The 56535-nt window shown below is 61.1% G+C and carries 57 protein-coding genes, 1 other RNA gene and 1 pseudogene (1 of these 59 running past the window's edge); 31 read left to right on the forward strand and 28 right to left on the reverse strand.

From position 1 onward, the window contains the following. The 3 genes from ASE94_RS04425 to ASE94_RS04435 form a co-directional block, all read left to right on the forward strand. Nucleotides 1–2329: flagellin (locus ASE94_RS04425; protein WP_200913589.1), on the forward strand; the 2329-nt coding region annotated here is incomplete at its 5' end. Between the two features lie 65 nt (nt 2330–2394). Next, nucleotides 2395–2796 carry a flagellar biosynthesis repressor FlbT gene (locus tag ASE94_RS04430; protein ID WP_062629360.1) on the forward strand — a complete coding sequence of 134 codons (402 nt, stop codon included), beginning with the start codon at nt 2395–2397 and terminating at the stop codon, nt 2794–2796. A 3-nt stretch (nt 2797–2799) separates the two neighbouring features. Then, nucleotides 2800–3048, forward strand: a complete 249-nt coding sequence (locus ASE94_RS04435) for a helix-turn-helix domain-containing protein (protein ID WP_061907675.1) — start codon at nt 2800–2802, stop codon at nt 3046–3048. A gap of 3 nt (nt 3049–3051) precedes the next feature. Here the strand turns inward: ASE94_RS04435 and ASE94_RS04440 are convergent, their stop codons facing one another. From ASE94_RS04440 to ASE94_RS04460, 5 genes are all read right to left on the reverse strand, one after another. Beyond that, nucleotides 3052–4620, reverse strand: coding sequence for a cache domain-containing protein (locus ASE94_RS04440; protein ID WP_062629361.1), 1569 nt, complete (start codon nt 4618–4620; stop codon nt 3052–3054). Nucleotides 4621–4721: 101 nt separating this feature from the next. Further along, a complete protein-coding gene (locus ASE94_RS04445) occupies nt 4722–5132 on the reverse strand; it encodes an SRPBCC domain-containing protein (protein ID WP_062629362.1) in 411 nt (136 codons plus the stop codon). A 6-nt stretch (nt 5133–5138) separates the two neighbouring features. After that, the gene (locus ASE94_RS04450; protein ID WP_348270951.1) at nt 5139–5483 is read right to left on the reverse strand and encodes a DUF1801 domain-containing protein; all 345 of its coding nucleotides are present in this window, start codon (nt 5481–5483) and stop codon (nt 5139–5141) included. Beyond that, a complete protein-coding gene (locus ASE94_RS20555) occupies nt 5368–5943 on the reverse strand; it encodes a DUF1801 domain-containing protein (RefSeq protein ID WP_348270949.1) in 576 nt (191 codons plus the stop codon). Before ASE94_RS20555 ends, ASE94_RS04450 begins: the two co-directional genes overlap by 116 nt. After that, nucleotides 5940–6263, reverse strand: a complete 324-nt coding sequence (locus tag ASE94_RS04460; protein WP_062629365.1) for a metalloregulator ArsR/SmtB family transcription factor — start codon at nt 6261–6263, stop codon at nt 5940–5942. Before ASE94_RS04460 ends, ASE94_RS20555 begins: the two co-directional genes overlap by 4 nt. A gap of 243 nt (nt 6264–6506) precedes the next feature. Here ASE94_RS04460 and ASE94_RS04465 point away from each other — a divergent pair, with 243 nt between their 5' ends. The 4 genes from ASE94_RS04465 (at nt 6507) to ASE94_RS04480 (ending at nt 11440) form a co-directional block, all read left to right on the forward strand. Next, nucleotides 6507–8342, forward strand: a complete 1836-nt coding sequence (locus tag ASE94_RS04465) for an EAL domain-containing protein (protein ID WP_062629366.1) — start codon at nt 6507–6509, stop codon at nt 8340–8342. 108 nt (nt 8343–8450) lie between these two features. Then, complete coding sequence (locus ASE94_RS04470; RefSeq protein WP_062629367.1) at nt 8451–9395, forward strand: tripartite tricarboxylate transporter substrate binding protein; 945 nt, start codon at nt 8451–8453, stop codon at nt 9393–9395. Continuing rightward, on the forward strand, nt 9392–9889 hold the full coding sequence (locus tag ASE94_RS04475) for a tripartite tricarboxylate transporter TctB family protein (RefSeq protein ID WP_062629368.1): 498 nt from the start codon (nt 9392–9394) through the stop codon (nt 9887–9889). Before ASE94_RS04470 ends, ASE94_RS04475 begins: the two co-directional genes overlap by 4 nt. A gap of 3 nt (nt 9890–9892) precedes the next feature. Further along, complete coding sequence (locus tag ASE94_RS04480; RefSeq protein WP_062629369.1) at nt 9893–11440, forward strand: tripartite tricarboxylate transporter permease; 1548 nt, start codon at nt 9893–9895, stop codon at nt 11438–11440. A 299-nt stretch (nt 11441–11739) separates the two neighbouring features. On the opposite strand, the gene ASE94_RS21195 is transcribed toward ASE94_RS04480, so the two are convergent. The 3 genes from ASE94_RS21195 to hemA form a co-directional block, all read right to left on the reverse strand. Next, nucleotides 11740–11910, reverse strand: coding sequence for a hypothetical protein (locus tag ASE94_RS21195; RefSeq protein ID WP_164474163.1), 171 nt, complete (start codon nt 11908–11910; stop codon nt 11740–11742). A 71-nt stretch (nt 11911–11981) separates the two neighbouring features. Next, complete coding sequence (locus ASE94_RS04490; protein WP_082460914.1) at nt 11982–12506, reverse strand: GNAT family N-acetyltransferase; 525 nt, start codon at nt 12504–12506, stop codon at nt 11982–11984. Between the two features lie 311 nt (nt 12507–12817). Continuing rightward, complete coding sequence (gene hemA / locus ASE94_RS04495; RefSeq protein ID WP_062629434.1) at nt 12818–14098, reverse strand: 5-aminolevulinate synthase; 1281 nt, start codon at nt 14096–14098, stop codon at nt 12818–12820. A gap of 325 nt (nt 14099–14423) precedes the next feature. On the opposite strand from hemA, the gene ASE94_RS04500 reads away from it, so the two are divergent. From ASE94_RS04500 to ASE94_RS04515, 4 genes are all read left to right on the forward strand, one after another. Next, nucleotides 14424–15749, forward strand: coding sequence for a hypothetical protein (locus tag ASE94_RS04500; RefSeq protein WP_062629371.1), 1326 nt, complete (start codon nt 14424–14426; stop codon nt 15747–15749). A gap of 62 nt (nt 15750–15811) precedes the next feature. Further along, entirely contained in the window at nt 15812–16180 is a 369-nt protein-coding gene (locus ASE94_RS04505; RefSeq protein WP_062629372.1) for a hypothetical protein, read from the forward strand. Between the two features lie 14 nt (nt 16181–16194). Further along, entirely contained in the window at nt 16195–17262 is a 1068-nt protein-coding gene (locus tag ASE94_RS04510) for a DUF4037 domain-containing protein (protein ID WP_062629373.1), read from the forward strand. Nucleotides 17263–17382: 120 nt separating this feature from the next. Next, nucleotides 17383–18048 carry an OmpA family protein gene (locus ASE94_RS04515; RefSeq protein ID WP_061907690.1) on the forward strand — a complete coding sequence of 222 codons (666 nt, stop codon included), beginning with the start codon at nt 17383–17385 and terminating at the stop codon, nt 18046–18048. A gap of 64 nt (nt 18049–18112) precedes the next feature. On the opposite strand, the gene ASE94_RS04520 is transcribed toward ASE94_RS04515, so the two are convergent. Continuing rightward, entirely contained in the window at nt 18113–18409 is a 297-nt protein-coding gene (locus tag ASE94_RS04520) for a hypothetical protein (protein ID WP_061907691.1), read from the reverse strand. Beyond that, on the reverse strand, nt 18409–18666 hold the full coding sequence (locus tag ASE94_RS04525) for a hypothetical protein (RefSeq protein WP_061907692.1): 258 nt from the start codon (nt 18664–18666) through the stop codon (nt 18409–18411). Before ASE94_RS04525 ends, ASE94_RS04520 begins: the two co-directional genes overlap by 1 nt. A gap of 142 nt (nt 18667–18808) precedes the next feature. Between ASE94_RS04525 and ASE94_RS04530 the strand changes: the two genes are divergently transcribed. Both ASE94_RS04530 and ASE94_RS04535 read left to right on the forward strand, forming a co-directional pair. Continuing rightward, nucleotides 18809–20419: an EAL domain-containing protein gene (locus ASE94_RS04530; RefSeq protein ID WP_062629374.1), complete on the forward strand. Its 1611-nt coding sequence runs from the start codon at nt 18809–18811 to the stop codon at nt 20417–20419. A gap of 75 nt (nt 20420–20494) precedes the next feature. Then, on the forward strand, nt 20495–20884 hold the full coding sequence (locus ASE94_RS04535) for a PRC-barrel domain-containing protein (protein WP_062629375.1): 390 nt from the start codon (nt 20495–20497) through the stop codon (nt 20882–20884). A 118-nt stretch (nt 20885–21002) separates the two neighbouring features. Here the strand turns inward: ASE94_RS04535 and ASE94_RS04540 are convergent, their stop codons facing one another. Then, entirely contained in the window at nt 21003–22625 is a 1623-nt protein-coding gene (locus ASE94_RS04540) for a hybrid sensor histidine kinase/response regulator (RefSeq protein ID WP_062629376.1), read from the reverse strand. A gap of 162 nt (nt 22626–22787) precedes the next feature. Here ASE94_RS04540 and mscL point away from each other — a divergent pair, with 162 nt between their 5' ends. The 3 genes from mscL to ASE94_RS04555 all read left to right on the forward strand — a co-directional run bounded on the left by mscL (nt 22788) and on the right by ASE94_RS04555 (nt 26304). Continuing rightward, complete coding sequence (gene mscL, locus ASE94_RS04545) at nt 22788–23231, forward strand: large conductance mechanosensitive channel protein MscL (protein WP_061907696.1); 444 nt, start codon at nt 22788–22790, stop codon at nt 23229–23231. Nucleotides 23232–23391: 160 nt separating this feature from the next. Beyond that, nucleotides 23392–25386, forward strand: a complete 1995-nt coding sequence (locus tag ASE94_RS04550; protein WP_062629377.1) for a BCCT family transporter — start codon at nt 23392–23394, stop codon at nt 25384–25386. A 282-nt stretch (nt 25387–25668) separates the two neighbouring features. After that, a complete protein-coding gene (locus tag ASE94_RS04555) occupies nt 25669–26304 on the forward strand; it encodes a response regulator (RefSeq protein WP_062629378.1) in 636 nt (211 codons plus the stop codon). 50 nt (nt 26305–26354) lie between these two features. On the opposite strand, the gene ASE94_RS04560 is transcribed toward ASE94_RS04555, so the two are convergent. Beyond that, nucleotides 26355–27209, reverse strand: coding sequence for an LOG family protein (locus ASE94_RS04560; protein WP_062629379.1), 855 nt, complete (start codon nt 27207–27209; stop codon nt 26355–26357). Nucleotides 27210–27328: 119 nt separating this feature from the next. Between ASE94_RS04560 and ASE94_RS04565 the strand changes: the two genes are divergently transcribed. The 5 genes and pseudogenes from ASE94_RS04565 (at nt 27329) to recR (ending at nt 31360) form a co-directional block, all read left to right on the forward strand. Beyond that, nucleotides 27329–28177 (forward strand): DUF817 domain-containing protein, encoded by an 849-nt coding sequence (locus tag ASE94_RS04565; RefSeq protein ID WP_244483971.1) that lies wholly within the window; start codon nt 27329–27331, stop codon nt 28175–28177. A gap of 130 nt (nt 28178–28307) precedes the next feature. Next, an RNA gene (gene ffs, locus ASE94_RS04570) (signal recognition particle sRNA small type) lies at nt 28308–28403 on the forward strand. Nucleotides 28404–28513: 110 nt separating this feature from the next. Beyond that, a pseudogene (locus tag ASE94_RS04575) lies at nt 28514–30325 on the forward strand (DNA polymerase III subunit gamma/tau); the annotation flags it as partial. Beyond that, entirely contained in the window at nt 30322–30645 is a 324-nt protein-coding gene (locus ASE94_RS04580) for a YbaB/EbfC family nucleoid-associated protein (RefSeq protein WP_062629381.1), read from the forward strand. The pseudogene ASE94_RS04575 and the gene ASE94_RS04580, both read left to right, overlap by 4 nt. A 124-nt stretch (nt 30646–30769) precedes the next feature. Then, complete coding sequence (gene recR / locus ASE94_RS04585) at nt 30770–31360, forward strand: recombination mediator RecR (protein WP_062629382.1); 591 nt, start codon at nt 30770–30772, stop codon at nt 31358–31360. Nucleotides 31361–31520: 160 nt separating this feature from the next. Here the strand turns inward: recR and ASE94_RS04590 are convergent, their stop codons facing one another. The 3 genes from ASE94_RS04590 to ASE94_RS04600 all read right to left on the reverse strand — a co-directional run bounded on the left by ASE94_RS04590 (nt 31521) and on the right by ASE94_RS04600 (nt 35347). Further along, nucleotides 31521–32954 (reverse strand): HAMP domain-containing sensor histidine kinase, encoded by a 1434-nt coding sequence (locus ASE94_RS04590; protein ID WP_062629383.1) that lies wholly within the window; start codon nt 32952–32954, stop codon nt 31521–31523. 4 nt (nt 32955–32958) lie between these two features. Further along, a complete protein-coding gene (locus tag ASE94_RS04595) occupies nt 32959–33630 on the reverse strand; it encodes a response regulator transcription factor (protein WP_061907704.1) in 672 nt (223 codons plus the stop codon). A 169-nt stretch (nt 33631–33799) separates the two neighbouring features. Beyond that, complete coding sequence (locus tag ASE94_RS04600) at nt 33800–35347, reverse strand: Do family serine endopeptidase (protein WP_061907705.1); 1548 nt, start codon at nt 35345–35347, stop codon at nt 33800–33802. Nucleotides 35348–35558: 211 nt separating this feature from the next. On the opposite strand from ASE94_RS04600, the gene ASE94_RS04605 reads away from it, so the two are divergent. Further along, nucleotides 35559–35777, forward strand: coding sequence for a DUF2945 domain-containing protein (locus ASE94_RS04605; protein ID WP_348270950.1), 219 nt, complete (start codon nt 35559–35561; stop codon nt 35775–35777). A gap of 144 nt (nt 35778–35921) precedes the next feature. Here the strand turns inward: ASE94_RS04605 and rmuC are convergent, their stop codons facing one another. Next, nucleotides 35922–37346: a DNA recombination protein RmuC gene (gene rmuC, locus ASE94_RS04610; RefSeq protein WP_062629385.1), complete on the reverse strand. Its 1425-nt coding sequence runs from the start codon at nt 37344–37346 to the stop codon at nt 35922–35924. A 133-nt stretch (nt 37347–37479) separates the two neighbouring features. Between rmuC and def the strand changes: the two genes are divergently transcribed. From def to truA, 3 genes are all read left to right on the forward strand, one after another. Further along, nucleotides 37480–37995 carry a peptide deformylase gene (gene def / locus ASE94_RS04615; RefSeq protein ID WP_062629386.1) on the forward strand — a complete coding sequence of 172 codons (516 nt, stop codon included), beginning with the start codon at nt 37480–37482 and terminating at the stop codon, nt 37993–37995. 49 nt (nt 37996–38044) lie between these two features. Further along, nucleotides 38045–38968, forward strand: coding sequence for a methionyl-tRNA formyltransferase (gene fmt, locus ASE94_RS04620; RefSeq protein WP_062629387.1), 924 nt, complete (start codon nt 38045–38047; stop codon nt 38966–38968). A 165-nt stretch (nt 38969–39133) separates the two neighbouring features. Next, nucleotides 39134–39874, forward strand: a complete 741-nt coding sequence (gene truA, locus ASE94_RS04625) for a tRNA pseudouridine(38-40) synthase TruA (protein WP_062629388.1) — start codon at nt 39134–39136, stop codon at nt 39872–39874. Here the strand turns inward: truA and ASE94_RS04630 are convergent. The 7 genes from ASE94_RS04630 to ASE94_RS20840 all read right to left on the reverse strand — a co-directional run bounded on the left by ASE94_RS04630 (nt 39871) and on the right by ASE94_RS20840 (nt 46938). Continuing rightward, nucleotides 39871–40434 (reverse strand): hypothetical protein, encoded by a 564-nt coding sequence (locus ASE94_RS04630; protein WP_062629389.1) that lies wholly within the window; start codon nt 40432–40434, stop codon nt 39871–39873. The genes truA and ASE94_RS04630 overlap by 4 nt on opposite strands. A gap of 16 nt (nt 40435–40450) precedes the next feature. Next, nucleotides 40451–40996 (reverse strand): hypothetical protein, encoded by a 546-nt coding sequence (locus tag ASE94_RS04635; RefSeq protein WP_062629390.1) that lies wholly within the window; start codon nt 40994–40996, stop codon nt 40451–40453. Further along, nucleotides 40993–42144 carry a succinyl-diaminopimelate desuccinylase gene (dapE, locus tag ASE94_RS04640; protein WP_062629391.1) on the reverse strand — a complete coding sequence of 384 codons (1152 nt, stop codon included), beginning with the start codon at nt 42142–42144 and terminating at the stop codon, nt 40993–40995. The genes ASE94_RS04635 and dapE overlap by 4 nt, the downstream gene beginning before the upstream one ends. 394 nt (nt 42145–42538) lie before the next feature. After that, nucleotides 42539–43381, reverse strand: coding sequence for a 2,3,4,5-tetrahydropyridine-2,6-dicarboxylate N-succinyltransferase (gene dapD, locus ASE94_RS04645; protein ID WP_062629392.1), 843 nt, complete (start codon nt 43379–43381; stop codon nt 42539–42541). Nucleotides 43382–43444: 63 nt separating this feature from the next. Beyond that, the gene (locus ASE94_RS04650; RefSeq protein ID WP_062629393.1) at nt 43445–45895 is read right to left on the reverse strand and encodes an extracellular solute-binding protein; all 2451 of its coding nucleotides are present in this window, start codon (nt 45893–45895) and stop codon (nt 43445–43447) included. A 146-nt stretch (nt 45896–46041) separates the two neighbouring features. Next, the gene (locus ASE94_RS04655) at nt 46042–46713 is read right to left on the reverse strand and encodes a response regulator transcription factor (protein ID WP_062629394.1); all 672 of its coding nucleotides are present in this window, start codon (nt 46711–46713) and stop codon (nt 46042–46044) included. A gap of 63 nt (nt 46714–46776) precedes the next feature. Further along, nucleotides 46777–46938 carry a hypothetical protein gene (locus ASE94_RS20840; RefSeq protein ID WP_156351851.1) on the reverse strand — a complete coding sequence of 54 codons (162 nt, stop codon included), beginning with the start codon at nt 46936–46938 and terminating at the stop codon, nt 46777–46779. Between the two features lie 219 nt (nt 46939–47157). On the opposite strand from ASE94_RS20840, the gene uxaC reads away from it, so the two are divergent. The 3 genes from uxaC (at nt 47158) to ASE94_RS04670 (ending at nt 50186) form a co-directional block, all read left to right on the forward strand. Then, nucleotides 47158–48576, forward strand: coding sequence for a glucuronate isomerase (gene uxaC, locus ASE94_RS04660; protein WP_062629436.1), 1419 nt, complete (start codon nt 47158–47160; stop codon nt 48574–48576). Nucleotides 48577–48812: 236 nt separating this feature from the next. Further along, on the forward strand, nt 48813–49664 hold the full coding sequence (locus tag ASE94_RS04665) for an aminoglycoside phosphotransferase family protein (protein WP_062629395.1): 852 nt from the start codon (nt 48813–48815) through the stop codon (nt 49662–49664). Between the two features lie 18 nt (nt 49665–49682). After that, the gene (locus tag ASE94_RS04670; RefSeq protein ID WP_061907719.1) at nt 49683–50186 is read left to right on the forward strand and encodes a CAP domain-containing protein; all 504 of its coding nucleotides are present in this window, start codon (nt 49683–49685) and stop codon (nt 50184–50186) included. On the opposite strand, the gene ASE94_RS04675 is transcribed toward ASE94_RS04670, so the two are convergent. The 4 genes from ASE94_RS04675 to ASE94_RS04690 all read right to left on the reverse strand — a co-directional run bounded on the left by ASE94_RS04675 (nt 50183) and on the right by ASE94_RS04690 (nt 52871). After that, nucleotides 50183–50923 (reverse strand): TlyA family RNA methyltransferase, encoded by a 741-nt coding sequence (locus ASE94_RS04675; protein WP_062629396.1) that lies wholly within the window; start codon nt 50921–50923, stop codon nt 50183–50185. The two genes, ASE94_RS04670 and ASE94_RS04675, sit on opposite strands and share 4 nt — an antisense overlap. Continuing rightward, a complete protein-coding gene (locus ASE94_RS04680) occupies nt 50920–51519 on the reverse strand; it encodes an SCO family protein (protein WP_062629397.1) in 600 nt (199 codons plus the stop codon). The genes ASE94_RS04675 and ASE94_RS04680 overlap by 4 nt, the downstream gene beginning before the upstream one ends. Before the next feature lie 144 nt (nt 51520–51663). Further along, nucleotides 51664–51915, reverse strand: coding sequence for an exodeoxyribonuclease VII small subunit (locus ASE94_RS04685; RefSeq protein ID WP_061907722.1), 252 nt, complete (start codon nt 51913–51915; stop codon nt 51664–51666). Nucleotides 51916–51923: 8 nt separating this feature from the next. Beyond that, nucleotides 51924–52871 (reverse strand): histone deacetylase family protein, encoded by a 948-nt coding sequence (locus ASE94_RS04690; protein ID WP_062629398.1) that lies wholly within the window; start codon nt 52869–52871, stop codon nt 51924–51926. A 97-nt stretch (nt 52872–52968) separates the two neighbouring features. On the opposite strand from ASE94_RS04690, the gene ASE94_RS04695 reads away from it, so the two are divergent. Then, complete coding sequence (locus ASE94_RS04695) at nt 52969–53910, forward strand: L-threonylcarbamoyladenylate synthase (protein ID WP_062629399.1); 942 nt, start codon at nt 52969–52971, stop codon at nt 53908–53910. A 172-nt stretch (nt 53911–54082) separates the two neighbouring features. Here ASE94_RS04695 and ASE94_RS04700 read toward each other — a convergent pair whose 3' ends face one another. After that, complete coding sequence (locus ASE94_RS04700; protein ID WP_062629400.1) at nt 54083–55054, reverse strand: DnaJ C-terminal domain-containing protein; 972 nt, start codon at nt 55052–55054, stop codon at nt 54083–54085. Nucleotides 55055–55167: 113 nt separating this feature from the next. On the opposite strand from ASE94_RS04700, the gene pdxH reads away from it, so the two are divergent. Next, nucleotides 55168–55797 carry a pyridoxamine 5'-phosphate oxidase gene (gene pdxH / locus ASE94_RS04705; protein WP_062629437.1) on the forward strand — a complete coding sequence of 210 codons (630 nt, stop codon included), beginning with the start codon at nt 55168–55170 and terminating at the stop codon, nt 55795–55797. 77 nt (nt 55798–55874) lie between these two features. After that, a protein-coding gene (locus ASE94_RS04710; RefSeq protein ID WP_156351854.1) for a DUF1499 domain-containing protein crosses the window boundary here: on the forward strand, nt 55875–56535 show its 5' portion. Its footprint extends 158 nt past the window's final position; 661 of the gene's 819 nt are visible here — the first part of the coding sequence; it begins with the start codon at nt 55875–55877; the stop codon falls past the right edge of the window.

The following is a 56535-nucleotide window of genomic DNA, read 5'->3' on the forward strand; positions in this document are numbered from 1 at the left end:
AAACCGTCTTGCGACCGGCAACAAGGTAAACTCTGCCCTCGACAATCCCTCGAGCTTCTTCACTGCCTCGGCACTCAACAGCCGCGCCGCCGACATGAGCAATCTGCTCGACTCGATGGCTTCGGGCATCAAGGTCATCGAAGCCGCCAATAACGGCATCACCGCACTGACCAAGAACCTTGAATCCATGCAGTCGACCCTGCGTCAGGCTCGCCAGGACAAGTCGTTCCAGACCAAGTCGTTTGAAGTCAACGACAACACCAAGATCAACCTTGGCGGCGGTCAGTTCGGCGATCTCAATGCCGACATCAGCCTGGCAACTGCAACGGTTCCTGGCGTCAAGTCGGTGCTGACCACCGAAGCCTCTGCAGCCTATCTCGGCCCCCAGTCGACAACTGCCTCGGCAACTGGCGCTGGCGCTCGCTCCGTGATCTCGCTTGCTGGCGGTTTTACTGCCGGCGACGAATTCACCGTTGCTGGTGTTGACGTAACGGCGGGCGCAGACGTGACTGCAGCGGGTCTTGCAGCAACGATCACCACCGCTCTTGCTGGTAGTGCATCGACGGCTGGCAAGTACACCGTCTCGGTTGGTGCTGCAGGCAGCGACAATGCTGGCAAGATCATCATCGAAACCGTCGACACCTCGGCCGCTGCTGCCGCTATCGACTTCGATCCTGCCGGTGCTGCGCAGACTGCCACCGCAGCCGTCAAGGGCACGACCGAGTTCAACTACTCGGCCGTTCCTGGATCGATCAACGTTGCTGGCCAGAACATTGCCACCGGCGCAAACTTTGCCGACTTCGTCGACAACCTCAAGGCTGGTGCTGAAGCGGGCAAGTACACCGTCGAAGCCGACGCGGCCACAGGCAAGATCAAGCTGACCAACACCGAATATGGCGCTACCGTTCCGACGGTCACCGGTATTCCGACGGCCGTTGCTGGTTCTGCCAGCGTCGATACCATCGAGATCACGACGGGTGCTGCCATTGGCGATACCTTCAAGATCGACGATGAGACCTACACCTTCACCGCTGCTCCAGGTAGCGCTGACGCGACTGCCGCAGAACTGCGTGCGTGGATCAACAGCAACGCCACGCTCAGTGCAAAGTATGCATCGAGCGTTTCCACCGATACCATTACGCTGACCGAAAAGTCTGGCGCCAAAGGTTTCGCGGGTACCGGCCCCACCGTCGCAGTGACCGGCACGGTCGCCCAGACATCGGCCAACACCACGCCTGGTGTAACGACCGTTAACGGCCGCACTGATACCACGGGCATCGTTGGTACGTCGGTCGAAGCCGTCGCTGCTGAAAAGGCGACCTTCACCGTTTCCTACGATGGCAAGACTGCCAACGTTTCGATCGGTGGCGTAAAGGGTGGCGTAGGTTCGGCTGTCAACGCTCTCGACATCAAGAACTGGCAGGATGCGACCATCGCATCGGTCAATTCCGATCTCGAAGCCAAGGGTATCACGGGCGTTGAGGCCAAGTTCGACGAAGCTGGCAAGTTCCAGCTCGTTGCCAAGAACGCTGAAGCCAAGACCCTGGCTGTCTCCGGTGACGATGCTGTTGCACTCTTCGGCACCAATGGTGTGAACACCGGCGTTGCTGAAAAGAGCCAGCTCAACTCGACCAAGACCGTCGACAAGTTCGTCGAACTGATCAACCGCGACCATGGCGGCAAGGTTCGTGCTTCGAACGACAACGGCAAACTCCGTATCGAAAACCTGTCGACCCAGGCTCTCGATATCGGTGTCGATACCAATGGCAACGACGCCGTCACTGCCCTCAAGATCGATGGCAACAACGTTCGTGCGAACCTGTCCAAGCAGTTCAACGAACTGCGCGACCAGCTCGACAAGCTCGGTGATGACGCGTCCTTCAACGGTATCAACCTGCTTCGTGGCGACAAGCTGAAGATCACCTTCAACGAGTCCGGCACGTCCTCGATCGACATCCAGGCCAAGGATGCCAACGGCAACGTTCGCGGTATCAATGCCTCGAACCTCGGTGTTGAAAGCCTTGTCGCTGAAGACCTCGACACCGACGAAAAGATCGACGCGTTCCTGACCAAGCTCTCTTCGGCTCTGACCGAACTGCGCTCGCAGGCTTCGGCCTTCGGTTCGAACCTGTCGTCTGTCGAAAACCGTCAGTCGTTCACCAAGAACATGATCAACACGCTCGAAACCGGCGCGGCGAACCTGACCTTGGCGGACACGAACGAAGAAGCGGCCAACCTCCTCGCTCTCCAGACCCGTCAGCAGCTGTCGTCTTCGGCTCTGTCGATGGCCTCGCAGCAGGACCAGGCTGTGCTGCAGCTCCTGCGTTAATCGCAACAAAGCAAGCATTTCGGGGGCGGCGGTGTCGCCCCCGGTCTTACCCAGAAGGAAAGACGATGGCGCTCAAACTCACTGTCAAACCCGGCGAGACGTTCTTTATCGGCACCGCCGAAATCAGCGTGCAGTGCGATGCGATCGTCAATGTTCTGGTGGGCGGTCATGCGCCCATTTTGCGTTCCGACGACCATGTTGACGCCAAAGAGGCGACGTCCCCCGCCATGCGCCTGCGCTATGCCGTGCAGCAGATGTATCTGACGAGCGATATTCCGGGACACCATATCGATTATTTCGAGGCCGCCCAGGCGCTCCTCGCCGAGGCGCCGCAGCATGCGGGGCTGGTGGCTGAGGTCAATGGTCTGCTGATCAGCGGATCGAGCTACAAGGCAATCAAGCTTTTAAAAGTCTTGTCCAATCCCGAGCTGACCGAAACTCGCGCCAAGCTCAAGCTGGTGGGTTGAGCTATGACCGCATCCCCCCGCGGCGCCGTGACGCCATCCAGCCAATCGAACACTGCTACGCTGATCGCCCGCAATATAGTGCGCCTCCGCGATGAGCGGCAAATGTCCGCCTCTATCCTCGCGCTGCGGACGGGTTGGGCGGTATCGCGGATCGCAGCTATCGAAGCAGGCGATGCCGCTGCGCTTGCACTCGACGATATCGACGTTCTGGCTAGGGCCTTCGTCGTGAGACCAGCAGAGCTTTTTGCCTGAGCGCTAGGCCAACTCGGTTTCGGGTGCGGGCTCCTCAGTCGCCTGGCGCGAGAGGGCCATTTCGGCGTTGAACACCAGGCCATTGTCCGAGCTGAATTTGCAGGTGCCATCCATCTGCGCGACCGCACCACGAATGATGCGCATGCCCATGCTGCGTGGGCTTGGCTCGGTATCGAGGCCCTTGCCATTGTCCCGGAAGACGAGGTGCGAAACTCCGCTGGCGTCGCGCGACAGTGACACGCGGATTTCACCCGGACGACCATCGGCAAAGGCATATTTGCAGCTATTGGCGGCGAGCTCGGTAAGGAGCAGGGCAAGGGGTGTCGCGTGGTCGCGATCGACGGGGATCGCATCGAGCGCGTAGTGGACGCTCGCCGAGGAGCCATAGGTTTCGAGCGCCTTGCCGATAATGGCGGGGATGAACTCGGCAGCGTCGATATCTTCGTAGCGGTCCTGACTATAGATATGCTCGTGCATCGCGGTCATGGCGGCAAAGCGCCCTTCGAGGTCGCGCTTGGCCTCTTCGGGAATGTCCTGCATCCGCACCAGCGCCTGGATCGAGGCGAGATTGTTCTTCACCCGATGGTGGATTTCACGCAGCAGCATGGTGTTGAGATCGGCTGATTGTTGCAGCAGCCGATTGCGCTCGGCGCCGCTACGCAGAAGTTTGACGATCCACACGCAGGCAAGGATCAGCCCGATCAGCACCGGCGACACGATCAGGAGTACCGCGAGAATGGCGCCGTGGAAGGTCTGCCAGGAGGGATTTGAGGCAATTGCGGCCAGCGCAACGATATCGGCGCTTTCGACCTTGCGGTAGCTCACGATGCGGGCAATGCCATCGATGGGCGAGGCCACAGAAGCATAGGTGCCGCGGTCGCTCTGCGGCAAGTATTGGGTAAAGAGCGCATGCTGGCTGAGGTCGAGCGCAGTATCGGAGGGTGGACTGCGGCCCATCAATTGCCCATCGCCACGGATGAAGCTGACCGACGAACCTTCTGGCAGGTCGAGCGCGTCGAGAATCGTCGTGAGAAGGGATTCGGGAAACGAGATCATGATCGCGCCGGCAAAGACGCCGTTGCGCTCGACCCGTCGGCTGAAGACGAAAATCGGGTTCTTGGTGGTGCGACTGATCAGCAGTGGTGACACGTAGGATGGCGCACCGGCCTTGAGAGCGGTGAAATATTCCCGATCGGCCACCGAAACCTGCGCAGCGCCCGGCACGGTGGCAAAGATCGTATTGGCGGCAGCGTCGATGACATAAGTGTCGGCTGCATCGGGCAGGCCATCGAGCACGGATTCGATGCTGGCGTCGCTTCCGGTCAAGGCCGGGCCAAGCGCGGCATCGACGCGGCGCAGGGTCTGGTCGGCGAGTTCGGTGATCCAATAGGCATTGGTCGAAACAACCTGCGCCGCGCCCATCGAGCGCTCTTCAAGCCGCGCGCGGGTCTGTTCGGCACCGATATAGATAAAGAGCGCCAACAGGGCGACGAAAAGCCCCACCGCCGCCAGCATGGTTGCTATGGCAAGCTTGATGGCGAGACCTTGATTGGAGCCCTCTTCGACCCCCACTTTTCCCCCCGGTCAATCACCACTGCGATGGGTGTTTCACCGGGGATAATGTGTGAATCGCCGTACGCTTCCAAGCCCGAACTTTTGTTGGATTTGCTCTTTCAATCGGGGCGATCGAGGAGCGCGCCAAGTTGGTTGAAGAAATTGCGCCAGCCAGCCTGCGCGCCATGGAAGGCCTGGTCCTGATCCGGGCGGAAACCGGTCTGTTCCATGCGGAGCTGAGTGCCCGATGGGATCGGCGTCAGGGTCCACGTCACAGTGCTTTCAAGACCGTAGGCGTCCCAGGTGTAGGAGAGGGTTTTGTTGGGCTCGATCTCCCGGACCTTGCAATCGACACCGCCCCAATCAGCAGTGAAGCGGAATTTATGGCCCACTGCCGGAGCGAAATTATTGGCCATCAGCCACTCCTCGATGAGATGCGGCTGGGTCAAGGCGCGCCAGAGCTTTTCAGGGCCATGGGCGAAGTCGCGTTCAAGGATGACGGTGCGGATGTCGGGTACAGGGTCGGTCATCTCATCTCACTTGGCAAGATTGGCGGAAAGGGCGGCTTGGATCAGGGCGATAAAACCCTCCTCGTCGATCGGCTCGCCCTCGCGAAAATCAATGGCGCGACGCGTGCCGCCGGTGAGGCTCGAATTGAAAATGCCCTTGGGATCAAGAAGCGATGCCCCTTTGGGGAAGGTGGTCTTGACGGCCGCCTTATAGGCTTCGCCGGTGCAGATGATGCCACCATGCGACCAGACGGGATTATCCCATTTCCACTCTTCGACGACGTCCGGATCGGCTTGCTTGATCAAGGCCCGGATGCGGGCGAGGGTTTCGCCGCGCCAGCCGCCAAGGCTTGCGATACGCGTGTCGATCAGCGCGCTGGCAGCGGCCGGGTCTGGCTTCTCCGTCATGGTCTTTCTCACAGCTTTCGCCGGGCAGGAGCACGGCTTGTTTGATCCAGGCAGTCAGGCGATCGGTATCGATCCCTTGAGCTTCGCCGATATCGTGATACCGCACCCCCGGCACTTTCGAGGATTTTTCGGGCAAGGGGTCGAGTTCGGTGCCGTTAAAGAAGGTCAGGCGCACATAGGTCTTGAAGCAATGCATGCTGAGAAACCAGGTGCTGCCATCGAGCCCATAAAGCGGCGTGTTCCATTTGACGGCTTTCTTGACGCCAGGGATGGTGGAGACGACCAATTCATCGACCGCGCGGACGATACCGTGCTTCCAGCCGGGCACTGCCGCGATGTAAGACGCGACCGGTGCATTACCAACACCCTTGGGGATTTGCGGATTGTCGCCCGAAAGCAGTTTGACGTTTGAGGCGGCGCTCATTGGTCCATCCTTCCGAGCAGATCCTCGAGCGCATCGAAACGCTCGTGCCAAAAGGCATTCATCTCGCGCGTCCAATCGGCGAGCGGGCCAAGCGCAGCGGTCCGGGCGCGATAGTGGGTTTGGCGCCCATCGACGCGCCCTTCGACGAGGCCGGCCTCGCGCAATATTCCCAGATGTTTCGAAACCACCGGCTGCGACACGCCTGCACCACGGGTCAAAGCGACGACCGTGCACTCGCCCTCACGGCAGAGGCGCTCGAAAAGAGCGCGCCGCGTCGGATCCGCCAGGGCCTTGAAGAGAGTGTCAGTCGCGAGTTGCAAAATACATATCCATTTGGCTATGGATTATTCATAGCTCCGTGGCTATTTGTCGTCAAGGGCACGACGGTGTTGCCAGACCATTGCAAAATTACTTAGCTTGATGTGACGTCCCGCCGAGATATCGAAGTCACCATCCTCCTGACAGCAAGAGAAGAAAAATAGAAATTGATGTAATTGAGGGTGGCTGCTGAACATCTCATTTACATCCTTGCCGCATTGTTTGGCTGAGGCTGGGGTGCTGAAATGACGGGCGGGGAAACAGAGCAGCTTTTGCGGCTGCAGACCGAGGTTCTGGAGGCGGTGGCGCAAGGCGAGACTTTGCCCGCAATTGCCCGGATGCTTTGTCTGCGTGCAGAGCAATTGGCGCCTGGTGTCATCTGCTCGATTCTGCTGGTCGAAGACGGTGTGGTGCTTCGGCCTTTGGCGGCGCCTACTTTGCCACAGGTCTATACCGATCAGATCGATGGCTTGAAGGCGGGGCCCAAGGCTGGTTCGTGCGGCACGGCGGTCTATCACAAGACGGAAGTCGTCGTTTCCGACATTGCAATCGATCCGCTCTGGGACAGTTTTCGTGCCCATGCCGAGCCGCATGGTTTGCGCGCCTGTTGGTCGAACCCCATTATCAACCACGCCGGCAGGGTCGTCGCGACATTTGCCTTTTACTATCGCGAGCCGCGCGGGCCATCCGATCTGGAGCGGGACATCGTTGCGACCTGCGTGCATCTTTGCGCGCTTGCCATCGAACATGAACGCATCCGCGAGCGCAATTTCCGGCTCGCCTATTTCGATGTATTGACCGGGCTCGCCAATCGCGGCCGTTTCAACCAGCTTCTCTCCGATGTGATCGACGACGAACAGCCTTTTGGCTTGATCCTTCTCGATATCGATCACCTCAAATCGGTCAATGACACCATTGGCCACGCTGCAGGCGACCGGCTGATCGCGACGGTTGCGTCGCGCCTCAATTCTGTGAACGACAAGCTCGTGCCGTGCCGGCTCGGCGGCGACGAGTTTGCCGTTATCGTGCGCGGTTGCGATAGCCATGAACTGCTTGAACACTGGGGCAGTCTATTGTGTGACGCGTCGACCGGCATGGTGGAGATGGGCGGGCAGACCTTTGAAGCGCATGTCACCATGGGTGGCGCGCTGTTCGGGGTTGATGGCATTACGGCGAGCACGCTGATCCAGAATGCCGATTTCGCGCTCTATCACGCCAAGCAAGCCCGCCGCGGCGGCTATATGGCTTTCCATTCCGATCTCCGCACCCAGATGACGCATCGCCATGCGATGGTGCGAGAGGTCGATCAGGCACTGCTCGAGAACCGCATCGAGCCGCACTATCAGCCCATCGTCAACATCACGACCAATCAGATCGTCGGCCTTGAAGCCTTGGCGCGCTTGCGCATGCCGGATGGCGCTGTGATCTCGGCGGGTCAGTTTCACACCGCGCTCAGCGATCCGCGGATTGCCTATGAGATGACCGGACAGATGCTGACCCAGGTGGCGCGCGACATGCGCCATTGGCTCGATGTCGGGCTCAATTTCCAGCATGTCGGGGTCAATGTCACGACCGGGGATTTTCTCCGCGGCGATCTTGCCGACCGCATCATCGACATATTCGGCCGCGCTTCGGTGCCGCTCAGCCATATCGTACTCGAGGTCAACGAGGCCGTCTTCATGGGCGGCAGCGATAAGATCGTGCCCAATGCCGTCGAGGCCTTGCGGGCGCGCGGCATTCTCGTGGCGCTTGACGATTTCGGTACCGGTTTCGCGTCGCTGACGCATCTTCTCAGTTTTCCGGTCGATATCATCAAGATCGACCGGTCCTTCGTCACGCGGCTTGGGGTCGATGGACCGAGCGAGGCGCTGGTGTCAGGGATCGTCGATATCGCGCACAAGCTCGATATGCGCACCGTGGCCGAAGGGGTCGAGCGTGAGGAGCAGGCCGAGATGCTCCGCCGTCTCGGCTGCAATCTGGCACAGGGCTATCTCTATGCAAGGCCGGTCCCGGCGCGGGTCTGCACCAGCATGCTCGAAGCCTATGGGCAAACGCCGGGCGACAGCCGCAAGACTGCCTGAAGCGCCAAACTTGTCCTCCCAAAGCTGGTGACAGGACGATGACAGGGAGCAGCGCATAGACTGCCTCTCACGAACGCAACGTCGTTCGCCTTTGTTCTGGGAGGATCTATGAACAAGCTGCTTCTCGCGGCGCTGGTTTCCGGCGCCCTGTCCGTGTCCGCATTCGCGGCCGACTATACCATCATGGCCCCTGCGGCCCCCGGCGGCGGCTGGGACCAGACCGCCCGCTCCATGCAGGAGGCCCTGACGGCCGATGGCATTTCGGGCAATGTGCAGGTGACCAACGTTCCTGGCGCCGGCGGCACGATCGGTCTCGCCCAGTTCGCAACGCAGGACGCCGGCAATCCCGACGCTCTGATCGTCGGTGGCTATGTGATGGTTGGCGCCATCCTGACCAATATGGCCCCCGTCACCCTCAACGACGTGACCCCGATTGCGCGCCTCACCGGTGAAGCCGTCGCCATCGTTGTTCCCGCTGCTTCCGACATCCAGACGCTTGACGATCTCATCGCCAAGCTCAAGGAAAATACCGGGTCGGTCTCTTGGGCCGGTGGTTCGGCCGGTGGCGTCGACCACATCACGGCTGGCCTCATCGCCAAGACCATTGGCGTCGATCCGACCCAGGTCAACTACATCGCCTATTCCGGTGGTGGCGAAGCCCTCGCTGCAATCCTCGGCAATCAGGTGACCGTGGGTATTTCCGGCATCAGCGAGTTCTCTTCGCAGATCGCCGCCGGTGAACTGCGTCTCCTCGCCGTCTCGTCCGAAGATCGCGTGCCGGGTATCGATGGGCCGACGCTCAAGGAAGCCGGTGTTGATCTCGCTGTGCAGAACTGGCGCATGGTCGCCGCTGCGCCTGGGATCACCGACGAGCAGAAGGCGTCGATCACTGCCGACATCAAGAAGATGGCTGAATCGGACGCTTGGAAGAAGACGCTCGAAACCAAGGGCTGGGTCGATACCTATCTCGATGGCGAAGCCTTCGACACGCAGCTTGCAGCGGATATCTCGGCCACCGAGGCTATCCTGAAAGACATTGGCCTGGTGCAATGAGCGCTGGCAGCACCAATAGCACGCGCCGCCCCGATGGGGCGGCGCTCGTCATCGCGGTCATTCTAGCCGCCATTTCGATCATCATCTTCTGGCAAACCAGCCAGATGCGCGTGCCCCCCGTGCAGCAGCGCGTCGGCCCGACCGTCTTCCCCTATGTGGTAGCAACCGGTCTCGCATTCCTTGCCATCGGCACGGTTGTCTCCGCCTTCCGCAATGGTTTTCCGGCGCGCAGCAAGGACGAGTTCGGCCCGATCGCATGGATCGTCGGCGGCCTTGTTGCGCAGATCCTGCTGCTTTCGATCGCAGGCTTCTCGATTGCGACGGGCGTTCTGTTCGCGCTGACCGCCAAAGGCTTTGGCCGCGGCCCGCTTTGGCAGACCATCCCGATCGGTGTCGTCTTTGCGTTTATCGTCTGGTTTCTCTTTGCTCGCGGGCTGCAGCTCTCACTGCCGCAGGGGCCGCTCGAGCGCTTGCTGACCACGGGGAGTTTCTAAGAAATGGGAACTTTCGAACTTCTCGCCCAGGGCCTTCTGGCGGCTCTGCAGGTCCAGAACCTCCTTTATGCGCTGATCGGCGTGACCCTCGGCACGGCCGTCGGCGTTCTCCCCGGCATCGGGCCGGCGCTGACCGTGGCGCTGCTTCTGCCCGTCACCTATAAGCTCGATCCGGCCGGTTCGCTGATCATGTTTGCCGGCATCTATTACGGCGGCATGTATGGCGGCTCGACGACCTCGATCCTCCTCAACACGCCCGGCGAAAGCGCTTCGATCGTCACTGCGCTCGAGGGCAACAAAATGGCCCGCAAGGGCAGGGGCGGCCCGGCTCTCGCCACAGCCGCCATCGGCTCCTTCGTCGCCGGGTTGATCGCCACGCTTGGCCTTGCCTTCGTAGCGCCCTTCGTCGTCAAATTTGCGCTGGCTTTTGGTCCTGCGGATTATTTCGCGCTGATGGTTTTGGCCTTCATCACCGTCTCTGCTGCCTTCGGCGACAGCGCGCTGCGGGGGCTGACCGCGCTCTTTATCGGGCTTGGCCTTGGGCTCATCGGCATCGACCAGCAGACCGGCCAGACGCGTCTGGCTTTCGGTGTGCTCGATCTGCTCGATGGCATCGAAGTGACGACGCTCGCGGTGGCGCTCTTTGCCATCGGTGAAACGCTGAAAACCGCGACCGATCCCGAGCAGATCAAGGCCGAGGTCATGGCGGTCAAGGGTTCGGTCTGGATGACGATCGACGACTGGAAGCGCTCCTGGGCTTCCTGGCTGCGCGGCACCTTTATCGGCTTCCCGATCGGCGCCATGCCGGCCGGCGGCGCCGATGTCGCAAGCTTCCTCTCTTATTCCGCCGAAAAGACCTTTGCCAAGAATCCAGAGGAATTCGGCCATGGCGCGATCGAAGGCGTCGCCGGTCCGGAAGCGGCCAACAATGCTTCGGCCGCCGGGACGCTCGTGCCGCTTCTGACCCTCGGCCTGCCGACGACGGCAACCGCGGCGATCATGCTCGCCGGCTTCCAGCAGTTCGGCCTCCAGCCCGGACCATTGTTGTTCGCCAACAATGCGCCGCTCGTCTGGTCGCTGATCGCGAGCCTGCTCATCGCCAATTTCATGCTTCTGGTGCTTAACCTGCCGCTGATCGGGCTTTGGGTAAAGCTGCTCACCATTCCAAAACCCTGGCTCTATGCCGGCATCCTGGTCTTTGCGACGCTCGGCACGCTGGGCGCCAATGGCGCCATGTCCATGGGTTTTGGGCCAGTGCGCATTTCGTTCGAACTGGTGCTGCTGCTGGTCTTCGGCATTCTCGGCTATCTCCTCCGCCGCTTCGGCTATCCGATCGCGCCGGTGGTGGTGGGCCTGATCCTTGGTCCCATGGCCGAGCAACAATTGCGCCGTGCACTTTCGATCAGCCAGGGCGATCCGGGCATTCTCTTCCACTCGCCGATCTCGCTGGTGCTCTATGCTCTGGCGATCATCGCCGTTGCACTGCCCTTCATCCTCCGCATGCGCGGTAAGGGTGATGTGCTGAACCAGTTGGCGAGCGACGAAGATTGATTACTTAGGCTCGGCCTTCATGGCCGGGCTGTCTCAGGTGTGCGCTGAAGCCGCCTAAACCCCTATTGTCAACCTGGCTTCAAGCCGGGATGACAGCGGTGGGCTGCTGAGGCTTCTACAATCTCTTCCCACCCATGCGTTCAGTGCATGGGTGAATTACTCCAAAGCACCCCAAAAAACAAAAGCCCGGAGGCCAGGGAGGGAGACTGGCATCCGGGCTTTCTGTGTCGGCTACTTGCGCTGCAGGTCGCCTGGCGTTTTACCGAAGTAAAAGCCAGGAGGTTGGCGCCCTGCGCAGCTTAGTGGCCGGTCGATGGGAAGTCGGTCGGGTTAATGCCGAGGGTCCGCAGGTGCTTGGCCTTGGGCGCCCGGCCTCCTTCGACGGCAGCCGAAACCGCAACGGCACTGCCGAAAACGGTGACGAAGGTGTCGAGGGTCGCAAAGAACTTGTTCTTGCGCGGGGTGCTCATGGTGGTCTCCTGTAATGGACCCTGGATCATCCCGGGCCGCTTCCATGACACCTAAATGAGCCTTGATGGCCTCAAGCGGTAGTGCGGCTAACCTCAGTCCAGCTATGCGCTGGGCGAATGGGGAAAGAACCGGCGGGGGCAAGGCGCTTGTTGAGATAGACCGTCGTGCCGCCCATGAAGGCTTCGGTCTGCTCCACCTCGTAGCCGAGCTTTTGATAGAGCGCGACATTGCTCGTAAAGGCGGCATTGGTCAGGAGGCGGATGGTATCGAGCTCGGCGTGGCGCGCCAGCTGTTCGGCAAGGATCATCAGCGACTGGCCGTGGCCGCGACGCTGGTGGTGCGGATGAACGGCGAGGTTTTCGATCCAGAGATGATCGGCGCAGGGGCAGGTCTGGAGAAGGCCGGCAAGCTGACCATCGACCGTCAGCAGATCGAAGCGGAAATCATGGATGGCTTCGCTATAGTCGGCGAGCATTGGACGCGGTTCTCGGCCGATAACGGGTGTCCACTTGGCATAGGCAGCCCGAACGAGCGAGCGAATAGCCGGTGCGTCTTCCGGGGTGGCCGTTCTGAAGGCGACGAACTGAGGAGGCATAAAGCAAATTCCGAAAACTAACGACCTGCCGAACGGTTGGCGCCTCTATGCATGAGTCGAATGACGGGGTGACGAACCCCGCCCGTTCGCGCCTGCACGCGCCTTAGTTCGACTTGAACTCGCAAACAAAACGCCGAAGTTCCAAACCGGATGCATGTTGACAAATATTTGTTTCAGTTGATGTTTTTGCAGTTTTGAGGGCTTGATCGGAGTTCGGGCTGTTCTGGAAACGCGGGATTCGAGGAGGGCCGCCCAAAAGAAAATCCCCGCTTTCGCGGGGATTGCTGCAGACCGGACGACGTTGAGGGCCGTTAGCCGCCAAGGCTGGGCAGGGTCAGATCGCCCGAGGTCAGCTTACTGGCCGTGATCGCGGCATCGGCCTTTTCGCGCGGCAGTTCGAGGCTGGTCCAGACGCTGACGAGCGCATGGCGCAGCTCGAAGATCATCTCGTCGGTGTGGAGCGGGGTCGGCGTGATGCGGAGGCGCTCCGTGCCCTTGGGTACGGTTGGGTAGTTGATCGGCTGGATATAGATATTGTGCTTGTCGAGCAGCATATCGCTCGCAGCCTTCACCGCCCGCGCATCGCCGACGATCAGCGGCACGATATGGGTCGAGGTTTCCATGACGGGCAGGCCAGCATCGGCCAAGATCGCCTTGGTCAGCCGCGCCTGACGCTGGTGCATCATGCGCTCCTGGCCATTGCCCTTGAGGTGTTCAATCGAGGCGCGCGCGGCGGCGCAGAGCGCGGGGGGCAGGGCGGTGGTAAAGATGAATTCGGGCGCATAAGAGCGCACGGCATCGATAATGGCCTTATTGGCAGCGATATAGCCGCCCATGACGCCAAAACCCTTGGCCAATGTGCCTTCGATGACGTCGATGCGCTCCATCAACCCGTCGCGTTCGGCAATGCCGCCGCCGCGCGGGCCATACATGCCCACGGCATGGACTTCGTCGATATAGGTCAGCGCGCCGAATTCCTCGGCGAGGTCGCAGATTTCCTTGATTGGGGCGATATCGCCATCCATCGAATAGACGGATTCGAAGGCGATCAGCTTAGGGCGCTTGCGATCGACTTGGGCGAGCAGTTCGCGCAGATGCGCGACATCATTGTGCCGGAAAATCTTCTTTTCCATGCCCGACTGACGCACGCCCTGGATCATCGAGGCGTGGTTGAGCTGATCGGAAAAGATTACGCAATCGGGGAGAAGCCGCGCAATGGTCGAGAGCGCTGCTTCATTCGAGACAAAGCCCGAGGTGAAGACGAGAGCCGCTTCCTTGCGGTGAAGGTCGGCGAGCGAGCGCTCAAGCTCGACCAAGGGGCGATTGGTGCCCGAGATATTGCGCGTGCCGCCGGCCCCGACGCCGAGCTTGCCCGCGGTTTCCTGCATCGCCTTGACGACTTTATCGTGCTGGCCCATGCCGAGATAATCGTTGGAGCACCAGATGGTGATTTCGCGGGCATTGTCGGCATCGTCGCGATAGAGCGCTTTGGGGAAGCGGCCCGCGATGCGCTCGAGATCGGCAAAAACGCGATAGCGCTTTTCTGCCCGCAGCGTGTCCACTGCATCCTCGAAAATACCGCGATAGTCCATGGGTCGTTCCTTTACGCCTGCCGGTGGGGTCGGCAGGAATGCCATTCTGGCTCCGTCGCACCTTCACTAAAAGCGCCAAGCCTTATTTGACATAGGTCAATTCGACGCGCGGACTAAAGACACATGTCCGCTATTCGAGAACCATTCTAAAGTTTTGAGGGTGATCTGCCAACTGGTGAATTGCCCCGTTGACGCAGTTTGGCCAGAGCGCTTTTTCGCGATGCGATCACTCCTTTTATGGTGCTCCAGCCACCCCGTTGCAGGAACGTCTGGACTGCGCTTAAATCCCCTCTGTGCCAAGGGGGAACGGCACGGAGGGGACATCGTGAAAAGCTTCTCGTCGTCAAGCTTTGCCGGCCAGCATGCCGATGCGCTGACACTGGCTCATGCCGCAGTCAGACGCGATCCGCAGGCCCTATTCACCGACTTTCAGTGGTTCCTGTACGAGGGCCGCGACACGGTGTTTTTCACCGCCTTTTCGACCGAGACTTACGACAAGGACAGCCTTGCCAATATGGTGGCTGAAATGGTTGCCTTGGCGCCGCAGCTGACCCACGGCTTTGTCGGCGCCGAGCCCGGCCAACCTTTCCCAAAGCATCTGCTCGATGCTATCACCTCGCTTGAAATCGTCGACGATTTCGACGGCTTTCCCGACAAATGGCTCAGCAAATCGACCGACATTTTCGAGCGGGACGACCTGCCACTGTTCCGTGTCATGGCGGCGGTGCGCCGTGATGGGCCGGACGCACAAGGCCGCGCGGCGGTATTGCAGGTGCGATCGAGCCACGCCCTGCTCGAAGGTTCGGATTCGGCGCTCTTGACCCGCTCGTCTGCCGCCGGGCACGGAGTGCAATCGGACAAGACCAACAAGCTACCTTTTGGGACCCGGCTCAAAAGCGCGTTGCGCGGTGGCATGACCGCTTTCATCTATCTGGTCCTTGCCAACATCCTTGCGCCCAAGGAACAGCCCTGGGGTTTTAAAACCCTCGCCATCGAGCGGCACCGGCTGCGGCTTCTGGCCAACAAGCTCGGCGTGCGTCAGCGCTCGCTGATGTTCGCGCTCGTCACCCATGCGCTCAATGGCGAGGGCGCGGAAAAGCTGATGAGCAAGAAGGTGATCGGCGCGGCCTACACCATGCTCGACACCAAGCGGAATAATGCCGACGACGACTTCTTCCGCGTGCGGGCCCTCGAAGCCAAATTCCAGGTCATGGACGATTTCGTCGACTATGTCCGCGCCGTCGACAACACCGTTGCCGGCATCGAGCAGAAGGACATCACCTCGTTCCAGGTGATGATCATGGCCATGTTCAAGGCCATGCGCACGCTCAATCGCTTTATTCCCGCGCTACCCAACAAACGCTTCTGGCGCTTTAACGGCGGCATGCACATCGTGCTGACGCTCGTACCGCCGCACCGCACCTATGGCCCCATGACCCACGGCATGATCGAGCCGCTCTATTGCGGCGCCTGGCATGCGGCGGTCAATATCTGCACCTTCTGCCCCGGCCGGGATTATGTGACGCTCAATTTCTCCATGGAACAGCGCCACCTCGCCAATGTGGAGAAGATCCTGGCGCTGCTCGATCATGTGGAGCGGCGAGACGTGACGCCGCATCAGATGGCGCCAAGCGTCGAGCGGTTGCGTTGAGGGCGTGGTTTAGAAGGGAAGAGCATTTGGGGGATTGGAGAGCGAACCTAGGAAGGGTGGCGTTGGCATTGCGCATCTTTCTTGTCGCGGTCGCCATTGGCGTCTTTGTTCATTTCGCACTGTGGTTTTGGTTTCCGGGTCCGGCCTTCATCTTCAGGCCGGAAGTGTTGGGGCCAATGCTTGGCCCGGCACTTCTGCCGGCTGCGGTCGTTACACTTTTCGTCGCGGCATCCGACCGGTTCGACGAATGGCTCTGGGTCGTCGGGCTAAGCGTTTTAATCTTCGCCATTGAACAGGCCGTCTTTGGGACGTGGCGCAGCGTTCTCGACGACACTTACGGATTTGAGTTCATTTATCTCACGCCGATCCTCGGCGGCCTTCCGCTCGCGCTGATCAGTTATGCCGCGGCTGTCGGCTGGTCGGAACGCTAGACAGAGCGGAGACAATGCAAGGCATCGCGCTGTCTCGGGCGTTTTACGAAGAGATCGTCGCGCCCTTTCTGACCTCGGCGGCACCGGGTCTGCCCTATGCGGCGGCGTTGATCGGCTATGGCTCGGAACTGCTGGGCTTTGATGATGAGCAATCGAAGGACCACAATTGGGGTCCGAGGGTGCACATTCATCTCTCGGAAGCGGATTTTCGCGCTCAGGCCCAGCCGCTCCTTGCAGCCTTTGCCGGTGTGGTGCCGGAGACATTTGCCGGCGAGCCGATCCGCTGGCGGGCGCGGCCGCATCCGGCGGCCAATGGTCCTGATGCTGCTGGGGCAATCGAGCACGGGCTTGAATTTCATACACTTGAGGGGCGGCTCGATGCTCATTTCGGCCTTCGTTCGCTCGAAAACCTGACGCCATTAGACTGGCTCGGTTTTCCCGAACAAAAGCTGCTGGCCTTTACGGCTGGCGCAGTTTTTCACGATGGCGATGGCCGCTTGACGGCGGCACGGCAGGCGCTCGCTTATTTCCCCCACGATGTCTGGTACTATCGTATCGCCTGCCAGTGGCGGCGGATTGCCGAGGAGCAGGCCTTTGTCGGGCGCGCGGGGCAAGCGGGCGATGATCTGGGCTCGCGCCTCGTCGCGGGCCGGTTGGTCCGAGATGTCATGGCGCTGGGTTTTCTCCTTGAGCGGCGCTATGCGCCTTATGCCAAATGGTTCGGCACAGGATTCTCACGCCTGCCGATCGCTGCTGTGCTGACGCCGGACCTTGACGCGGCATTGCAGGCCATGGCGTGGAATGAACGCGGCGAAGCGCTGGCCCGAGCCTATCTCACGCTCGCCACTGTCCAGAAGGAGCGAGGGATCGCGCCCTTTGCGCCTGTTATCGGCCCATATCACGAGCGCCCCTTCGTCACCATCAATACCGACGACGCGTTGAAAGCGGCCATGGCAGCGATCAAGGATCCGGGGCTGCGCTCGCTGCCGATCATGGGCGCGATCGACCAGGCCAGCGACCTGACCCCGCTCCTCGTTGATGCGGCGCGGTCGCAACAGGTGACGCGGCAGTTGCTCGGCTGAAAGCGTGCATCGGGCTAATTTGGCCCGCGTTCATCCAATGTTCAGCATCTTCGCCCCATCACGCTCCTGCCGTATTCCACAGCCAATCAAGGCCAGATTTAGATTCCTTCGGGGGAAAAGATGAAGTCCAAGGTTCTCGTCGCGCTTGCAGCCACCCTGGCGCTCAGCGCTTGCACCACCACCAATCCCTATACCGGCCAGTCCCAGCTTTCGAACACGGCAGGCGGCGGCCTGATCGGTGCCGGCGGCGGCGCCATTGCGGGCGCCATCGTCGGCGCGGCAGTCGGCGGTGATCCGCGCGTTGGCGCGCTGATCGGCGCTGGTGTCGGTGGCCTCAGCGGCGCGGCTATCGGCTCCTATATGGATCAGCAGGAAGCCGAGCTGCGCGCACAGCTTCAGGGCACCGGCGTTTCCGTGACCCGCGTTGGCGATCAGGTTATCCTCAACATGCCGTCCAACATCACCTTCGCGACCGACCAGTCGACGGTGCAGCCACAGTTCAACCAGACCCTGGTTTCCGTGGCGCTCGTGCTCAAGAAGTTCGACAAGACCATCGTCGATGTGTACGGCCACACCGACTCGACTGGTAGCGCGCAGCACAATAACGAGCTCAGCCAGCGCCGCGCCGTTTCGGTCGCGACGATCCTGTCGAGCCAGGGCATCGACCAGCGCCGCTTCTATATCGAGGGCAAGGGCGCTTCGAGCCCGATCGCGTCGAACGCCACCGAAGCAGGCAAGGCGCAGAACCGCCGCGTCGAAATACAGATTTCGCCGATCCGCGGCTGATCGGTTCTACTCAAAAGAAAACGCGGCCCGATGGGCCGCGTTTTTGTTTGTGGTTACGGAGTGCTTATTGCGTCGTAACCTGTTCGGCGACGGGCTCAGCGGTCGGCGTGCCCGGCTGCACATCGGTGCCCGGTGCGCCCGAAAACATCTGCATGGCGAGAACTAGCGCGATGACGATGCCAAGGCCGATCAGGCCATAGAGCCACCAATTGGTCGGGCTGGTGCCGCCGATAGCGGCTTCCGCATCGCCGGTGGCATGAATGGCTGAATCGGGCGGCACATCGATGCGCGATCCCTTTTCATCGACGAGAAAATCGACATTGGCGCTGCTTGCAACCGGCGGAACGTCCTGGCTGGCCATCAGAAATCTCCCTTGAGCACGGTTTCGGTGCCAACGCCGTCCTGCACGCCCTCGCGCACATGGGTGATGGCTTCATCTACTTCGCCGGCGGTAAAGCCGAATTCCTTGCCTTCGGCCGCGGCGCTCGTCGCGTCGGCCTTGAGCTGATTGAGCAGGTCGAGCTTTTCACGCGCGGTGAAGAGGCTGTGCTGGGCAATCTGCATGGGGGTCAGGTTATCGCGTCCAGTCATCTGGGCGATGAGACTACCGAGAACCATGTCCTTCCTCCGCAAACAATTTGAGTGTTGCCAAGGAAATGTTCTGGCGTGGCGGACAGTTCCATGCAGTCAAAGTGCCGGCCCGGATTAACTGGGCTTTGAGACTCTCTTGGGCATGCTTTCATCGGGCAGGGGCGCAAGAATGAGCAGCTTCGTAAGCTTTCTGATTTCGGCGGAGCAGCAGCGCAGGGTGAGAACCGCGCTGTGGGTGCTGAGCTTCGTGCTGCTCTTTGCCATGACCATGCTTCTCGTCTTCCGCGATCTGCGCCAGGGCATGGGAAACGAAGTGGCCCGCGCCATGGAAAGCGTAACCCGCGCGCGTTCGGCCTCGACCCAGACGCTTGGGGTGATGAACGAGGAACTGACGGCCGATATCTGCTCGGATGCCTATATTTCTCAGCTCCGCCGCGTCGCCTTCCTGCCCGATGGCATCAACGAACTCTTCTATTTTGAGAATGGCCGGATCCTTTGTTCGGCCAATAATGGGCGCCTTGAGACGCCACAAATGCTCGAAATGGCCGACATTCCGGCTACAGATGATATGCCGACCCTTTGGATCGATCGGGATCTCGGACTTCTCGGCCTTCCGGGCATGCGCGGCATTTTTGCCGTGGATGGCAATTTCGGGCTCGTCCTCCCCATGAGCAAGCCGGCACGGGTTTCGACCGATGCGCTCGATATGCAAGTGGTCATCCACGCAACCGACGGCCGCTATTGGCCAATCGGCGGGAATGACGGGCTTTATGCTCAAGCCGTGGCTGAGAAGACCGGGCCCTTCGCGCTGATCGAGTCGGGGCTGACGGATGTGCAGTGTGATCTTGGCGGGCTCAACTGCATCGCCGCGCGAGCGGCGCCGACCTATGTTATCGCGCGCGGTGCGCCCATGCTGGCACTCGGCGCCTTGGTCAGCGCTATTCTGGCGACCTGGCTTTCCGGCAGGGCCTGTCAGTTGCTTGCGCACCGCTGGTCGTTCGAGCAGCGCTTTCTCCGCCAGCTTAAGGCAGGGCAGGGGCTCGAATGCGCCTATCAGCCGCTCTATGGTCTCGATGATGATCGGATCGTCGGCTGCGAAGTGCTCGCGCGCTGGCGCGACGTCGATGGCGCTATGGTCTTTCCCGACCGGTTCATTCCACTGGTCGAAAAACACCGGCTGACCATGCCATTCACAGCCAACATCGTCGCTCACGCCTATGCCGATCTCTTGGCGATCATGGCGCCTGGCCAGCGCCTGCAGGTCAATTTCAATATCTTCCCGCAAGATCTCAACGCTGCGCTGCTGCTCGAAATCTTTGCGCCATTTCTGATGCCCGATTCCGCCTTCGATCTCGTCATCGAGATCGTCGAAACCGGCGCCATCGATCTGAGCACGGCACAGGCCGAAATCGAGCAATTGCGCCGCTATGGCGCCCGCATCTACATCGATGATTTTGGCTCGGGCTATTCGTCCATGCATACCCTTGCCGGGCTTTCGGTCGATGGCGTCAAGCTCGACCGCAGCTTTGCCATGGCGCCGGAAGGGTCGGTCATGGCCAATATGCTCGATCACGCGATCGATCTCGTCCAGGCGGCTGGGCGCAAGGTCGTTGTCGAGGGCGTTGAAAGTGCAGTTTGTCTCGCTCGCCTCAAAAATACCGGCAAAGTCGATATCGCTCAGGGCTACTATATCTCGCGCCCGCTCAATCCGCCGGCCTTTGCCCATTTCCTTGCCGAAGAAGAGCGCTTTTGCGACAAAACCACCCGGCTTGTCGCATGATCACAAAACCTTTTGTCTGCAACTCCACGCGATAGGTCGCGTTTTCCGGTCTCATCCGAACCAAGGAGGACCAAAATGGCCTATGATGACGTTCGCACCGCAGACGCCAATGTCAAAGAAACCCATGACCTGATCGCCTCGGACAAGGTTGAAGGCACCAAGGTCTATGACCCCAACGGCGAGCATATCGGCTCGATCGAACGCATTCTCGTCGAGAAGCGCTCGGGCCAGGTATCCTACGCTGTTCTCAGCTTTGGCGGCTTCCTCGGCATCGGCAACGATCACTATCCGCTGCCCTGGTCCAAGCTCAACTATGATGAAGGTCTCGGCGGATACCGCGTCGATGTGACCAAGGACCAGCTCGAAGGCGCACCGCGCTATGAGCGCGAAGACGACGAGTACTGGACCGAAGAGAACGGCCGTCGCGTCTACGACTATTATGGCGTCACGCCGTACTGGATCTAGATTTTTCTCTTGGCGGCCGGAACCTTCCGGTCGCCTCGCCCGTTTAATGACCAGTCCCTTTGTTGAAGATTTTTCATCGATTTTATATTGCGGCCGGCACCTTTGGGTTCCGGCCTTTTTATTTGGTCGGCCGCGTACTGCGCCCCGATTGGTTGGCAAGCCCGCTGATCGTTGCGCGCAGCGCTGCGGGTTTTACGGGTTTCGTGACAACGAGAATGCCGCGATCCTCGGCGAGAGCCCGGACGGCCGGGCTGCGATCAGCGGTGACGAGCGCCGCCGGCAGATGCCCGCCGAGATTGTGCCGCAGCCATTCGATAGCATCGAGGCCCGACGTTTGATCGAGGTGATAGTCCATCAGGACAAGATCAGGATACCAGCCTTCGAGGAGCCGCTCGCGGTCGATCTGCTTGAGCGATAGAGCGACGCGCACATCGCAGCCCCAATGTTCGAGCAAGCCCTGCATGGCTTCGAGAATGGCCTTTTCATTATCGACGCAAAGCACTTTGAAATTGAGCGTGCCGACCTGGTCCTCATAAGACAAGCGCCGTTCGCCCTGTGCCGGGCGCGCATTGCGCACGATGGGCAGATAAAGCGAAAAGCGCGACCCGCGACCCTCGCGGCTGTCGAGTTCGAGCGTCAGATCGAGTGCCGTCACGAGGCGCTGCACGATGGAAAGGCCAAGGCCCAGCCCCTGCGCCATGCGGGCCGCTCGGTCGAGCCGGGAGAATTCGGCAAAGACCAGGCGATGCTGGTCTCGGTTGAAGCCGATGCCGGTATCGACGACGTCGAGCCTGAGGCGATTGCCCCGGCGCCGCAGGCCGACCAAAACCTTGCCGCCCGCCGGAGTATATTTGATGGCATTGGACACAAGGTTCTGGACAATACGGCCAACAAGCGCGCGATCGGCCATGACCGTTGTGCGCGTCGGCACGATCCGCAGCTTCACATTATGCTCCCGGGCAAGGGGCGCGAATTCCACCTCGGCCTTGCGCAACAGTTCCTGGACGGCGACGGGCGTCGGCGCGGGTTTGAGATTGCCGCTGTCGATGCGCGAAATATCGAGCAGCGCCGACATGATCTCCTCGACCGCGGTAAGCGAGGCTTCGATCGAGGTCGCGAGTTCGGCAAAGGCGGTGGATTTCGCGCGCTCGATCAGTGTCGAGGTGTAAAGCCGCGCGGCATTGAGCGGCTGCAAGAGGTCATGGCTGGCGGCCGCGAGAAAGCGCGTCTTGTCATGATTGGCTGCGTCCGCCTTGGCGCGGGCAACTTCGAGCTCGCTATTGAGCCGAGTCAGGTCTGCCGTGCGCTGCTCGACGCGGCCCTCGAGCGTCTGGTTGATCCTTTCAAGTTCCCGCTCGGCTTTGACGCGCGCCGTGACATCGGTAAAACTGACGACGAGCCCGCCATCGGGAAGGCGGCTCGAATGAAATTCCAGCACCTGACCGCCATTGCCCATGCGCTGGGTCACGGTGATTGGCGCTGACGTCAGCACATTGATGCGCTCGATAGCGAGCCTCGCCGCATCGCCAACCCCGAAATCGCCTCGCTCCGCCAGAAAGAGAGCGATGTCGAACAGCGCTGTTCCCGCGCGCACCAGATCCTCGGGCACGGCAAGCAGCATATTGTAGCGCCGATTGGACACGACGAGCCGTAGGCCCGGATCGAACACCGCGACGCCTTGCGGCAGATAGTCGATGGCAAGCCGGATGCTGGCCGAACTGTCGGCAAAGGATGGCGTCATGGGAAACCGGAAGCTGAAACTGCTGGCTGTTTATCGGCCTCCACAGCACAGCGTGCAAGTTCGACAGACGGACCATTGCAAAACGGCGCAGGCTCGGAAATGCTGGCACTCCTGCCGCGTCATGCAGAAGCGGCTCTTTGAGGGATCGGGAGGGTCGAACCCATGAGCGTATTGAAGGAATTCCGGGATTTTGCCGTCAAGGGCAATATGATCGATCTCGCCATCGGCGTGATCATCGGCGCCGCCTTTGGCGCCATCGTCTCATCCATCGTCGACGATATCTTCATGCCGCTGATCGGCTTGATCATCGGCGGCATCGATTTTTCCAATCTTTTCGTTGTCCTTTCCAATCCCGACAATGTTGCCGTGCCGTCCGTCGCTGCTGCCAAGGCCGCTGGCGTTTCGACGCTCAATGTCGGCCTCTTCATCAATGCCGTGGTGAAGTTCACCATCATCGCCTTCGTGCTCTTCCTCGTCGTCAAGGGCATCAACAGCCTCAAGCGCGAAGCGGCCAAGGAACCAGTCGAAACGACGCCTGCGCCGACCAAGGAAGAAGTGCTGCTCACCGAAATTCGCGACGCCCTGCGCGCGACACCGCGCATCTAGTCATCTCCGGGTTGGCCCGAATGGAGGCGCATTCCGTTCGGGCCGCACCACCAAAATCGCTTGCGTCTTGGAACTCTGAGAGAGGGCAGGGTTTTACATAGATCATATCGGCTGAGGTGCAGACATCCCTGGGGGATGGGCAGCCGGTTTGCGAGCGTCGATGTTCAAACCCTTCATCATCAACCCGCCGGTTTTCTTCGGCGCGTTGATCATCATCTTTCTCTTCCTCGCCGTCGGCGCACTTTTCCCCGCCAACGCCGAAGAGATTTTCCGCTCGCTCCAGGCAGGCATTCTCAACCAGTTCGGCTGGTTTTACCTGCTCTCCGTCGGCATCTTTCTCGTCGCTGTCCTCCTCATGTGCCTCGGACGCTTCGGGCGCTTGAAGCTCGGGCCGGATGACGCGACGCCCGATTTCAGCTTCGTCTCCTGGATCGCCATGCTGTTTGCAGCGGGCATGGGCATTGGCCTCATGTTCTATGCCGTCGGCGAGCCGATGACGCATTATATGGCGCCACCGACGGCCGATCCGCGCACCGCCGCGGCGATCCGCGAAGCGATGACGGTGACCTTCTTCCACTGGGGGCTCCATGCCTGGGCCATCTATGCGGTCGTCGGCCTCTCGCTCGCCTATTTCGGCTATCGCTACAATCTGCCATTGACCATTCGCAGCGGCCTCTATCCGCTGCTCAAGGAGCGCATCCACGGGCCGATCGGCCACGCCGTCGATATCTTCGCCGTGGTTGGCACCATGTTCGGTCTCGCAACTTCGCTCGGCACCGGTGCTTCCCAGATTAGCGCCGGATTCAACTATCTCTTTGGTTGGCCGATCGGACCTGAAGTCCAACTTCCGGTCATTGCTATCGTCACTGCGGCTGCCACGCTGTCGGTCACCACCGGACTTGATAAGGGCGTCCGCATTCTCTCCGAACTGAACCTCGTCGTCGCGATATTGCTTATGGTGTTCGTGCTGGCAGTTGGGCCCACTTCAGACTTGCTGCGCGACTTTGTCCAAAATCTTGGCCTTTATCTCGACACCTTGGTGCTGCGCACTTTCAACATCTATGCCTATAGTCCTACGCCGTGGATTGACGCGTGGACGCTGTTCTATTGGGCGTGGTGGATTTCGTGGTCGCCATTTGTGGGCATGTTCATAGCCCGCATCTCGCGCGGGCGCACGGTGCGTGAATTCGTCACCGCGGTGCTTTTCATCCCGGCTGGTTTCACCTTTATCTGGATGACGGTGTTTGGAAATACCGCGATTACCGTAGACATGGGCGTTGCCGCCGGCCAGCTTGGCACTGCCATCTCAAAGGATATTTCGGTTGGGCTTTTTCAGTTCTTCCAATATCTGCCTTTCCCGCTGATCACATCAACTTTGGCCGTCATTCTCGTCGCCATTTTCTTTGTGACCTCGGCAGACTCCGCCTCGCTCGTGATCGATGCCATCTCGGCAGGCGGGGAAACGGAAACGACAATAGGACAGCGCATTTTCTGGTGCGTTCTCGAAGGCGTGGTTGCCGCAACGCTGTTGCTGGCTGGCGGTCTCAGTGCGCTACAGGCGGTGACGGTCGCCAGTGCCTTGCCGTTCAGCATCGTCATGCTTGCTCTTGTCTGGTCGCTCTATGTTGGTATGCGGGCCGATCTTGCCCAGCAGGAAGCCCATGGCGGAAATGCACATGTACCAATGGCACAACCTGCCTCGGGGCTGACCTGGCAAAGACGCCTGGGGCTGATGATGCATGCTCCAACCAAAGTACAGGTCGAAAAATTCATTGCCAACCAAGTGCGGCCAGCGCTCGAACAGGTTGCAGCCGAACTGAGCTCCCGTGAACGCGAAACGCAGGTGGTGGAAGAAGCCAATGGTGCCATCGCCTTGCGCTCTCCGGCAGAAGGCGTACGCGATTTCGTCTACGGCGTAAGCTTGGTATCGCACCCGCAGGCCACACTGTCTCCCATGAGCGCGAAAATGCCCGAACAGCGCTACGAGGCCCGAACCTATTTTTCGAGCGGCGGGCGCGGATACAACATCATGGGCATGAATCGCGATCAGTTGATCGGAGATGTGCTTGTTCAGTTCGAGCGATATCTCGCGCTGGTGCAATCTCCGGAGGTGCAACTCATGCACGCCGCACCCGAGCACGAATCAGGAGTGTGATCGGCCACCAGAGCTAGGTAGCTGCTTTCGATTGCCGCCCACCGGAGGAGAGATTCCGTACATCCAAGTTAGGAATATCGTCATTGACACAAACAGAATAGGCAAATATACCTAAATATATAGGTAGTGGCCCCTACGTATTCATCCCAGATCGAACGGCATCACCACCTAGAGCAAAATACCGGGGTGACTTGGGACGGAGGGCGGTGGAAACGTTTGCTCCCTGCCAGTGCGGCTCCGGCCCGGAAGGTATTCGAACCTGCCAAAGGGGCTTTGGGCACGATGAACGACGACACCTATTATCATTCATTTCTAAACCGGGACCGGTTGATCCACATCGTGGACGACGACCCCGTTATCTGCGAGGGCCTGAGCGTTCTGTTCAGGCTCGAAGGGTTTCAGACGGCGTTTTCGCTCGATGCGGCCCATTTCTTTGCCATGCTCGAGCGGCGGCGCATCGATGTGGCGGTGATCAATCTGGCGGTCGGGCAGGATAGTGGCCTGCCGCTGCTGCGGCGGATCAAGGCGCTCCACGCCGGTATTCCGGTCGTCATGCTGTCCAATGCGCCGCAACTCGAAGCGGCTGTAACGGCGATGAAGCTGGGCGCCACCGATGTGGTTTCCAAACCCATCGACAGCGAGCATCTGCTCACCGTCATCCGCGATGCCTTGCGCCGGGACGTCCATCTCGGTGCCATGCAAGCCGGTCGACGACCGGTGGAGGTGCGGGGCTTTTCCCAGCTCACGCCGCGCGAGCGCGAAGTGCTGCAATTGATCACCAATGGTCAATCGAACAAGGAAGCGGGCCGCAATCTCGGCATATCCCCGCGCACCATCGAGGTGCATCGGGCCCGCGTCATGGAAAAGCTCGGCGCCAAGAACACGGCCGATCTCATGCGGATCGTGTTGACGAGCTAGACGAAACCAAAGTGCCTGCTGCCGGGATATATTCCTAGCAGACGACTTGCCTACTGGCTGTGCCCCTCGGCCTTAGGTAGCTCGTAGAATGCCCGAACCACATCCCAGCCTTCTTCAGCCGTATCGACGATGGTGAAGAGCTCAGGATCGGTCGGCGCAATCGTCCCGGCTTCGGCCAGGGCCTCCAGATTGATCACCTTGGTCCAGAATTCCTTGCCGAACAGCAAGAGCGGCACCTTCGCCATGCGACCGGTCTGGATCAGCGTCAGTGTTTCAAAGAACTCATCGAGCGTGCCGAACCCGCCGGGGAAGACGGCCACCGCCTTGGCGCGCAGCAGGAAATGAATCTTGCGCGTCGCAAAGTAGTGGAAGTTGAAGGAGAGATCGGGCGTCACGTAAATATTCGGCGCCTGCTCGTGCGGCAAAACGATATTGAGCCCGATCGAGGGCGCGCCGACATCAGCCGCACCGCGATTGCCTGCCTCCATGACGCCCGGGCCGCCGCCGGTCACCACCACATATTCCTTGTAGTCCGACTGCGCCGAGGTTTCGCTCGCCAGCTGCGCGAAACGCCGTGCCTCCTCATAATAGCGCGAAGCCGCTTCGAGATTGCGCTTTTGCGTTTCGTTCTTCGCCGCCCATGCCGGCTTGCCCGGCTCGGGAATGCGCGCACCGCCAAAGAGCACAACCGTCGAGAGAATCCCGCGCTCGCGCAGGCGATGCTCGGTCTTGAGGTATTCGAGCTGGAAGCGAATGCCACGCGTGTCTTCCGAGGTCAGGAATTCATCGTCGGCAAAGGCGAGCCGATAAGCCGGATTCTCCGTCTGCGGCGTTGATGGAGCCTTCTTCGCGGCTGCAATATCCTGCTCGGACGTGCGCAAAGGTGTCGGGTGACGTCTGGCCAAGAAGCTTCTCCGTTCCGATCCGGCCCAAGCCGGCGCGCCACAATTCGGCGCATTTGATCAGGGCTTATCCAGTGCTGGGGCAGGGGGCAAGGGCGGAGCGTGCCATTCACTTCACGAGTGTGGAAGCCAGGATCGATGCGGCCGCCCGCGTTTTGCTCTCACGCTTGCCGCGCGGCAAGGTCGGCGATGGCGCTGTCGAATTCCTCGTCTTCGGTCTCAAACAAGCCTGGGCGTGTCTGTTCGGTGGGCTGATGCTGGGCATGATCATCATCACCCGCCTGTGGTGGCCAGAAATCGGGGTCAACCGTTACGACCTGTGGTTCCTCGCGGCCATCGCCATTCAGGTCGGCATGGTCCTATTCAAGCTTGAAACGCTCGACGAAGCCCGCGTCATCCTGATCTTCCATCTCGTGGGCACCGGGATGGAATTGTTCAAAACCTCTGTCGGGTCTTGGATTTATCCCGACGATGCCCTCTTCCGCATTGGCGGCGTGCCGCTCTTTTCCGGCTTCATGTATGCCTGCGTCGGCTCCTATATGGCGCGTATTCAGCGCATTTTCGACATCACCTTCACGCGCTATCCGCCGGTGTGGATGACGGTGATCGTTGCGCTCGGCATCTATGTCAACTTCTTCACCCACCACTATTTTTATGATTTCCGCTGGCTGCTCTTTGCCGCGGTGGTGGTTCTCTACGGGCGCAGCTTCATGCACTACCGCGTCTTTCGCTTCCGGCACCGCATGCCCATGCTGCTCGCATTCCTCCTCGTCGCCCTGTTCATCTGGATTGCGGAAAACATCGGCACGTGGAGTAGAGCGTGGATCTATCCGAGCCAAGCTGACGGTTGGTCACTGGTCAGTTGGGAAAAGCTTGGCTCCTGGTACCTGTTGATGCTGATTTCGGTTGTGTTGGTCACGCTCGTTCACCAGCCACGTCAATATTCCAAAGATGGAGTTCTCCTGAACTGATCAAGCTCTGTGCCGTCGCACATAGTCAAACGGCATCACAAATTTGCTGCCTCGATTGGTGACTTCGGGATGGCCTTACCTGGGTAGACGCCTCTTGCATCTTGCACCAAGAATCCGCATATAGCCCATCGGGAGGTTGGCGCGGACGTGTTCCTCGCCAACCGGGTCAGGTCCGGAAGGAAGCAGCCCCAACGAGATCCTCACGGGTCGATGCCAGCCTCCTACTTCAATTCCCTGTTTGAATCCGATGTTTTCGTGCCCATGCTTTTGCGGGTTGCGTGCCATTGCCCTATGGTTGCGCCATGACTTCACGCAGATTCCACCGAGCACCGACAATGGAGGGCAAAAATGGCTGACGCTCAGACCACGCCCTATCTGGTGCTGGCCCGCAAATATCGCCCGCGCGATTTCTCGACGCTCGTCGGGCAGGACGCCATGGTGCAGACGCTGGGCAATGCCTTTGCGCAAAACCGCATCCACCACGCCTTCATCATGACCGGCGTACGCGGCGTGGGCAAAACCACGACAGCGCGTATTCTCGCCCGTGCGTTCAATTATGAAGATGAAAACGGCCGCCGCCCAACGCTTGATCTCGAAACCGAGGGCCTGCACTGCCGCGCTATCATCGAGGGCCGGCATGTCGACGTCATCGAAATGGACGCCGCTTCCAATACCGGCATCGGCGACATCCGCGAGATCATCGACTCGGTCAAATACGGACCGGCCTCGGCGCCCTACAAGGTCTATGTCATAGACGAAGTGCACATGCTCTCGACGGCGGCCTTCAACGGCCTTTTGAAGACCCTCGAAGAGCCGCCGCCCTATGTAAAGTTCATCTTCGCGACGACCGAGATCCGCAAGGTCCCGATCACCATCCTGTCGCGCTGCCAGCGCTTCGATCTACGGCGCATTCCGGCAGATGTGATGACGGCCTATCTCGAAAAGATCCTCGGGCTCGAAGGCATCGGGTTCGAAGCCGATGCTCTCGCCATGATCGTCCGCGCCGGCGAAGGCTCGGCTCGCGACTCGCTCTCGCTGCTCGACCAGGCCATTGCCCATGGGGGCGGTACTGTCACCGCGGCAACTGTCAAGACCATGCTGGGCCTCGGCGATCGCGCACGCATCATCGATCTTTTCGAAGACGTCATGGGCGGCCGTGTCGCCGAAGCGCTGACGGCATTGCGCGAACTCTATGATCTCGGCGCCGATCCGCAGACGCTGCTCGCGGACCTCGCCGAATTCACCCACCTCGTCACGCGCATAAAAGTCGTGCCCGCGGCGGCCGACGATGCCTCTCTGACCCCCGACGAAAAGAGCCGTGGCCGCGATCTGGCCCAGCGCCTTCCTATGCGCGCGCTGACCCGCGCCTGGCAGATCCTCTTCAAGGGCAATGAAGAAACCGGTCGCGCCGGCAATGCGCTGCAAGCGGCTGAGATGACGCTAATCCGGCTCGCCTACGCGGCGGATTTGCCAAGCCCTGATGAGGTTATCGCCAAGCTTTCCGGCCAGGTGCTCTCCAATGCGCCGCTCAGCCCGCCCGCGCCGCGTGGCCTGACGACTGGCGGGGGTGGCGCCTCGGCAATGCGTGTCGAAGCGCCCATGACTATCGCCGTTGCCGAACCGCAGCCTGTCACGCGCCCACAGGCGGTCACCACGGCGCAGCCGCAGGCTGTCGCTTCGGTTGAGCCTCGGGTGGTCACGCCCCAGCCCGTACCCCAGCCGGCGCTAGCGACCGTCGCGACCTACAAGGACCTCATCGCCCTCGCGACCGCCAAGCGCGATGTCCTCGTAAAACTCGCGCTCGAATCTCAGATGCGCCCGATCTCCTTCGAGCAGGGCCGCATCGAAGTGGCCCTGGCCGAGAATGCCGATCCCGGCATGATCGCGACGCTTTCGGCGCGCCTCCAGACCTGGACGGGTCAACGCTGGCTCGTCATGGTCTCAAGCAAGCCGCCCGAAGGCATGACCATCCGACAGGAGCGCGATCAGCGCAAGGTCGAGGCGACGGCCGCAGCGCACGAAGATCCACTTGTCAAAGCCATTCTTGAAACCTTTCCCGGGGCCAAGCTCGTTAACGTCACCGTCAGGGACGAAGACGCCGCCCTGCCAGAAATCGCCCCCGCACCCACCGAAGAGGACGACGAATGAAAGACATCATGGGCATGATGAAGGCCGCCAGCGAAATGAAGGGCAAGATGGAGGCCATGCAGGCCGAACTTGCCGACATGGTCGTTGAAGGCCGCTCCGGCGGTGGCCTCGTCACCGTAACGCTCTCCGGCAAAGGCGATTTGAAAGGTCTCAAGATTGATCCATCGCTTGCCAATCCGTCAGAGATTGAAGTGCTCGAAGACCTGATCGTCGCCGCCTTCAACGACGCCAAGGGTAAGAGCGAAGCCGAAGTGCAGCGCCGGATGAGCGAAGTGACGGCAGGTCTGCCCATCCCGCCCGGCATGAAGTTTCCGTTCTGATCTTTCTTCCGCACTCTCCACCGACATGGCGTCATTCCCGCGAAAGCGGGAATCCCGTTCTGAGATCCCCGCTTTCGCGGGGATGACGTGGTGGACGTGAAACACACCGAGCCAAGTCGCAAAAATGTCCGGCGGACCTGAAATCGAGCAACTGATCCAGCTTCTGGCCCGGCTTCCGGGCCTGGGGCCGCGCTCGGCCAGGCGCGCTGTGCTGCATATGATCAAGAAAAAGGAGCAGCTCATGCTGCCCCTTTCGGCGGCGCTCGATCGCGCTGTCGCCGCCGTCCGCACCTGCGAGATTTGCGGCAATGTCGACACCGTAAGCCCCTGCTCGATCTGTTCCGATCCGCGCCGCGGCGAAAGCGGCATTCTGATCGTCGTCGAAGACGTGTCCGACCTCTGGGCGCTCGAGCGCGCAGGGGCAGGCCAGGTGCGATATCACGTGCTCGGCGGTGTTCTATCGCCGCTCGATGGCATCGGGCCCGATGATCTCAATCTGGATAGTCTGGCGCGGCGGGCAGGGGATTATTCCGAAATTGTCCTCGCGATGAATGCGACGGTGGATGGCCAGACGACGGCGCATTATATCACCGACCGGCTGGGGCCGGGGGCCAAAGTGACGCGGTTGGCACACGGCGTGCCGATTGGTGGCGAGCTCGATTATCTGGACGAGGGCACGCTGAGCCAGGCGTTGCGGGCGCGGACGCAGATTTAGCTTACGCCACCGTTGAGTGCCGCTTTGTCACCCCAATCACCGTTCTTCCCTCGGACTTGATCCGAGGGCCTATTGGGGGGGGCCACAAGCCACGTGGCGTGGTCAGAGAGACCCTCGGGTCAAGCCCGAGGGAAGAGAGGCGAGACAGGGCTCGTCGCCGTCATGCTTCAGGCAGCTCCAACACCGCCCGCACCCCCGGCCCGTTATCCTCGATCCTGAACGTCCCGCCGTGCAATCTTGCCACGGCATTGACCAGCGCCAATCCTAGCCCGGAGCCGGGTTCGGATCGGCTCTTTTCGAGCCGCACGAACCGTTCCAGCACCCGTAGGCGATCTGCTTCTGGAATTCCCGGCCCATTATCCGCCACGGCTAGGACCACCTGCGTCCCCTCGCGCCGGAGATCCACCGTGATCTTGCCATCGCGTCCGTCTTCGGGCTTGGCATATTTCATGGCGTTTTCGAGGAGATTCACCATGGCTTGGCCGATCAGTTCGCGATTGGCGCGCAGCATCACCCCCTCGGCAATAGTTGCCTCGATGGTGATGCCCTCATCTTCCGCCACCGGGGTATAAAGCTCGGTCACGTCGGCGACGATGGTGCTGACATCGATCTCCGACAAAGCGCCTGATGGCGCGCCGGCTTCGACACGCGCGATCATCAGCAGCGCATTGAAGGTCTGGATCAGCTTGTCGCTTTCGGCAATAACCGTTTCGAGCGCTTTCTCCTTGGTTTCGGGGCTCGCCGTATCGCGCAGCGCGCCCTCTGCCTGATTGCGAAGGCGGGTCAGCGGCGTCTTGAGGTCATGCGCGACATTGTCGGTGACTTCCTTGAGCCCCTGCAAAAGCTGTTCGATGCGGTCGAGCATGGCGTTGAGATTGCGCGCCAGCCCATCGAATTCGTCATTGCGCTTGGTGATCGGCACGCGTTCGGACAGATTGCCCGACATGATCTTGGTCGAGGTATCGCGAATGGTGTCGATGCGTTTGAGGACGCGCCGCGCTGTCAGCCCGCCGGCAAAGATCGAAAAGACGATGATGCCGACAACGCCGACCAGGAAACTCTGGAGAATGATGGCCGAATAGCCGCGCCGTTCGACGACATCGCGCCCGACGACGAGCCGCATGCCGTTGTTGAGTTCCACCGAACGCACCAGCGCCACGCCCGCCCGCTTCGGCGGATCAGGCGGCCCACCGGCAGGGCCGCCGGGTGGGCCCGCTTCGGGGCCAAGCGGATCAGGCCGGTCATAATCAAAGCTATAGACGCCGGGATCGATCAGCACATCGGGCGGTACTTCGGTCATATTGCCGAGGAGATATTGGCCCGATGCATCGCCGAGATAGTAAACGCCCGGCCCCGGCTGGCTCGACAGGCGATTGAGCGCAAAGGCGAGCGCGCGAATGCCCTGCGTTGCCTCGATGCGCTGGAAAAGCCGAACTTCGCGGTCGATATCGTCGGCCTGCTGGCGCTGGATCGTTACGCTCGATTGCCAGCCGATGAAGCCCATCAGCAAAATGGCAAAGAGCACGAAAATAGCGATGAAGGTCGCGGTGAGGCGGACCGTCGAGGTGCGCCAGACCTGCGCGAAACGGCTCACAGGTCTACTCGCGGATCATGTAGCCCGCGCCGCGCACGGTGTGGAGGAGGGGGCTGTCGTGACCTTTGTCGATCTTTGAGCGCAGACGCGACATATGGACGTCGATGACATTGGTCTGGGGATCGAAGTGATAATCCCAGACATTTTCAAGAAGCATGGTGCGGGTCACGACCTTGCCGGCATTCTTCATCAAATATTCGAGCAGCCGGAATTCGCGCGGCTGCAGGAGAATGGATTCTCCGTCGCGCTCGACCTTGCGGCTCAGCCGATCGAGCGAGAGGCCCGCAACGCTATAGCTCGTGGCCGCTTCTGCCGGGCTCGATCGCCGCGCCAGGACTTCGATACGCGCCAACAGTTCGGTAAAGGCATAGGGTTTGGTGAGGTAATCGTCGCCGCCGGCGCGAAGGCCCGTCACGCGGTCATCGACTTCGCCGAGGGCGGACAGGATCAGGACGGGGGTCTGGTCGGCCTCGGCGCGGAGGCTTTCGACGATGGAGAGGCCATCGCGCCGCGGCAGCATGCGATCGACGATCAGCACGTCATAATCCATGCCCGACGCCATGGCATAGCCGGTTTCGCCATCGGCGGCGTGGTGGGTGACATGGCCCGCTTCGTCCAGAGCCTGGATCAGATAGCTGGCCGCTTCGCGATCGTCTTCAATCAACAAAATCTTCACGCCGACGCTCCGCGCTCAACTCAACAAGCAGTAATGGGCAAATGCAAAATCGCAAAGATCGCATCGCGACCCAGTTTGAAAAACGGCCCCGGGAATGACCCCGGAGCCGGCAGAAGCGCGCTGGATGCAGGAGGGAACCGCCTCCAGGCGCGGTGGGAAGAAGAGAGCCTTAGCCCTCTTCGTTGATCGGCAGGCCGATGAAGCGGGCTTCACCGTCGCGCGAAACCTTGACGAGAGCCGTTGCGAGCCCCTTGCCCTGAACAGCAGAGACTGCGCCTTCAAAATCGGCAACCGAATTGATCGGCTTATTGTCGATTTCGAGCACGACATCGCCAACGGCAAGGCCACGCTGGGCAGCGGAGCTATCGGGCTGCACGTCCTGGATCAGCAGACCGCCCGAGCCGTCGCCATTAGGCACGAGGGTCATGCCGAGCATCGAGGTGCTTTCCGGCACGTCAGCCGGAGGCGTCGGTGTGCTCGGGGCAGTCTGGCCAGCATCTTCCTTAAGCTGGGTCAGCTTGACGCTCACCTTCTGCTCGGCGCCATCGCGCCAGATGGTCAGCTCGACGGTCGAATCCGGGGCCTTGCCGGCAATGGTGCGGCTGAGGTCAAGCGCGTCATCGATGCTGTCGCCATCGACGGCGGTGATGATGTCGCCGGACTTGACGCCCGCAGCGCCTGCAGGGCCATCGGCAGCCGGTTCACGCACGATCGCGCCCTTGGCCGTGGTCAGGCCAACGCTATCGGCAATGTCCTTGCTGACGTCCTGGATGGAGACGCCGAGATAGCCTCGGGTCACCGTACCGGTGTCGATCAACTGGTTGACGATCTGCTTGACCGTGTGTGCAGGGATGGCGAAGGCGATACCGACATTGCCGCCATTGGGCGAATAGATGGCGGTATTGACGCCGACCACTTCACCCTTGGTGTTGAAGGCCGGGCCGCCCGAATTGCCGGTATTGACGGCAGCGTCGATCTGCAGGAAGTCGCCATAGTTCGAGCCGCCGATATTGCGGCCAGCACCCGAGATGACGCCCACGGTCACGGTACCACCGAGGCCGAACGGGTTACCCACGGCAACCACCCAATCGCCAACACGGCTTGGTTGGTCCTCGAAGGTCACGAAGGGCAGGTCCTTGCCTTCGATCTTGAGAACGGCAAGGTCGGTCCGCTCGTCGGTGCCGACAACGGTCGCCACCTGTTCGGTGCCATCTTCGAAGATCACGGTGACCTTGGTTGCGTCGGCAACGACGTGATTGTTGGTTACGACATAGCCATCAGCCGAAACGATGAAGCCCGAGCCGGCTGCCATGAACTGACGTGGCTTGGCTTCGCCGCCGCCAGGGGCGCCGGGAGCACCACCGAACTGGTCGAAGAAGTCACGGAAAGGATGGCCTTCCGGAAGATCGGGGAAATTGAACTGGAAATCACGGCCGCGCGGGCCGCCGGGACCAGCAGGGCCGCCGCTTGGGCCGGACGCCGGTTCCTGAGCTTCAACGAGAATGGAGACCACAGCCGGCTTGACCGCATCGACGAGGTCGGCAAAGCCCTGCTGGTTCACTTCGGGAACCGCGATCTGGGCGACATTGCGCACCTGAGCATTGGCAGCCTGACCCGTCAGCACGAAGGCTGTGGATACGCCGCCGACACCGACCAGAAGCGCCAGGGCCGATGCTCCAAGCCAACGGCGCGTACGCGAAAGAAGAGTGGGACGCATAAGGAATAGTCTCCTTCGAAAAAGCTCTCAACAGCTTGTGGGATTACATATGGAACGTCGCGCCTTTCTGTGAAGTTGCGCCCACATTAAGCTTTCGCAATGTTGCAGGCAGCATTGCGGCAGGGGGGCGCGACGAGACGTGATCAGCCCCATTTGGGCCACAAGGAACATTTGCGCACCATTTTCCATTGCTCCGAAAACGGAGATGAAAATGGCATTTCGCAAGGGTTCGAAAGTCAGCTGGAAGTGGGGCGCCAATACGGCCGAGGGCAAGATCGTTGAGCGCTTTACCAAGGACGTCACCAAGACCATCAAAGGCACCAAGGTGACACGCGAAGCGAGCAAGGCCGAGCCGGCTTACCTCATCGAGCAAGACGACGGCGATAAGGTGCTCAAGAGCAAGAGTGAATTGAGCGCGGTTGGAAGGTAGTGTCGCGGGGCCCCCTCCCAGCCTCCCCCATCAAGGGAGAGGTGTTTGGCTAGTGGCCTTGAATAGATCGTGCCTCATACTCGGTGCGCCACCTCCCCCTTGATGGGGGAGGCTGGGAGGGGGTGAAGCCCCAATCACCAGCCTCTAATTCCGATCCCCCGGCTCATCCACCACGAGCCGCAAGGTCGGTTGTTCCTCGCTCCCGCCGTCCCAACCCGCCGGCAAGCTCTTCCCCGATTTCGCGCCCAATTCGCGCAGCATCTCAACCTGCCGCACCACATTGCCACGGCCCGTCGAGAGCTGATCCTTGGCCTTGGCAAAATCCTGGCTCGCGCGCTCGATGCTCGTGCCGACCTTGTCCATGGTCGACAAGAACCCGGCCACCTTCTCGTAAAGCGCGCCGGCGCGCTCGGCGATTTCCTCGGCGTTCTGGTGACGCTTTTCGATGTCCCACACATTGCGGACGGTGCGCAGCACCGTCATCAGCGTCGTCGGTGTCGTCAGCATGACACCCTTGCCCATCCCGAATTCGACGAGCTTGGCATCATGCTGGATGGCCGTTGCGAGCGCGGATTCGATCGGCACGAACATCATCACGTAATCAAGGCTCGACTTTGCGGCGCGATGATAGCTCTTGTCCCCCAGCGTCGTGATATGCCCACGCACCGAGGTGATATGCGCCCGCAAATGCTGGTCCCGATCCAATTCGGCGCTGTTTACGAAGGCTTCGAACGCCGTCAGCGACACTTTCGAGTCGATCACCAGCCGGTCGCCATTCGGCATCAGGATTTCAACGTCGGTCCGGACGCGCTGCCCATCCTCGCCGCTATGGCTCTGCTGGACGAAATATTGCTCGCCTTCGCGCAGCCCAGATTGCTCCAGAATGGTTGCGAGGATCATTTCCCCCCACGCGCCCTGGGTCTGCGACGACCCCTTCAGCGCGCGCGTAAGATTCTGCGCTTCGGTGGTGATCTGCAGATTACTCTCGGCTAGCGCGCGAATGCGCTCGCCCATGGCGGAGCGATCTTCGACGAGGTTTTTGTGAAACTCGGTGATCTTGTCCTGCAAGGGCTTGAGAAGCGTATCCACCTGCTCGCGGTTTTGCCGCGTAAATGTCTCGCCATGGCTTTTGAGCACATCGCCGGCAATGGCCTTGAACTCGTCGGTCATCTGCTGGCGCGCATCCATAAAGCGTTTGAGGTTCGCTTCGTTTTGCCGCGCCTGCTCGTCGAGCCGGGTGCGCATGGCGGCAAGCTCGGCCGTCAGCCCACTCGATTTGTCACGCTCGCTGTCGAGCAAATCTGCCGCGCGTTCCCGTTCACGCGCCAGCGCCAAGTCGAGATCGCGGATGCGCATGTCGCGCTGCGCGATCTGTTCGAGAAAACTCGCCTTGAGATTGTCGCTAGCCTCCCGCGCCGCATCTTCCGCGCGCTCGGCATTGGCCCGCGCATTCCCGACCAGCAGCACAAAGGCCAAGCCGACGAGCAGCAAAAAACCAATCGCCAGCGCGAGGCCCAGGGTTACCGGCACCGAGCCGGCCATAAACAAAATCGTGTCGAATTCACTCATGGCATCAGTTTACCCGATTCTTCCGTTCTTAAAATGTTCTATTCTGCGCCGGGCGTAAACGACCTCCGCTGTTGACCGATTGGCCTCAAGACGCCATATCACTGGCAAATCCAGATATCGCCGGACCTTTGCCATGGCCATCCGCCCAATTCTCATCATTCCTGACGCGCGCCTGCGCGCCGTTGCCGATCCGATCGTTGAGGTCGACGACGAGATCAAGACGCTGGCCAAGGACATGCTCGACACCATGTATGACGCGCCGGGCATCGGCCTCGCCGCGCCCCAGATCGGTGTCTTGAAGCGCATCGTGGTCATGGATCTGGCCGGCGAAAAGGAAACGCCAGAGCCGCTCGTTATGATCAATCCCGAGATCACCAATTTTGGCGACGAAATCCAGGTGACCGAAGAGGGGTGCCTGTCGATCCCCGAACTCTATTATGAAGTCGAGCGCCCTTCGACGGTGACGGTGAAATACACCGATCTTGATGGCAAGGAAGTGACCAAGGACGCCGACGGCAAGCTCGCCGTCTGCATCCAGCACGAACTCGATCACCTCGATGGCGTGCTCTACATCGACTATCTCAGCCGCTTGAAGCGCGACCGCGTGATCAAGAAGTTCGACAAGCAAGCGAAGCTGGCCGCACGCTAAGAATTTTTCTCCGCGCCGGCGCGGAGAAAATTGCCCAGGAGTAAAGCCAATGCGCGTCGTCTTCATGGGCACGCCCGAATTTTCCGTGCCGACGCTGACCGAGATCGTCTCCGCCGGCCACGAAGTGCTCGCCGTTTATACGCGCGCGCCAAAGCCGGCCGGCCGCGGCCAGGCCGAGCGTAAAAGCCCGGTGCATGAAGCGGCTGAAAATTTCGGCATTCCCGTCTTCACGCCGAAAAGCCTTCGCAATGAGGCCGAGCAGGCTCAGTTCGCTTCGCTCGGCGCCGAAGTCGCCGTGGTGGTCGCCTATGGCCTGATCCTGCCCAAGCCCATTCTCGAGGCGCCGGTTGAGGGCTGCCTCAACCTCCACGGCTCCTTGCTCCCGCGCTGGCGCGGCGCCGCGCCTATGCAGCGCGCCATCATGGCCGGCGACAAGCAGACCGGCATCGTCGTCATGAACATGGATGAAGGCCTCGATACCGGCGCAATGGGCCCAACCGAGATCATTCCCATCGGCCCCGATATGACGGCGGGCGAACTCCACGACCAGATGATGCGCCTCGGCGCCGATCTCATGGGCCGTGCCCTGGCGGCGCTGGAACGCGGGAGCCTTGATTTCACGCCCCAGCCCGAAACGGGCGTCACTTATGCGGCAAAGATCGAAAAGGCCGAGGCCAAACTCGATTTTTCCAAATCCGCCGAGGAAGTTCACAACACCATCCGCGGCCTCTCGCCCTTCCCGGGCGCGTGGTTCGAACTGGAACTGGCGGGCAAGCCGACGCGCGTCAAAGCCCTGCGCTCGACGCTCGCTTCCGGCAGCGCTGCGCCCGGCAGTCTGATCGGCCCGGACCTCACCATAGCCTGCGGCACCGGCGCCGTCCGCCTCACCCAGGTGCAGCGCGAAGGCAAGGGTGCCATGGACGCAGCGACGTTTTTGCGCGGGGCCGGGGTATTGCCGGAGCGGGTGGTTTGACGACTTCGTGCCTTCCGGCACCCCCTCCCAACCTCCCCCGTCAAGGGGGAGGTGCCGCCGTGAGATTGAGGCTGCATAGCGGCCAACCCACAGCTCCAACACCCTCCCCCTCGCGGGGAGGGATGGGGAGGGGGGCGAGAGCCACGATGTTTATGCGGGACGACGATGCCCCGCTATAAACTCACCCTCGAATACGACGGAACCCCCTTCTGCGGCTGGCAGCGGCAAGCCGATCGGATGAGCGTTCAGCAAGCCCTCGAAGAAGCCATTTTTCGCTTCTCGGGCGAAACCATCGTCACCCAGGCATCCGGCCGCACCGATGCCGGCGTGCACGCCCTCGGCCAGGTCGTGAGCTTTGACCTCTCGACCGACCGCGACCCGTTTCGCGTGCGAGAGGCCCTCAACTATCACCTGCGCCCGCATCCCGCGGCAGTCATTGCCTGCGAACTTGCGCCCGACACCTTCGAGGCCCGCTTCTCGGCCCTCGCGCGGCACTACGAATATCGCATCCTCAATCGCCGCGCCCCCGCCGCGCTTGAGCGCCATCGGGTTTGGCACGTGCCCATGCCGCTCGATGCGGATGCCATGCACGTCGCCGCCCAAAAAATCCTCGGCCGACATGATTTCACGACGTTTCGCTCGTCCGAGTGCCAGGCCAATTCGCCCATCCGCACGCTGGATCATTTCGCCGTGCGCCGCGAGCTCGACCATGTGATCGTCACTGCCAGCGCGCGCAGCTTCCTCCACCATCAAGTGCGCTCGATGGTCGGTTCGCTCAAGCTCGTGGGTGAAGGGAAGTGGAGCCCCGATGATTTCCGCGCTGCGCTCGACGCCGCCGACCGCAGCCGCTGCGGCGCCATGGCGCCATCGGCCGGGCTCTATTTCTTCAGGGTCGATTACTCCTAGGGCATAGGCGGCGCAGGCAAGATCAGAGTCACAAGACCCAGCGCCAGGAACACGCCGACAGCCTGCGACAGGAACAAAAGCCCGATCTGCAGAGGCGCCAACGTCACGATGAACCGGCCGATATTGACGAAAGTGAGGATCGCTATGACCGCCGTGCCCAGCAGCACGATGATGCCGAGCGGCCCGAAAATCGTCGCGACCAGCAGCAAAATTGCCGATAGCAGCGTCACCCAATTGCTGGCGACGAGATAGGGAATGAACCCATCCTGCCGGCCCATTTGGCGCAAAGCGAGATAAGCGGTAAACGCTTGGGCGACGAAGAGCACGGCATTGATCACGATCGACTGTGTCGCAGCGCCCGATGGCATCGGCGCGCCAAGCAGCAGCGGCCCAAAACCAGCAAGGATCATGGCCGCGAGAACCGCGATCAGGCTGCCGACGAGACCGCGCTGGGAAAAATCGAAATAGCTCGATGAATCGCGCTTGCCCATGACGAGGGCGATGCAGCCCCGGATGGCATTGGCAGCTTCGTCGAAAAAGGCGGAATTGGACTGGGCCAAAAGCGTGGGTCTCGTCTCAAGGGGTGGGCGCGGCCACGGGGCCAAGAGCCATGTAGAGCGTCACGGGCATGCCGACAAGCAGGACCATGGTCAAAACTGCAAAGGCGGCCGCAACGCCGATTGTCCAGCCCCCTGCCTGCCGCCCCAGGCAAAAGAGCAGAAAGGCGAGCCCAATCCAAAGCAAAATCAACACCGGCCCGGCGATCAGCGACAGAATGCTCCCTGCGATCAGATAGGCAATCAGCGCGTAAATCCCTGGGACCATCAGCCGCATCAGGCTGATTTCGCCCGGCATGATTTTGCGCGTGATCAGGATGCCGCCGAGAAGCGCGAGGATCGAGAGACCCTGCACCACAAGCGCGATGGTCAGCCCGAAAAAGCTCGGAATGCCGACATCGGCCGTCGCCAGGGCAATAGAGAGCAGCGCGAAGAAAAAGAACAGGACCAGCGCGATCGCGAGCCCCGCTGCCGAAATAGCAAAATGCCGCGCCCAATCGGCATCGCCACGGACAATGGCGATCCAGCCTTTCAAGGCTTCGCTCATGGTCCCCCAGATCTTCATGGCGTCTCCGCCGCAAAAAACCGACCCATAAAGGTCTCGTAGATCGCCGTCAGCCCGACAAGATCGGTGATGGAAATATGCTCGTCGGCCTTATGCATGGAGGGGCCAACCAGCCCACACTCCACCACCGGCCCATATTGCGCGATGAAGCGCGCATCCGATGTGCCGCCGCCGGTCGAATATTCCGGCCGCCGTCCCGTCACATCCTCGATGGCGTCGGAGAGCGTGTCGATATCCTCGCTCAGCGGCGAAAGGAACGAACGGGATGGCACGCCGGCAATGGCGAAATCGACGCTCGTGCCCCTAGCATCGACCGACACAATCCGCGCCTTCACCCAGTCGGCCAGCGTGTCAGGGGTCCAGGTGTCATTGTAGCGGATATTGAATTTGAGCGTCCCTGCCCCTGGAATGACATTGCCCGTCGGATTGCCGACATCGACCGTCGTCACTTCGAGATTGCTGGCCGGAAAATGCTCGGTGCCGTCATCGAGCTTGGTCGTGCTCAGCGCCGTCACGATCGCCGCAAGCACGGGCAGGGGATTATTGGCCTTGTGCGGATAGGCAACGTGCCCCTGCACCCCTCTTACCGTCACGGTGCCCGAAAACGAGCCGCGCCGGCCGATCTTGATGCTATCGCCGAGAAACTCTGCCGCACTCGGCTCGCCCACCAGGGCGAAATCAAAGTTATGGCCATTGTCCGCCATCCAGCGCACCAGCTTTTCGGTGCCGTTGATGGCGTCGGCCTCTTCGTCATTAGTTATGGCAAGCTGGATCGTGCCGGCATCGGCCGGAATAGCCGAACAGGCCGCGACAAAAGCTGCGATGCCCGATTTCATATCCGCAGCGCCGCGCCCAAAGAGTTTTCCATCCGCCACGCGCGGCTCGAAGGGATCGCTCGTCCATTGAGCCAGATCGCCGGGCGGCACCACATCGGTATGCCCGGCAAACAGCAGTTTTCGCCCACCGGTCCCGCGCGTCGCAAAGAGATTATCGACGGGATAAGACCCATCGCCCTCAAAGCGCAAATGCGTCACGGAAAACCCGATTGCCTCAAGCTCATGGGTCAACAGCTCCAACGCCCCCGCCGCCTCCGGCGTCACCGAAGGGCAGGCAATCAAGCGCTCGATCAGGTTTTGCGGATCCATCATTGTGAATCCGCAAAATGCTGGAAAGTGTTTAGGGCGTGGATATTACACTTGAACCGACATTGTTCACGATGTGAATCGGAGCGGTTGAGTATTGATCCATAGGCGAGAAGCCTTTTCCGATAAGCCAATTCCAATGCCATCCGTTATAAAAGAACGCGAACAATATTGAAGATAGTCCCATCGTGCAGAGAGCGGCTGCAAATAGCACTAGGGCAGCCAAGAAGTGCCCTCTGAAAAGTGCTGGGAATGGTCCCCAAAAGAGTGTCGTCCAAGAAAAGCCCTGCAACCCAAGTCTGCGGGCTTGGGTTGATCGGTTGATCATCTGAACTGCAATTGCCATCTAGTCCCCCTAAGTACTGGCTAAGTAGAGGGTAGCAAATGGCGCGCTGCAGTTCTAGTCGCGCAGCAACTCGTTGATCCCCGTCTTGGAGCGCGTCTGCGCGTCGACGGTCTTGACGATGACGGCGCAATAAAGGCTCGGGCCGGGTGTGCCATCGGGCAGGGGCTTGCCGGGCAGCGAGCCGGAGACGACGACGGAATAGGGCGGCACCTTGCCCATATGCACTTCGCCGGTTGCGCGGTTGATGATCTTCGTCGAGGCACCGATGAAGACGCCCATGGAGATCACAGAGCCTTCGCCGACGATGACGCCTTCGACGACTTCGGAGCGCGCGCCGACAAAGCAATTGTCTTCGATGATGGTCGGATTGGCCTGCAGCGGCTCGAGCACGCCGCCGATGCCGACGCCGCCCGAGAGGTGTACATTCTTGCCGATCTGCGCGCAGGAGCCGACCGTGGCCCAGGTGTCGACCATGGTACCTTCATCGACATAGGCGCCAAGATTGACAAAGCTCGGCATCAGGATGACGCCCTTGCCGATAAAGGCCGACTGACGCACGACAGCGCCCGGCACGGTGCGGAAACCAGACTTGCGATACTGCTTCTCGTCCCAGCCCTCGAACTTGCTCGGTACCTTATCGAACCAGTTGGCACCGCCCGGCGCGCCCTCGATCAGCACATTGTCATTGAGGCGAAAGGACAGCAGCACGGCTTTCTTGAGCCACTGGTTCACCTGCCAGTCGCTGCCAACCTTTTCGGCTACGCGCAGTGTACCACTGTCGAGCAGCGCCAACGCCGTTTCCACTGCATCGCGCACCTCGCCCTTGGTCGAGAAATTGATCTCAGCCCGGTTTTCAAACGCGGCATCGATAGTGGCGGACAGCTGGGCGTAGGACATGGCAGTTCCTCAGGGAAAGACTGGCGCGGACCATAGCGGGGCCCGGTTCTGTGTCAACGGCGCTCAAAGCTTTGGCGACACGATCTCTTTCCACGTATCCAAAAACCGCTGCCGCCTGAGCGTATCGAGTGCCACCATCAGGCTCGGACCCAGCGAAATCGCCTGGATGACCCCGCGCCCGCGCGCTGCGATGGCTTCGCTCGTCCATGTACCCGCCGATCCCGGCACCACCGACCCCAGCGCCGTCCCGCCCGCCGCAATGGCCTGGCCTTCGGGCGATAGCGCAAAGTCGATGAAATCTTCGGCGAGACCCACGGCCTTGGCCTCGCGCGGAATGAGCATCGAGCGCGTCAGCACCAGCACATAATCGTCGGGGACGATGATCTCGATATCGGCTCCCTCCGCCTGCCGCGCAAAGGCATAGGACCCGAGGACATTATAGCCGAGCGCCAGAGTGCCATCGGCCACACCATTGAGAATGGCCGGGCTCGACCCCGAAAACTGCGCATTGACCCGCCCGAACGCAGCCGCCAGGCGCCAGAAGGTCGAGGAAATCGTCTGGTCCTGCGAGGCGAGCAGAAAGCCGACGCCCGAGACGCCGATGTCATAAGTCGCGATCTGCCCGCGAAACCGCTCCGTCTGCGTTTCCAGAAGCTCCGCCAACGTCAGATGTGTCCGCGGCACCTCATCAGGTGCGATGCGGTCGGGATTGTAGATGATCACCGCCGGCTCGAAGGTGAAGCCGAAAACCTCGTTGCGCCAATGTGCCCAATCCGGCAGATCGCCGAGATAGGGGCTGTCATAGGCCTGCGCATGTCCATCATTGGCCAGCTTGAGCTGCAGGTCAGAGGCCGAGGAAATCAGGAGATCGGGCGCGACGGGCAGCGTGCCGGCAAGAAACTGATCATAGAGCGGCAGCGAATCCATCTCTTCATAGACGACGCTGACCGCTGGATGCTGGGCCTGAAACCCGGTGATGAAGGCAGCAAAGAGCGGCGTGTCCGTCACCCCGACAATGGTCAGCACCTGATCTTCCACCCCGCTCGGCGCCGGATAAGTCGTGCTCCGCGCCTCGGCTTGTCCGGGCATGATCAGCATGGCCGCAACAACCAGTCCCGCCAGAACAGCCACACCTTGCCGCCATGATCCGCGTGGCAAAGGCAAGGCCACTTCGACCGTCAACCCGCCCCCTTCGCGATCGATAAACCGCAGCGTGCCCCCATGGCCCGTCGCCACGCGCGAGACGATCGCCAGTCCCAGACCCGATCCCACCGTGCCGCCGCTCGCCTTGCCGCGCTTGAACCGTTCGAGCACCGTCTCCTTATCCTCCGCATCCATGCCCGGACCCCGATCCATCACGGACACGAGGAGGCTTTCCCCCGAGACGCGCATGTCGATCTCCACAGCCCCGGCCGAATAGACCAGCGCATTGTCGATGAGATTGCGCAGCATTTCGCGCAAGGCTACCCGGTCGCCGCGGATCTGCGCCATTTGCGCGGCCTCGTCGGCCTCGAGCGAGAGCCGGCCCAATTGCTCCATATCGAGCCGCTGGCAGATTTCCTCGACGAGGCTCCAGGGCATCACCATCTCGCTTTCCTGCGCTTCGAGACGGTGGGAAATGGTCGCGTCCATGAGAAGTTGGCTGACCAATTGGCTCGCCTGCACCGCGCCACTATGGATGCGCTCGATGCGACGCCGCAGGGCCGCCGGCTCCTGCTCGTCCATCGCCACCTCCGCCTGCGCGCGGAGCGAGGCGAGCGGCGTCCGCACCTCATGCGCTGCCTCCGCAACCAGCCCGCTGACCCGCTCCATGGTCTTTTGCAATCGCCCCATGAAGCCGTTGAGCGCAGCAACGAGGTGATCGACCTCGTCCGGCACCGGCACTGTTAGGGGAGACAGATCGTCAGGCGGCCGCGCCAGGAGATCATGCTCCAGCTCGGTTAGCGGCGCGAACATGCGCGAAATCCCGAACCAGACCAGCCCCACGGCGAGCAGCGTCAGCGCGATCACCGGCACGATGGCATTGGACAAAATTTCATTGGCCAACGCCTGTCGCTGGTTCTGCGTCTCGGCGACATGGATCGTTACCCAGCCGGTATCGCTCGCCGTCGAAATCAAGCGCCCGATACTCGCGACGCGGACGAGTTCGCCGCGATAATCGAGATCGCGAAACCGCGGCTCCGCAGACGTGGTCTCGTCCATGGCGAGAGCCAGGTCCTCATAGCCGGTTACCGTCACTGCATCCGGCCCTTCGACGGCATAAAAGACCCGGTCGGCGCCGGAAAACATGGCAAAGGCGGCGACGGGCAATTCGACAAACACTGTCTCGTTCTCGACCTGCACCGCCCCCGCAATGGTGAAGGCCGAGGCGGCGAGCAACCGGTCAAACGCGCTGTCGGCGGCGCGCTCGGCATAATCGCGGATGAAGACGATGAGGACCACGGCCGCGGCCAGCAAGAGCGCAACGGCCAGCGCCAGAATGCGGCGGCGGATGGAGAAGGGTTTAGCGGACATGGGCGGTCACCCCCTCCCAGCCTCCCCCATCAAGGGGGAGGTGCCGCATCGCGTTTGGGGCAGTGTAAGTGCCAAACCCATCGGCCCAGCACCTCCCCCTAGATGGGGGAGGCCGGGAGGGGGTGACGGCAAACACGATCGTCAGGCTACCCATCCACCGCCCGCGCCACATAACCCACCCCGCGCACAGTCCCGATCTCCACCCGCGCCGGCTCGAGCTTCTTCCTCAATCGCGAAATATGCAGCTCCAGCGCATTGATCGACACGGCCTCGTCGAAATTGAAAAGCTGGTTCATCAGCCGCTCCTTGGCGACCACTTTGCCTGCATGCGTCAGCAAAATCTCGAGCAGCCGAAATTCCCGCCGCCCCAGTTCAAGCGGCTTGCCGCCGACGCTGGCATTGAGCCCGGCCAGGTCGAGTTCGAGATCACCCAGCGCTAGGACACTGCTCGTCTGCCCACCCGTCCGCCGGATCAGCGCGCGCAACCGCGCTTCGAGTTCGCGCAGATCGAAGGGTTTGACGAGATAATCATCCGCTCCGAGATCGAGAAGGCTCACCTTGTCGTCGATTTCCGAGCGCGCCGTCATCACGAGGATCGGCGCCGAAAACTTCTCGCGCCGCAGTTCGGCAATGAGGCTAATCCCGTCGCGATTGGGCAGCATCAGATCGAGCGCGACGGCATCAAAATCCTCGCCCTTGGCTGCGGGCACAACGTCGGCACCATCGCGCACCCAGTCGACTGAATGTCCGGCGGTGCGCAGGCGCTTTTCGATCGCCTCGCCCAGGTCTTCGTTATCTTCGACCAGAAGAATTCGCATGCAGAAGTATGTCTCCTCAAAGGGATACTACAGCATGTCAGGCCAAAAGTGGGTGTTCGTTTTCTACAGCACCTGGCCGAGGAAAACCCCAGCTACGGCGACGACGCAAAGCGAGGCGAGCCCCGCCGCCACCAGCATTTGCTGCGCCCTTTGCACATGCGCATCACGCCGCGCCCGGGTCCGCACGATTTTGACTGCGCGCGTGTCGAATTCAAGATTGGCCATCTCAATCCCCTCATCTTTTGCCGGTCGCTCTGGACCTGAACCGAAGATTGGGCAGCCGCCTTGAAAGTGCTGTTTCTTACCCGCGACAAGAGGATAAGCCCGACCGACTTTTTCCCGAACGGGCGATTGGAGACGCGGTTAATTTGTCTTAAATTTTAACAGATCCAATCTTGTATGGAAGTTGTTGAACGCCTCGCCGGTTCATGGCACAAACCCTTCATGACCCAGTCCGCTCATCTTCATCCCGATCGTCTCTTTCCCGCCAGCGAGCCGCAAAAGTCTATTGCGCGCGAGCTTTATCCGGCGGTCAAAGACCTGCCCATCGTCAGCCCACATGGTCACACCGATCCGTCCTGGTTCGCGACCAATGGCCGTTTCGCCAGCCCCACGGCGTTGTTCCTGACGCCGGATCATTATGTGCTACGCATGCTCAAAAGCCGCGGCATCGACTATGACGCGCTGGGCATTCCGCGGAAGGATGGCAAGCCGGTCGAGGCGGACAACCGCAAAGCCTGGCGCCTTTTTGCCGAGAACTATTTCCTTTTTGCCGGCACGCCATCGAAAACCTGGATCGACCATTCGCTCGACGCCGTCTTCGGCATCACTGATGAACTTTCGGCAGAAACAGCCGACAGCATCTTTGACGCCATCGACGCCAAGCTCGGCTCGCCCGAACTTTTGCCCCGCGCCATTCTCGATCGCTTCAACGTTGAAGTCATCGCCACCACCGAATTCGCGCTCGATCCCTTGACCCATCACCAGTCGATGGAAGGACAGGGCCTGATTGGCCAGGTCCGCACCACCTATCGCCCCGATGACGTCACCGACCCCAGCCGCCCCGCCATCGTCGACAATCTCAAAAAATTCGGCGAGCTGACCGGCGAAGACATTTCCAACTGGAATGGCCTCATCAACGCGCACCGCAAGCGTCGCGAATATTTCAGGCGTTTTGGCGCCGTTGCGACCGACCATGGCGTGCCGACGGCCAATACCGCCGATTTGCCTGTGGTTGAGAAGCAGGCTTTGCTCGACAAGATTTTGGCCGGCAAGCACGACGCCCATGACGCCGAACTCTTCCGCGCGCAGATGATGACCGAAATGGCGCTGCTTTCGGTTGAGGACGGCATGGTCATGCAGATCCATGCCGGATCGCGCCGCAATACCGATCCGCTGCTCTTCGGCGAACGTGGCCCCGATCTCGGCGCCGATATTCCCGGCCCGACCGATTATGTCGGCGGCCTCCGCGCGCTCCTCTCGCGCTGCGGCAACGAGCCGAACCTTCGGCTGATCATGTTCGTCCTCGACGAAACCACCTATGCCCGCGAGCTCGCTCCCATGGCCGGCTATTGGCCTTCGCTGATGATTGGCCCGCCTTGGTGGTTCCACGATAGCCCACAGGGCATCCGCCGCTATCTCGATCAGGTCGTCGAAACCGCCGGCTTCTACAATCTTGCTGGCTTCAACGACGACACCCGCGCGCTTCTCTCCATCCCTGCTCGCCACGACGTCTGGCGCCGCGAAGTCTGCCACTTCCTCGGCACCTGGGTCGGCGAAAACCGGATCAGCAAGTCGAGTGCCGAAGAGATCGCCAAGCATCTGAGCTATCAGGCGGCCAAGGACGCGTATCGGATCAAGTAGGAAACTGTAGTCACCCCCTCCCAGCCTCCCCCATCAAGGGGGAGCTGCCGCATCGAGTGCGTGGCACGATCTCACCTAAAACACAGTCCCTTCACCTCCCCCTTGATGGGGGAGGCTGGGAGGGGGTGGCGCCTCACGCACCAAAAACGGCAAATCCCACCACACTTTCATCACCTTCTCGCGCCAACTGCGAATCGCCCGTCGAATCGGACGACGCCTTCTGCTCTAATGGCGCCATGATGAATCAGTCTCCCGTCGAAACCGCTCTCAGCCGCGCCATGATCCGCTGGTCCCTGACCAAGTCGACGCCGGTCAAGGAAACCCCGCGTAGTTGGATTTACCGGGTCGAGCAGAACGGCCGCAATTTTGCGGCTCTGAAGATCATCAAGCCCGAAGCCTCGCGCGAAGAGGGCAGGGGCGTGCGCCTCCTCCAATGGTACGAAGGCGATGGCGCCGCCACAGTCTTCGATAGCCATGGCGATACCATTTTCATGGAATGGCTCGATGGCGGCACGCTGGGCGATCCCGTCCGTTCCGGCAAGGATGATGAAGCCACGATTGCCATGGCGACCGTCATTGCTAGCCTCCATCGCCAGCGCCCAGACGCGCCCGATAATCTCCAGCCGTTGCGCGAGCGCTTCCAGACCCTTTTCGATACCGATGTTCGCGCTTGGCCGCATACGGCGCGCGATCTCTATGCCCGCTCGGCAGGCATTGCCCTAAAACTGTTCGATCGCCCCAGCGCCATCGTGCCGCTTCATGGCGATCTGCATCACGACAATGTCCTCAGTTCCGATCGTGGCTGGCTCGCCATCGACCCCAAGGGCCTGCTCGGCGATCCGGCCTATGAGAGCGCCAATATCTTCATCAATCCCGAGCGCGCCGACAAGATCGCCTCCGACCCCAAGCGCATTGCCGCCCGCGCCGATATTCTCTCCCAGCGCCTCGGCTATTCCCGCAAGCGCATCCTCGGCTGGGCAGCCGCTCACGCCGCGCTTTCGGCCTGTTGGGATCTCGACGAGGGCAAGCTCATCACCGGCCAACTCGCCGTGCTGCCCAATCTGCTCACTGCCTATGATCTCGCCTGATCGAACCGGATTTTTCTGATGACGCACTTTTCGCGACGCATGGTTCTCGCCCTTGGCGCTGCCGGCCTGCTCTCGGCCTGTTCGGCCACCATCCCCCCGCTACCGGCCGCCACCTCCGATCGCCCGGAAACCTTGACGCGCGACGAAATCATCGCCGCCATCAATGCCACGCGCAAAGCCAATGGCGCACCGGCCTGGGCCTATAATCCGCGCCTCGAAACGGCCGCGCTGTCCCAGGCGCGTTTGATGGCACGAAAAGACACGCTCAGCCACGATCTCGGCGTTACCCTCCGCCAGCGCGTCACCGAAGCGGGCTATCTCGGCGCCGTCGGCGAAAACGTCGCCAAGGGATATAAGACGCTCCCGACCGTCATCGAAGGCTGGCTCGCCAGCCCCGGCCACCGCAGCACTTTGCTCTCGCCAAAATTCGTGGAATTCGGCCTCGCCACCGCCCGCACCAGCTCCGGCAAACTCTATTGGGCCATGATCGCCGGCGGCAGTTTCGATGCGTGGCGCGCTTAACTCACACGCGAAAACACCAGCACCGTTTCCCGATTGCCATCCCCGCCGGCAATCGGGGATTCGACGCTCACCCGATGCACAAAGCCCTGCGCTTCGACAAAACCGATCACTTCGGCCATAGCCCGGGCTGACGCCTCCGCGTCGCTGACAATCCCGCCCTTGCCGACAAAATCCCGACCGACTTCGAACTGCGGCTTGAAGAGAATAACTGCCTGCGCCTTCAGCCCACAGAGCCCCAGCGGCGCTTCGAGCACCTTGGTCACCGACACAAAACTCACATCGGAAACGAGAAGATCGACGGGATCGGATATTTCCGCCCGCGAAAGCTCCCGCGCATTGAACCCCTCAAGGCTCACGACGCGCGGATCACGCCGCAAGCTTTCATGCAACTGTTCATGCCCCACATCGACGGCAAACACCTTCGCCGCACCGCGCTCAAGCAAGACTTGCGTGAACCCACCAGTCGACGATCCGACATCGAGACACACCTTACCGCTGACATCCACACTGCCCGCATCGAGCCCGGCAATCAGCTTCAGTGCCGCCCGCGACACATATCCCGCCGCTGGATCGTCGAGCACGATGACATCGTCAGGCCCCACCATCTGGTTCGGCTTCTTCGCAGGCTCGCCGTTGATCTGCACCGTCCCGCGCAAAATAGCGTCGCGCGCCCTTGCGCGGCTCGGCAGCAGCCCGCGCTGCTCCAGCGCCAGATCGAGCCTGATGCGCTCGCTCACCCCTCGACCAGCCGCTTGATCTTGGCGAGCGCGGTATCCTGCGCTTCTTCATAGGCAATGGTGCTCTGGAAGGCGCCATTTTTGTCGATGAGGAAAGTCAGCGCCGTGTGATTGACGAGATAGAACTCGCTCTCGACATCGCCCGCCTTTTCCGAAAAGACCCCAAACGCGGCCTTCACCTGATCGGTCGCTCCCTGATCCCCCACCAGTCCGATAATCGAAGGATCGAACCCTTCCACATAGGACTTCACCGCTTCGAGTGTATCGCGCTCGGGATCGACCGTAACGAAAACGATCCGCAATTGCTCGGGCGTCAGCCCCAATTGCGCGCGCCAGGCCGTGGTTTCCGCCAGCGTCGTCGGGCACACATCGGGGCAAAACGTATAACCGAAGAACAACAGCGTCGGCGTGCCGACCAAATCCTTCTCGGTAAACGTCCCGCCCTGCGTCGAATTGAGCGCAAAGCTCTGCCCATTGATCCCCAATGGTCGAGCGGGCGGCCGATAAAGATAGAGCCAAGTCGCCCCCAGCGCCGCCACCGCCACCAGCGCCCACAGCACGATCCGCACATTGCGCAGGGTTTTGTTCGTCGTCATGTTTTTGGGCCTTTAACCCCCACCCGACCTCCCCCTGGTAGGGGGAGGAGCAAAGCCGGTGGCTATGAAATCATCTTGCCCCACGCACCGAAACGTCCCTCCCCCTCTCAGGGGGAGGCTAGGTGGGGGTCGTCGCAGAAAAAACTAATTCGCGTCGAGCGGCTCAGTGCCCACGGCCTTACCCTCACGGCTCAGCGTAATCTTCTCAATTCTTGCTTCCGCCGTCTTGAGCAGCATTTCGCAATGCGCCTTCAGCGCTTCGCCGCGCTCATAGATGGCGATGGATTCAGCTAGCGGCGCGCGGCCGCTTTCGAGCTTTTGCACGATCTGTTCGAGCTGCTCCAAAGCCGCCTCGAAGCTCAGGGCTTTGACGTCATCCGCGTTCATTTCGGCCATGGTGCATCCTACTCGTTAAATCGTCCTGCCGTGCCGCCCATCAGCATGGCGACGTGCTGGCGCACGCCTCCGGCAAGGCCCGTGAGGTCATAGCCACCTTCGAGCAGCGACACAATCCGATTGGCGCAGCGCCTTTCGGCGACATCCATCAACTTCCCCGTGATCCAGGCATAGTCCCCGTCTTCCCATTCGAGCTGGGCCAACGGATCAAGCGCATGAGCATCGAACCCGGCTGAAATGAGGATCATATCCGGCGCGAAATTATCGAGCGCCGGCAGGATCACCTGATTATAGGCTTCGCGCATGGCGAAACCATCGGTTTCGGGTTTGAGCGCCGTGTTGAAAATATTGCCGACCCCGTGCTCGCTCGGGTGCCCCGTGCCGGGAAAGAGCGGCATCTGATGGCTCGAGGCGTAAAAGACGGTTTTGTCGGTCTCGAAAATATCCTGTGTGCCATTGCCGTGATGCACGTCGAAGTCGATGATCGCGACGCGCTCCGCGCCATATTTCCGCTGCGCCTCGCGCGCCACGACGGCCACGGTGTTGATCAGGCAAAAGCCCATCGGCCGATCGATCTCGGCATGGTGCCCCGGCGGGCGAATAGCGCAAAAGCCATTGTCGACCTCGCCGAGCAATACCGCATCAAGCGCTGCCAGCGCCCCGCCGAGCCCGGTCGCCGCCGCAGAGAGAGACTTGGCCGAGATGAACGTATCGCTATCAAGCTGCCCCATGCCCTCGGCGGGTCGCGCCGCGCGAAGCTGGGCCATATAGCGCTCGTCATGCACGAGTTCAGCCAATGTTATGTCGCCATAAGGCGCATCGCGCCGCACCAGCGGCGCAAAATGCTCGTGCGCCAATGCCTCGTTGACCGCAGCGATGCGTTCCGCCCGCTCGGGATGGCCCTGCGGCGTCTGATGGTCGGCAAAATTGGGCTGGCTGACGAGAAGCGTTGTCACTTGTGGCCTTTGGGGTTTTCAGAAAACCGGCATAGCACTTTTCCGTTCCGAATGCGCGCCGCTTGACGCGGGTCTTGCCGCTTGCCAAACACCGCCCATGAGCACCATTCCCGATGACGAGGCTATCGCCACCGCCGCCGCGCGCCTGCGCTCGGGCGGGCTTATCGCTTTCCCCACCGAGACCGTCTATGGCCTCGGCGCCGATGCGACCAATGCCGATGCGGTGCTCTCCATCTACGAAACCAAAGGCCGCCCACGTTTCAATCCATTGATCGCCCATGTCGCCGATCTGGATATGGCCGAAAAGCTCGCCGTGTTTTCCCCGCTCGCGCGAAGATTGGCCGAAAAATTCTGGCCCGGTCCGCTCAGCATCGTCCTGCCGCTACGCCCCGGTCACGGCCTGTCCGATGTCGCCACGGCCGGCCTTGATACCGTCGCGCTGCGCATGCCCGATCATCTGATCGCCCTCGCCTTAATCCGCGCCACCGGAAGACCACTCTCGGCGCCCTCCGCCAACCCTTCCGGAAAACTCTCGCCCACAACAGCCGAACAAGTCACCCGCGGCTTTGCCGGCAAAATCAAGGTGCTGGATGGCGGCCCCTGCCAGGCCGGCGTTGAATCTACCATCGTCGCCGTCGATGGCGAAACCATCATCCAGCTTCGCGCCGGCGCGCTCGCCCGTCGCGACATCGAACAATCCTTTGGCCTGAAAGTCTCCCTAGCCGAACAAGGCGCCAAAATCTCCGCCCCCGGCATGCTCCTCAGCCACTATGCCCCAAACGCCCACATGCGGCTTAACGCAACGCCGCAGCCCGGCGAAGCCTTTCTGGCATTTGGCGATGCGCCGGATTTCCCAGGCGAAATGCGAAACCTCTCTCCTGCCGCAGACCTCCACGAAGCCGCCCGCAACCTTTTCGCGATGCTGCACGAGCTCGACGCCACAGGGGCAACAATGATCGCCGTAGCGCCGATACCGGATGAAGGCTTGGGCGAGGCGATCAACGATCGCCTGCAAAGAGCCGCCGCGCCGCGGGGATAGGGACACGCGCGAGGCGCCCTCACCCGAATTGCATTGCAATTCGACTTCTCCCCCAAAGGGAGAGGTGGGAGAACGTCAAGGTCGCAGAGCGACACCTCTCCCTCAGGGGGAGAGGTCGACGCGAAGCGGCGGGTGAGGGGGCCTTCCTGAGCCACCCGCCACCCCAAAATCCCTAATCCCGAACCTTATAAGGCTTCTGATCCCGCATGAATCGTGCGAGCGCCTCAAGGTCCGGATCCCCGCCAGGCGGCAAGACCACCCGCAGGTTCACATAGAGATCGCTATCGCCATAAAGCCCCTTGTTCTTGAGGCGCAGGGCTTTGGCCGTATCCACCCCGGGCGGCAGGTTCAGTTCCACCGAACCATCAAGCGTCGGCACGCGCACCTTGGCCCCAAGCACCGCTTCATACAGCGTGATCGACACATCGGTGCGCAGGTCATTCCCGTCGCGGCGGAATACCTTTGATTTCTCAAAGCGCACCGTGACCAAAGCGTCGCCTGGCTCGCCAAAGGCATTCGGCGTGCCCTGGCCCTTGAGCCGGATCTGCTGGCCTTCCTCGACTTTTTCGGGAAGCTTTACCGACAGCATCTTGCCCGTCGGCATGCGCACCGGAACCGAAGCCGCCTTGTGCGCGTCTTCGAGCGAAACCGCGACGGTAACAACCACATCGTCGCCCTTCATCCGCGCCTGCGCACCAGCGCCAGCACCGCCAGCGCCCATGCCGCCGGCAAACGGGTCCCATTGTGCGCCGCCAGCGCCCGGCCTTGCGCCGCCCGTCCCGTTTCGGGGCTGGCCGCCAAAGCCGCTCATGAATTCCTTCAAGATGTCTTCGGCCGAAAAGCCTCCCGCGCCAGCGGCACCGGGCCGGGCGCCGCGCGCGCCGCCGCCGAAGCCGCCATTGCCGAAGCCGGCAAAGCGCGGATTGCCGTCGCCATCGATCTCGCCGCGGTCGAATTGGCCGCGCTTTTCGGTGTCGTTCAACAGGTCATAGGCATGGGTCGCCTCGGCGAACTTGTTGTGCGCCGAAGGATCATCCGGATTCTGGTCGGGGTGATATTTCTTGGCCAGCTTGCGATAGGCGGACTTGATGTCCTTCTCGCTTGCGGACCGCGGCACCCCAAGCACGGTGTAAGGATCGCGCATTTGGTCCAATCTATCTGGGTCGGGCGTTGCTTCGCCCACAATTGCAGTCCTATATGGCGACGCCCCATGGCCTTGTCCAGTTTTGCGGGGCGCAAAAGCGCGGGAATATGACGATGTTGCAGACGCTCACCGAACGCCTTTTCGATGATGGCAATCGCGAGGACCTCGATCCCTTTGCCGTTTTCGAGGAATGGTTTGCTTTGGCGCAGGAAAGCGAACCCAACGATCCCCACGCCATGGCCATTGCCAGCGCCGATACCGATGGCCTGCCCGATGTGCGCATGGTGCTGCTCAATGCGCGCGACGAGCGCGGCTTTTGCTTCTTCACCAATTTCGGTTCCGACAAGGGAAGGCAATTGCAGGCCAATCCCAAGGCGGCCGCCGTCTTTCACTGGAAGTCGCTGCGCCGCCAGATCCGCCTCCGTGGCCAAGTCGAAGTCGTCAGCCCGGCTGAAGCCGACGCTTATTTCGCCTCCCGCCATCGCGGCAGCCAGATCGCCTCGGCCGCCTCGCTGCAATCCCGTCCGCTCGAAAACCGCGCTACGCTCGAAAGCCGAGTCGAAGCGCTGACCGCCGAAATCGGCGATGGCCCCGTCATCCGCCCCGATCATTGGTCCGGCTTCCGTATCAAGCCGCTGATGATGGAATTTTGGAAGGACGGCCAATACCGCCTCCACGATCGCGTCCGCTTTACCCGCGAAGCCGTCGACGGAACCTGGCAGAGCAATCGGCTTTATCCCTGATAGTGGGAAGCCGTTCCGTTCAGGGTCGCGAAACACCTTTGCCGTAAACATAGCGCCAGCAAGGGAATGGCCTCTTCGTGCGCATATTGATCAGAACGTCGAAAACGGCAATCTGGGCTCGCCGCTTGGGCAGCCTTGCCATTCCGCTCGTCGTGCTGCCGGTGGCTATGCACCATCTGGGCCTGATCGATTCCCCGAGCTTTCTGATCGTCATGATGGCGGCGCTGGCGGTTTCGGCGCTGGCGGTGCTCGTCGCCGTTTTGGCGCTGATCCGGCTGTGGTTTTCCGGCGATCAGGGTTGGATGAAGGCGCTGTCGGGCCTCTTCCTCGGGCTCATCTGCCTCGCGCCTTTCGGCTACTATGGCTATCTCGCCTATCGCTATCCGCCGGTCACCGATATCGCGACCGTGGCGCGCGGCGAACTGCCGCTGCTCTTCCTGCCCGATACGGCAAAAATGCCGCCGCCCATCCTCCTCACTCCGGACGATCAGGCCCGCATCTTCCCCAATGCGACGACGCGCACCTATCCGCTCGATGTCACCCAGCTCTTCGGCATCGTCGACAAACTCGCCATCGCCCAGGGCTGGGACATCCGCCGCAAGGTCGAGCCGACAGTCGACGCGCCTGGCCGCATCAATGCACGGATCACGACCATTCCCGGCTGGCGCGAAGAAGCGGTTCTTCGTGTGTCCTCAACGCCCGGCGGCGCCAGCGTCGATATGCGCTCGGCCTCGATCA

It is taken from the genome of Devosia sp. Leaf64 (genome assembly GCF_001421945.1).
Classification (GTDB): Bacteria; Pseudomonadota; Alphaproteobacteria; order Rhizobiales; family Devosiaceae; genus Devosia.

Bases quoted from the DNA above. Each gene is read 5' to 3' on its own strand.
- ASE94_RS04430 (WP_062629360.1), top strand. From the start codon at position 2,395: ATGGCGCTCAAACTCACTGTCAAACCCGGCGAGACGTTCTTTATCGGC.
- ASE94_RS04435 (WP_061907675.1), top strand. From the start codon at position 2,800: ATGACCGCATCCCCCCGCGGCGCCGTGACGCCATCCAGCCAATCGAAC.
- ASE94_RS04445 (WP_062629362.1), bottom strand. From the start codon at position 5,132: ATGACCGACCCTGTACCCGACATCCGCACCGTCATCCTTGAACGCGAC.
- ASE94_RS20555 (WP_348270949.1), bottom strand. From the start codon at position 5,943: ATGAGCGCCGCCTCAAACGTCAAACTGCTTTCGGGCGACAATCCGCAA.
- ASE94_RS04465 (WP_062629366.1), top strand. From the start codon at position 6,507: ATGACGGGCGGGGAAACAGAGCAGCTTTTGCGGCTGCAGACCGAGGTT.
- ASE94_RS04470 (WP_062629367.1), top strand. From the start codon at position 8,451: ATGAACAAGCTGCTTCTCGCGGCGCTGGTTTCCGGCGCCCTGTCCGTG.
- ASE94_RS04475 (WP_062629368.1), top strand. From the start codon at position 9,392: ATGAGCGCTGGCAGCACCAATAGCACGCGCCGCCCCGATGGGGCGGCG.
- ASE94_RS04480 (WP_062629369.1), top strand. From the start codon at position 9,893: ATGGGAACTTTCGAACTTCTCGCCCAGGGCCTTCTGGCGGCTCTGCAG.
- ASE94_RS21195 (WP_164474163.1), bottom strand. From the start codon at position 11,910: ATGAGCACCCCGCGCAAGAACAAGTTCTTTGCGACCCTCGACACCTTC.
- ASE94_RS04490 (WP_082460914.1), bottom strand. From the start codon at position 12,506: ATGCCTCCTCAGTTCGTCGCCTTCAGAACGGCCACCCCGGAAGACGCA.
- hemA (WP_062629434.1), bottom strand. From the start codon at position 14,098: ATGGACTATCGCGGTATTTTCGAGGATGCAGTGGACACGCTGCGGGCA.
- ASE94_RS04510 (WP_062629373.1), top strand. From the start codon at position 16,195: ATGCAAGGCATCGCGCTGTCTCGGGCGTTTTACGAAGAGATCGTCGCG.
- ASE94_RS04515 (WP_061907690.1), top strand. From the start codon at position 17,383: ATGAAGTCCAAGGTTCTCGTCGCGCTTGCAGCCACCCTGGCGCTCAGC.
- ASE94_RS04520 (WP_061907691.1), bottom strand. From the start codon at position 18,409: ATGGCCAGCCAGGACGTTCCGCCGGTTGCAAGCAGCGCCAATGTCGAT.
- ASE94_RS04525 (WP_061907692.1), bottom strand. From the start codon at position 18,666: ATGGTTCTCGGTAGTCTCATCGCCCAGATGACTGGACGCGATAACCTG.
- ASE94_RS04530 (WP_062629374.1), top strand. From the start codon at position 18,809: ATGAGCAGCTTCGTAAGCTTTCTGATTTCGGCGGAGCAGCAGCGCAGG.
- ASE94_RS04535 (WP_062629375.1), top strand. From the start codon at position 20,495: ATGGCCTATGATGACGTTCGCACCGCAGACGCCAATGTCAAAGAAACC.
- ASE94_RS04540 (WP_062629376.1), bottom strand. From the start codon at position 22,625: ATGACGCCATCCTTTGCCGACAGTTCGGCCAGCATCCGGCTTGCCATC.
- mscL (WP_061907696.1), top strand. From the start codon at position 22,788: ATGAGCGTATTGAAGGAATTCCGGGATTTTGCCGTCAAGGGCAATATG.
- ASE94_RS04550 (WP_062629377.1), top strand. From the start codon at position 23,392: ATGTTCAAACCCTTCATCATCAACCCGCCGGTTTTCTTCGGCGCGTTG.
- ASE94_RS04555 (WP_062629378.1), top strand. From the start codon at position 25,669: ATGAACGACGACACCTATTATCATTCATTTCTAAACCGGGACCGGTTG.
- ASE94_RS04580 (WP_062629381.1), top strand. From the start codon at position 30,322: ATGAAAGACATCATGGGCATGATGAAGGCCGCCAGCGAAATGAAGGGC.
- recR (WP_062629382.1), top strand. From the start codon at position 30,770: ATGTCCGGCGGACCTGAAATCGAGCAACTGATCCAGCTTCTGGCCCGG.
- ASE94_RS04600 (WP_061907705.1), bottom strand. From the start codon at position 35,347: ATGCGTCCCACTCTTCTTTCGCGTACGCGCCGTTGGCTTGGAGCATCG.
- ASE94_RS04605 (WP_348270950.1), top strand. From the start codon at position 35,559: ATGGCATTTCGCAAGGGTTCGAAAGTCAGCTGGAAGTGGGGCGCCAAT.
- rmuC (WP_062629385.1), bottom strand. From the start codon at position 37,346: ATGAGTGAATTCGACACGATTTTGTTTATGGCCGGCTCGGTGCCGGTA.
- def (WP_062629386.1), top strand. From the start codon at position 37,480: ATGGCCATCCGCCCAATTCTCATCATTCCTGACGCGCGCCTGCGCGCC.
- fmt (WP_062629387.1), top strand. From the start codon at position 38,045: ATGCGCGTCGTCTTCATGGGCACGCCCGAATTTTCCGTGCCGACGCTG.
- truA (WP_062629388.1), top strand. From the start codon at position 39,134: ATGCCCCGCTATAAACTCACCCTCGAATACGACGGAACCCCCTTCTGC.
- ASE94_RS04635 (WP_062629390.1), bottom strand. From the start codon at position 40,996: ATGAAGATCTGGGGGACCATGAGCGAAGCCTTGAAAGGCTGGATCGCC.
- dapE (WP_062629391.1), bottom strand. From the start codon at position 42,144: ATGATGGATCCGCAAAACCTGATCGAGCGCTTGATTGCCTGCCCTTCG.
- dapD (WP_062629392.1), bottom strand. From the start codon at position 43,381: ATGTCCTACGCCCAGCTGTCCGCCACTATCGATGCCGCGTTTGAAAAC.
- ASE94_RS04650 (WP_062629393.1), bottom strand. From the start codon at position 45,895: ATGTCCGCTAAACCCTTCTCCATCCGCCGCCGCATTCTGGCGCTGGCC.
- ASE94_RS04655 (WP_062629394.1), bottom strand. From the start codon at position 46,713: ATGCGAATTCTTCTGGTCGAAGATAACGAAGACCTGGGCGAGGCGATC.
- ASE94_RS20840 (WP_156351851.1), bottom strand. From the start codon at position 46,938: ATGGCCAATCTTGAATTCGACACGCGCGCAGTCAAAATCGTGCGGACC.
- uxaC (WP_062629436.1), top strand. From the start codon at position 47,158: ATGACCCAGTCCGCTCATCTTCATCCCGATCGTCTCTTTCCCGCCAGC.
- ASE94_RS04665 (WP_062629395.1), top strand. From the start codon at position 48,813: ATGATGAATCAGTCTCCCGTCGAAACCGCTCTCAGCCGCGCCATGATC.
- ASE94_RS04670 (WP_061907719.1), top strand. From the start codon at position 49,683: ATGACGCACTTTTCGCGACGCATGGTTCTCGCCCTTGGCGCTGCCGGC.
- ASE94_RS04680 (WP_062629397.1), bottom strand. From the start codon at position 51,519: ATGACGACGAACAAAACCCTGCGCAATGTGCGGATCGTGCTGTGGGCG.
- ASE94_RS04685 (WP_061907722.1), bottom strand. From the start codon at position 51,915: ATGGCCGAAATGAACGCGGATGACGTCAAAGCCCTGAGCTTCGAGGCG.
- ASE94_RS04695 (WP_062629399.1), top strand. From the start codon at position 52,969: ATGAGCACCATTCCCGATGACGAGGCTATCGCCACCGCCGCCGCGCGC.
- ASE94_RS04700 (WP_062629400.1), bottom strand. From the start codon at position 55,054: ATGCGCGATCCTTACACCGTGCTTGGGGTGCCGCGGTCCGCAAGCGAG.
- pdxH (WP_062629437.1), top strand. From the start codon at position 55,168: ATGTTGCAGACGCTCACCGAACGCCTTTTCGATGATGGCAATCGCGAG.